Below are 52176 nucleotides of genomic sequence, written 5' to 3'. Positions count from 1 at the left end.
TAGCTGTACGGGCCGGTGATGACCCACCACATGTTGTTGATGTTGTAGAGCGCCTGGCCACGCTGCCAGCGGCCTTTGTGATCGGTAAACCAGACGGTTTGCCCATGCTCGAGCACAGAGCCATCTGCTGACTCCACATTACCGCTCATCCACGAGCCGGCCTTGTATTTGTCCCAGTCGACCCCTTTGAAGTGCATGCTGCTTTCGTAGTGGAGTTGGACGCGCTCCAAGGCGGTGAGGTGGCCTGGTCCGACTTTTCGCTCATGCTGGCGCATCCACTCCTCGTCGAAGTAGTAGCCGCTGAACACGTTGCAGAGATAGGTGCGAATGCGTCGGCGGGTACGCTCCATCTCCAGGCGCATGACGTAGGGCATGTGCATTTCCTTATCGCGCTGGTACCGACCGTCATGGTCGGGACGATCAGGTGCATTCACGTTCTGGAACATCTGGAAGGTGATCGTCGCGCCAGACAGCTTCAGATCGGCCTTGAGGTCTCCCTTGCTGCACAGACGCTCGTTGCGCCGGAAGTTCTCCGCGATACCGTAATGGTCGGGTTTGTCGCGCTCACGCAGCTCTGGCATGGCGCAGGTCCAGCCCAGGCGGTTCAGGGTCTGCACTATGCGCTTCAGCACCTGGTTGCGATACTCGCGCTCCCAAGCCTTCTCTTGATCCCATGACTGACGACCAGGGTGCTGCTCGCGGATGATGATCTCGGCATCTCCGAAGATGATGCTGGCGCTGCGGTTGATCTGTGGCATAGGTCTTTTCCCATTCAGTTGCCGCCCGCGCAGGGCGGTCGGAGAGGGTGATGTGGTGCTTACGCGGTGGCCCGTTTGAGCTGGTCGATCAGCGGGGTGGGCAGGCCGGTCAGTAGCAGGCTGCCGGCGTCTGCGTCGAACTCGACTTTGTTGCCGAGCAGGTGCTGCTCGAAGCTGATCGACAGGCCTTCGATGCGGCCGGTGAAGCGGCGGAAGTCGTTGATCGTCTTCTTGTCCGCGGGAATCTCCGGCGACAGGCCGTAGTCCTTGTTCCGGATGAACTCGGCGAAGTTGGCCGGGCGGTCCTCGTCCAGCAGGGCAGACAGCTCCTCCAGGCTGACCTTGGAGCCGATCTTGCCCTGGGCCGAAGCGTAATCGACCAGGGCCTGGGTTTTCTCGCGGGCGTCGTCTTCGGCCAGGTCCTCGCTCTCGACGAAGTCACTGAAGGCCTTGAGCAGGGTCCGGGTTTCGCCGGCGGCGTCGATGCCCTCGGTCATCCCGATGAAGTCTCGGAAGTAGGCGGTGGCGCGGCGACCGCCCTTCGGCTTGATGAACGAGATGTACTGCCTCGATGCCGGGTTGTTCTTCCACTCGCTCAGGTTGATACGGGCGGCGAAGGAGAGGGCGCTGGCGTCGAGATGGCGGGACACCGCGACTGTGAGGTCGTGGGCCACGGCCACCGTCTCAACCTGCTGCAGGATCGCGACCGACAGGTAGTCCGTCATGCCCTGCCTAAAGTGGGCGAACAGGACGTGCCCGCCGGTGGAAAGGTTCGACTCTTCCAGCAGCTTGGTCAGGTGCTCGGCCGCGGTCCTGGTGAATTCGACGAAGCCCACCTCGTCGGCGGTGAACTTGCTCAGCCAGCCGCTGAACGGGTATGCGCCGGATTCGGCGTGAAAGAAGCCCCATGCCTTGCCCTGCTTGGCGTTGTAGTTGCCGTTCAGATCGAACATCAGGTTGTCCATCGCCTGGGAGTCGGGCAGTTTGTCGTTCGCCAGGTGCAGCACCGCTGGGCTGCCGTCCGGCTTCTTGTCGATCTGGTGGATTACCGCGTTGAGAATGGGCATGGGGTTTCCTCCGGCGCCTGGTCGGCATGGTGGCAATTTGGGTTTGGATGGGGTATTACGAGAGAGGAGGATCAGGCCTAATCAGAGGAACAAAAATGGCTGTTCAAACTTTCTCGAATGGAAGCTGGAAGAAAGCAGACACACATATCACCGTTGTCGTTTTCGAACGTCGTAAGTACGCTCGGGTGGACTGGGATTTTTTTAGGCTACCTGAGGAGAACGATCAGTTTTTCAGGGATCATGCTGAAGAGCTCTTGGAGGCCGTAAAGCAGATTTACCTTGAGTACGCTAACGACAAGTCTGTTTTCGATGGCAACGGATTGGTAGGAAAAATGGAAGACTTGCTGATCGAAAGCGCGCACTTGGCCGCCCAAAAGGTGTCCGCTTTGTTTGACCACTACACACTGCTTCGTGAATCGCAAAATCCTTATGCTTGATCGCAATCAAGGCCTAACGCTCGCCTCGCTCGGAAATTTTCCAGTCTTAGCGCTACGGACGGTGACACCGTAATTTCGTGGTGCGGAGGCGTGAGCAGCGGAAGCGCTCCACACGGTCCAAGCGCATGTAGGTGATGAATCATCAGCGTCATCGCCTCGCCCTGTTCCTCAATACCGGCCCACGCCATCAGTTCCAGCAGGGCCTGCTTAGTCCCTGGTCGAACCTTCAAGCGCAGGTCTTCTTCCTGCAGTGCTGCCGACTTGTTGCGCCGGCGCCGATCGCGCTCGGCCTGGGCCATAGCCATCGAGAACCTCCTGTAAGCCGCTGGGCGGCAGGTGAATGTGCAACTGGCTTCGACGCTGCTGCACTCGGTTGTTGATTCGCCTCATGCTGCGACCTTGGCCTGGCGCCAGGCGCCAACCGAAGCCAACAGCGATGACAGTTGCGCTTCCGTTACTGTCCTTTCGCCGGGGACGGCCAGCCAGCCCATGCCTACCAAGTGAATCGGATTGCAGTCGGCCTTCACCTCTTTGTAGAAATGCTCAAGAACATCCGAAAGCCTTTCCACCATGTGCACGCCGTCCGGCTTGATGTCGATTGACTTGATGTACTCGGTCCCATCCTGGCGAATGCATATGCCGGCGATGTATATCGTCCAACGGTGCGCAATGTCGCAGAGGGCGTCGGAAACCGGTATCGAAAGGATCTGCTTGCCGTTCTTCCAATTGATCATGATCTGAAGGCCGCTTGGGTCAATGTTGATCACGGCGGCATGGTTGGTGTTGACCAAGGCCCGCATGCTGCGCTCGATCTGGACTCGCCGATTGCATGGCTTGCGCTTGCTCATAGGGCGTCCGCCATCTTGCGCAGGGCCTGGCGTTCTGCCGGGCTTGGCCGGCGGCGCTTGCGCACCAGGACAGTGTCAGGGTCGATCCGCGAACTGCGGGCCGGCAGCGGGGCAGTGCGGTAGGTCGGCAACTCAGTGGCGCAACCTCCTGACGCGAAGAAGGCAGCTTTCGCTGCCTCCAGTTTGGCCTGGCGCTCGTCGCCGGCCAGGATGTAGTTGTCGGTCATGCTGCAATTCCTAGAACGCGGTTCATGCGATCGTCGAGAATTTCGTAGAAGGTCTTCACGCGCTCGGAAAGCTTCCGGATCATCGCCTCGTCGCGATAGACGCGCTTGACGAACAGGGGCATCCCGGGCCAGTAGCTGATGAAGTCCAGCCATTCGCGCTCGGAAACCCACAAGCCACCCTGACACTGGGCCATATGCTCTTTTGGCACCTCGCCAGCCAGGATGACGCTGACTTGGAATTTCGGCAGCTTGGTCTTGATCTCCGTGAGCCCACGATCTCCGACCAGAGCGTCGGGCGAGTACCCTATGCCGTGATTGAGGATAATCCCGGCTGGCTGGGTCTTGATGCCTTCGAGGTCTTCGTAAAGCAGGCGAGCTGTGCCCTCGAGTTCATGACCACGGATCGTCGCCTTGGTCTGAAATGGAATTTCTGCTGCCTCCTCGGTGATACGCTCACCGATCAACTGGTCCATATAGGTGAAGGCGGCCACGCCGAAGCCCGCTTCACCTTTTCCGGCGACCAGCAGGCAATCCAGTTCGGAGCAGGTGATGATCCCCAGTCGCAGGGCGAGCCATTCCGGAGTTCCTTGCTCAACGTCAGTGATTATCTGCATTCTGCGTCTCCTCGGTTGCCGATTCGTTCTGCTTGGCGGACTTGGTGAGCATGCCGAGCACTTGGTCAAAGGCCGCCTTCTCGACGGCTGATGGGGTGCCGTGGATGTTGGCGAAAGTGGCCTTGGCCTTTTCGCTGCAACGCTCGAGCAGCATCGCCAACTGTGCTGCCTGCACAGAGGTAACCCTAGGCGTCACAACTGCGCCGTTGCCGTCATCATCCTCGCCGGTGGTGGTGAAGTTGAGCAGTGCACCGGCGGTGTACCGCTTCCCGTAACTCACGCTCGATGCCACGGCCTGGACGCCGTTCTTGCTTCCGGTGGTGTCGGCGGGCAGCACAAGCGAAGTCGTTTCGCGATGGCCGGCGCGATGACTCAGCACCCCCTCTACCTCGATGCCGCGCTCACTGCGTGGCGTGCGGAAGGAAAGGGCGAAGCCGTGGCGGGCAAGCACCGGCTTGATCATCTCGTTGATGTCCTCCCACAGCGCGTAGGTGCTCTGGATACGACCGTTCTTGTCCTTGATGCCGCCGCGCTCGCCAATGACTGGCAGCTCCTCCTGCATCGCGGCGAGTGCCTCGTCATACTGCTGCTTGGCCTGCTGCGCTTGGATGTTCTGGTGCATGACCATCAAGCGCTCCATCTTGTCGATGTCGGCGCTCGGTGACATGGCGACCTGCTGGATAATCTGCAGGATGGTGACCGACTCGGTAGTGACGGTCGGCGCCTGAGAAATGGGCTCGACCCTGGATACATTGCTCATGGCAACCTCAGTACTGGATGGTGATGTTGGGGATCTTGCGCTGGGCGATCAGGGTGACAGCCTGCTTGGCACACGCTTCCGGCATGCCGCCGGCGATGAACGCCTCCAGGGCGGCGCGATTGACGCTGCGACGGTGGGCCTCGTCGGCTTCGCGGGCGTTCTGCTGGCGGATGATTTCGTCGGCAGCCTCCTTGGCGCGACGCTGCTCATCCAGACGGGCCTGCTCGGCTGCTTGTTCGGCCCGGCGCGCAGAATCCAAGCGCTCCTGCTCGGCCCGTTGCTCCGCTGCGATACGATCAGTCTCGGCCTGCTGCCGTGCACGCTCGGCTTTTTCGGCCTGCAGCTTCAATTCCAGCTCGCGATGCTCAGCGGCCTTCTGCGCTTCATGTTCCCGTCGAGCAGCTGCATCGCGCTCGGCTGCGGCAAGTTCTTCTGCCTCTCGCCGGGCGCGCTCTTCTGCTTCCCGTGCGATCTGCGCCTCACGATCAGCTTTCTCTCGGGCTTCGGATTCAGCGCGAAGCCGGGCCAGTTCCGCCTGCTCGGCTTCGTATTTCTGCCGGGAGATCAACGCGGCTCGTAGCGCACTCAGCACTTGGTCCTTCACCTGACCAGCCTCAGCGGCGAATTCTTCCCAAGCATCGCCCAGGGCGACAGCCTCGATGCTTCCGATTCGGGCCAGCAAATCCTCGCTGGTCAGCGAGCCAAGCTCGGCGCCTTGAGCCTTCAACTGCTCAATTGCCTGCTCATGCTTGGCGACCCGTGCGGCTTCTGCTTCCTCCCACTCGGTCAGCGGTCGGCGAGTCTCGTCCCGCAGGGTGTCCATCTTGGTCACGAAGTCCCGAAGCTCAGCCTCGACGACCTTGGGCAGCTCCTTCAGGTGGCGCAGATAATCGCGCCCGGGCTTTTCAACTGCAGACTTAGACTTACTGACCTTTGCTGCCAGGCTGGCGATGCGCTCACGACCTTTGCGGGTGGTCAGGTCTGGCACCTCGCCTGTCACCTCGGCCTTCACCTTGTCGAAGAAAGGGAGCAGTCCACCGGCAACGTAAATTGCCGGGGCGTTGGCGGCCGAGATGTCGTCAATCGAGATGACTTGCTGTGCTGCGGACATGAGGATTCCTTGCTGCGCCTGGCGCAGCGATAGAATGGGTTGGTTACTGGGTGACGCGATCAGCGAGAGCGCTGAGGAGCATCAAGAAGGTGAAGAGGGCGAGGGCGGGGAATGAGCCGCGCCAGATCATGAGGCGCCGTCGGCGCTGGGCCTGGGTCATGCCGCCACCTTGCAAGTCCAGCGGCCGGCGAGCCGGCAGGGCTGCTCAATCCATTTCACGTCCGCCAGGAGCAAGAAGCCCCGATTTCTCAGGGCTTCGGCGATTCCTGCGAACGATCCGGCGATGATGGTCATGCCGTCTCCTTGCGCCGCAGAATCAGCATTAGGCGCTTGCAGTAGTGGTTAAACTCTTCGGTCGTTATCGCGCCGTCGGTGAACAGTCGCGTGATGAGGCCCTGTACCAGGAGCTCGTTCTCGTCAGGGCAGTCATCATCTTCCAGGCCCTCAAGAGCCTGATCGATCAGAATGTGCGGGCTCAAAATCCGCACTCCCGTTCAAGGCGGTCCTGCTCCTGCTGTGCTGCCACTGCCTGTTCGGCTTGCGGCTTCAGCAGCTCTACCGCGATCTCCTTGAGCGCCTGCTTGCCGCCGACCAGGTAGTTAGCCAGATCGAGCAGCGAGCCAGCACTGGCGAAGCCCGAGGCGGCGATGACGAGTTGGCCAAGGGCGTCTTGCTCATCCAGGCCATCAATCTGGCGCTGGTTGACGTGGTCCTGCACTGCTTTCGCGAAGTGGGCCTGGGTGACCTGGCCTTTGTCGCCGGGCCGGTAGCCCCAGTCGACTCGGTAGCCGGCCAGCAGCCGGTCGGCATTGGCTTCGATCCACTCGACCTCGGCCAGATCGTCCTCACTGACCGGAGGCGGTAGTCGGTTTTCATACTCAAACTGGGCTTTTCGTAGCGCTGACATAGTCGCCTCCAGGGTGGCGGGTTGTTCACCTGTATTCGTCAGCACTCATGCCTCCTGCTGTTTGCCGATGGGCCCAGGGCGAGTGCTGACGGGTAGAGGCGGGGAAGGAGAAGATTTGTCGCTGCTATATTTGGAGCAGGTCTTCGGTGCCGAGGAGAGTCAAATGAGCTGGGATGAAAGCAGGTTCAAAGCCACATGCAGCGATTGTGACTATGAAGGTGTTCAGGTCAGTCGCTTAGATGACCGGGGCGTACAGAGACGCGTTGGGAGGGCTTCAATACCGTGCCCGCAAGCGATTACGAGTACTATCGAGGGCGATCCGAAGCACTCGTGCCAGTTTGTAAATGCGGGAGCAAGAACATCACTATCGGGCAAGCAATTCCCGAGTGACGGTGATCGTCGATATCGGCGCTCAACCCACCAGTTCATGGCTTTCGGCGCGGCGCACAACCCGGACATGGGCCACACGCCTATCCGGCGCTCGGCGGTCCCGGCGCATTTCGTCGTCGCTGATCAGCGAATGAATGGCGATAAGTGCGGCCAGGATGAAGCAGGCCGGGGTGATGATCTGGCGCTTCATGGCCTCGGCCACCAGGGCCGTGCGCCGGGTGACGCCCATCTTGAACATGGCGTTGGTGAGTCGCTTCTTGACGGTACCGGCTTCAATGCCGGTTTCCCGGGCAATCTCCTTCGAGGTGAAGCCCTGGGCGATCCACAGTAGAAACTGCAGCTCCCGCGGCGCCAGTCCGCGACCCAAGTGACCCTTCCATGCGCCGTTGGTGATCGTGTCCATCGTGATGACTCCCGGTTGATTTCCCGTCTGGCCCTCGCGAGAAGGCCAGCCAGTGAAATCTGTATCTCCGCACCCGCTTGCCGGGTCATTCGCTCAGTTCGGTCAACACCTCGTCCGCCGTCGCAGTGGTCTGCGCGTGGGCAGGCTTTCGGGCCTGTCGGATCGCCGGTCGCCAGTAGAGGCAAGTGCGGTTTTGTTCATCGGTTTACTGTCCTCCCACCGATGGAGCCGGGAGTGACCTAACCGGCTAGGCCGGGTAGTCGGGCATGGCGCTGGTTGTGTAAAGAGCGGCGCAGCTTTCGCTGCTGGCCGGCGGGGTGGGTGCTGGCTTGAGGTGAAATATAGGAGTTCCCATATTTGTCGTCAATGGGTATTCCCATATTTTTATGGGAGGCGATAAAAAGCCCGCACTGAGCGGGCTCATTTATGCGTCGCAGTACTCTCGCCATCCGATCCTGACCTGGTCGGTTCCCAGGGCTTCCACTCTCACGCCGGCGGTCTCTCTGATCTCATCGAGCAGGCGCTGCCAGTCCTCCGGGTTTTCGTGCTCAAGCCTGGCGACCGTCACCGCCTGGACTTTCTGGACTTTGGGTGAGGTGATCAGCATTTGCAGGCGCCGGCCTACAGCCTCGTATGACGAGGCAGATCTTGTGGTGGTAAAACCGAGGTGCGACATGTGGTACTCCTTACCAGTACTGTATAAATAAACAGTATTGGTAAGGACGGCAATTGGCAATGGGGCGTGCTAAATATTTATGCGTTTATGCATATTTCTGCTTCACCTCTTTCCCTGGGCGTTAAAAAGCCCGCTCTTGGCGGGCTCTTGATCTCGACTGGGGGAAGACCTGGCTATTTCGGTGTGGGACTGGAAGGTTGCTGCGCCCAGCGGGTTGCAGTCCAGTAATTGAACCTGCCAAGCTCGGGGTCTTTGGAATACTCAGATGCGCGCTTCAGGCCGATCTGCATCAGGTCATCGCGCACTTGCATGACCGTCCATGAGATATCAGGATTGACATTGCTCTGGTAGAAGCAACCTTTGCCTCCCGCGATCTCGGCCCATGCCGAGTATTCTGAACGACCATAGTGATCTAATGCTCGATCAAAGTCTGACGTAAGCATGCAGCCGAACGCTGCCGAGTCGAGCTTTATCTGTTCATCTGCTACAGGCCTGTAAGCTTCAGATTTTGGCGTTCTGCTCGCCGCGGTATCAGCCGGAAGAACCCGGAACAGGACTCCACCAACGATAACAGCGACCAAACCAAAGCATAATGACAAAAAGCCAAAGCCAGGATTTCTCGCCGAGTCTTGCGCTTGAGCTTGAGTTCCGTTTGTTAGCTCTTCTGGGGCCGACTCAAGCTGGCGAGGCTCGCGTGATTCCTGACGGACCTCAATATCCGCACCGCAATGCTTGCACTTGATCGCTGCATTCTTGATGGTTTCGGCGCACAAAGGGCAGGGGCGCGTGTCTGTCTCCACCTGGGTGGGAGTAGGGGAGCGTTTACCACCCAGTAGAACCATCAACAGGCCAGCGAGCGTTATCATTCCGCCAACAATGGTGTGGATCTGTCGGTCCGCCATCAGACCCAGGTTGCTCACTCGGCCGCCGGTACCGGATGCTACAGAAACATCCATGTTCAACGCGAATGCCACCCACAGCGCTCCCACGATCAGCGCAAGCGTTCCCAGCCCTTTCATTGGATCCCTCCCATAGTAGAGCTGGCACTCTACCATTTATGGCTATTCGTCACTATTCCACGGGCCAGGGATGATGACGGGCGCCTGGCCGGCCGGCGCATCCAGGGTGAGGCCGAGGTGCTGCCCGTGAGCTGCCGAGGAGAGGCTGGTAGGCCAGAAACAAGAAGCCCGGCGCTGGGCCGGGCTTCTTCATTTGGTTGAGGAAGGCGGCGTCGGTGGCGCAGGTGGTGTTGGTGCCGCTTCTGCCTTGCCTGCCTGGAAGGCAGAAAGGGTGGTAGATATGGCGCTGAGGGTGTTCGCCTGTGTTGCGAAATACGCCCCAACCAAAATTGCAGCTACAGCCAGGAGCTGAACTCCTACTGCCGCCCAGTAATTGGATTTCACCGTCGCTGCCTGCTTGGCTGCTTCCTCGGCGCCTTCAGCCGCCTTGGTGGCCCGCTCAGCCAGGTCCTCAAACCGTTTGTCACGTTCAGCTTGCGCCTTATCGCGCTCAACTTGTACGGCGGCTTGCGTAGCAAGAAATGCGTCGATTTTAGATGACACAGATTCGACTCTTGCGTCCATCCTGGCTTCGATGGCCTCAAGCTTCGCGTTAAACTCTTCCCGCGTAATCTCATTCATGACTCTAGTTTCGCTTTGACTTGGCTGTTTGTCATCCGATCTTTCGAAATTTCTTGGTCGAACGCTCACACCACCGTACACATGATCATTTGCGACATCGTCAAAGTTATAAGCCAGCAGTGGGGCGCTGAATCTCCTTGAGTCATGATAGAGGTGGAAGCTTGGCTCGAAAGAAAAGCTTCCTCTCCTTCCGTGCATGGCAATGCTGATCCAGTCTATCTCTGAAGTGTTGAAATCTGCCTGAGGCATCTCGTCCAGCAGTGATCTTGCATCCGCTGTCTGTAAAGAAAGGCCTAAATCAGAGTGGCTCAGCATCATCATCTCCTGTCAAGGCCTGCTGTACCGCCGCATCATGCATTGCCATCATTCGCACAAAGTGACAATTTTTGCAGACCATTGTCAGGACCGGTATCCCCGCTGGAAAAAGGTTTCCGTCCGGCCTCCCCCATGGAATTGAGCTAAGTGCAATCGTCCCAGATGTAGGGATCGACCAATCCTCGCATTCGCAAAATGGGCATTTTTCGGTTTTTGTTTTCTCAGCTATGAAGCGTTCAAGCTTTTTGAGATTCACGCGGAATGAAGGGGTAGAGTTCATACAGTTCATCCATAAAATTCTTCATAAACCCTTTGCTCTGCGGCGCCGGGAGGAGGATTGTGCAATCCATCTTGCCCTGGCCTGCGACGACCAAACCCCAGAAACTCTGCTCTTTCATGAGATCGACGGATTCCCGGTGGAAGACGGCATCAGTAAAATTTCTGCAACGCCTGCACCACCACACCCACGATCCGGCAGTTCTCGTTGAAAGGCTGAATCGGGTACCCAGGGTTCAGCGGCTTCAGGAACCACTGCCCGCCGTCACTCACCAGCTTCTTGAATGTCGCCTCGTTGCTGTCTGGTAGCTTGGCCACCACCAGCTTGCCGGGAAGAGCCTCGGCTTCGGTGTCCACCAGAATCAGCGTGCCTTCGGTGATGCTCTGGCCGGCAGGCGCCGTCATCGAGTCGCCTTTCACCTTCAGCCAGAACGCTGGGCCCTTGGAGTCGTATTCGGAATACTCGTAGGTGTCGGAAGTGCCGGCCGGGTAGGGCTCGACCGCCTCGGCCCAGGAGCCGGCGGCAACCCAGCTGATTACAGGGTACCGGAACGACCTGGTGGGCTGGGCAGCCATGGCGACATTGGCCTCCTCTCTGGGGGAGGCGAGCATAGAGCCGACGCCATCAGACAGCCACATGGCGTCGACGCCACATACCTCTGCGATTTTTACCAGGTGCGAGGTGGCCTTCGATTTTCCGCGCTCAAGGTCGGAAATCGAGGTCTGGGTGATCCCGGCCTTCTGAGCAAGCTCGGTCTGATTGAGATTGGCATGCCTGCGGGCAGCTTTTAAGCGGTCTTTGAATTCCATTTTGGGAGTATTACGGGCGCTCCCATATCCTTGCAAATCGGTATTCCCATAACCTACCATATGGGTATTCCCGTATGGAGGGGCAGCATGAACACTATTTACAAGGACCTCGTTGCCTTCTTCGGCACGCAAGAGGCCACGGCAGAAAAACTGAGCGTCGATCAAAGCACCGTTTCCGGCTGGGTCCGTGAAAAGCACGGCATGTCTCCATTGGTTGCCAAGCGAGCGGAAAAGATGACTGCCGGCGCTTTCAAGAAGGAGGCGCTTTGCCCGTCGTTCCCCTGGGAGGAGCTTGCGGCGTAAGAGCCAGATCCATCCGCTATTCCATGTGGTCAGTATCGACCTTCCTGGCCTGTGCAGTAAGAAACCTGAAGTCGCTGGAGTTTTATCCAGTGCCAGTGAATGAGAAGAGAGAGACAAGAGCATGGCCATAGCCGAGCTGAAGATCCGATTCGACGCGCAGCCCGGCTTGGATGAGCTGGACGCCCTAATTGCCACCCTTGAACAGGTTTTCGCCGACGCTCCGCACCTTCGCTTGAAGGTCAGCGATCTGCTTTTCACCGGCAGCGATCACCGCTTCAAACCCGGCCTTGTCGACTTGGTCACGACGCCCGCAGGAGGGGCATTCGGTCCATCGATCATTCAGCTTCACATCACCGACCGTTTCCGAAAAGTGGTGGCTGCAGCCGTCGCAGATGAGCTTGAGCTCTTGAGTATCGATTAAAGACATGTCCGGCCTCCGATGGCCCTCTGGTGTGGAAATCGGAAGCTACCACGGATGCGCTGGACACCTACAAGCCTTGAATTTCAGGCACAAAAAAGCCACCGGCGAGGGTGGCTCATTTGCAAAACTAGAGAGTCACCATTATGCATAACCCAATCGCACCATTCAACACTTTCGCAGAGCCCGCGCCACGAAACGGCACATCCCAAAACGTGGCGCGCACGATGTCATCGGTGGAGATCGCCGAACTGACTGGGAAGCTTCACAAGAACGTGCTGGCCGACATCCGCTCAATGCTGGCGGACCTAGAAATCAACTCGGCTGATTTTTCAGCCCAGTACCAAGATGGCACCGGACGCAAATTGCCGTGCTTCCATCTTGACCGGGAAATGACCGACACACTGCTCACCGGCTATAGCGCCAAGATGCGCCTGGCGGTCGTGCGTCGCTGGCGGGAACTGGAAGCCCAGGTTGCCCAGCCGCGGGAGCTCTCCCGCATGGACCTGATCCAACTGGCCTTCGAGGCCGAGCAGGCTCGCCTGCAACTGACCGTCCAAGTGCAGGCCCAGGCAACGAAGATCGAACGCCTGGAGAACCTGTTCAAGGAGGGCATGACCCACGTGCAGTTCTGCAAGGGATTGAACGGGGTCAACGTGATGCAGGTCGGCCACTTCCTTGAGGCTCGCAACTGGCTCTACAACGAAAGCCGCTCCGGCCTGCGCTTCCGGGTCGCCTCGTACGCCCGCGACAAGTACATGACTGAGCACCAGGTCGAGGTCGCCCCGCACGGCAAAGAGCCATTTATATCCTTCACGCCGGTCCTGCTGCGCAAGGGCGCCGTACGCCTGTACGAGCTGTACCTGACTGGCGAGCTGCCCATGAAGAAGAACTGGGATGGCCTGTTCACCCACGACAAGGCTGTGCGGGGTGCGGCATGAGCATGATCCCCACCGTGTCCTGCCCGGTGTGCGGCGACTCCAGCCAGCAGGCCCGTAACGCCATGTACTGCTATTCGCTCGAGGTGCCTGGTGCTTCCGTGTGCGGAGAGTGCGCAGAACGCATTGCGAACGCATTCAATAAGCGGCACGGCGGAGCGTGGCTTACCTGGCCGAACGAGCCAGCTCCCAAGCCCAAAAAGGCAGTTATCGGCCAGTCCCTCAGGACTCAAGTGTTCGAGCGCGACCTGTATCGCTGCTTGCGCTGTGGTGATCACCGGAATCTGCGTGCAGACCATGTGTATCCAGAGAGCCTGGGTGGTGAGGCAGTTCTAGAAAACCTCCAGACCCTCTGCGCCAGTTGCAATAGCTGGAAAGGGGTGAAGGCCATCGATTTCCGCAAACCGGCGGGAGCCTGACATGCAGTACACCGTCACGATCAACCAGGTGAAGGCGCTTGAGTGGGGCTGAACTCTCAGCAGGCCCTACTGTTCGCCTTTGTCTACGAATGCCCGAGTTGGGCCAATCCAGTCAAGACCGACACCGGGATTTACTTCGCGCTGAGCAAGGCCAAGATCGTCGAGGAGCTGCCGCTGCTCACCGATAAACCGGACACGGCATATCGCCTGCTGAAGGCTCTGCGTGATGCCGGCCTGATCGAGCTTGCCAGCACTTCCAACATCACGCTGGTCCGTCTGACCGGCAAGGCCAAGGAGTGGAATCGCAAGATGGATGGGGCGGAAAAATATCCGACCTCTGATGCAGTCGAGGGTCGGAAAAAAATCCGATCCACATCGGAAAAATCTCCGAGCAAGGTCGGAAAAAAATCCGAGCCAGGGTCGGAAAAATCTCCGACAAATCAGGATACCAGTAATCAGGGTACCAATCAGGATACCAGTATCAGTACTGCGCCCCAGGCTGCTGCCAAGGTCGCCGGGCAGGTTGTCCCGTTCACTCCCCAGCAACCGCGGTGCGCTATCCCCGAGGACATGCCGGGCCCGAAAGACCCCGAGTGCAAGACCTACAAGACCTGGGCGAACTACGCCATGGCCTACCGCAAGCGTTACCACGGCGCGTGGCCGGTCTGGAACTCCAAGGTGGCAGGCCAGGTTGGTCAACTGATCGCTCGCCTGGGCGGTGATGTCGCTCACCACGTCGCGGCGTACTTCCTGACCATCAACGATGCCCGGGTCGTCACGAACATGCACAGCATCGGCGACCTGCTGGCCAAGGCCGAGGCCTACCACACCCAGTGGCTGACCAACCGCCAGATGACCGGTACCGCGGCCCGCCAGATCGAGCAGACCCAAACCAACATCAGCGCCGCCGAGCGGGCCCTGGAAGCGCTTCGAGCCAAGAGGGTCGCCGCCAATGCTGAATGACGTGCAGCAAGACCAATTGCTCCTGTCCCTGTACGCCACTGCTGAGACGATGGGGCAGCAGCTCACAGAGCCAGCGGCGCTGCTGATGGTAGAGGACCTGTGCCAGTACACCGAGCAGGCGCTTGTCGCCGCGCTGCGAGCCTGCCGGATCGAGGGCGGGCGGCTCACTACAGCATTGATCCTGAAGCACGCCCAGGCGGCCGATGGACGCCCGGGAAAGGACGAAGCCTGGGCGATCGCAATGACCACTCACGACGAATTCGAAACGGTGGTGCTGACCGATGAGATCCAGCTGGCTTTGGCTGCGGCGAAGCCCGTGCTCGATGCCGGCGACAAGGTCGGCGCCCGGATGGCGTTCATCGGTGCCTACGAGCGGTTCGTTACCCAGGCCAGGGCAGATGCCAAGCCGGTGAGCTGGCACGTGTCTGTGGGGTTCGACGCCACCCGCCGGGTTCAAGCCATCACCCGTGCCGTGCAGATGCAACGGATCCCGCAGGAGCACGGGCAGAAGTACCTGGCAGACCTGAACATTGCGCCCGTCACTGAAGATGGCCGGGCCATCGCCGGCCTGCTGACTGGGACTGTCACCCGGCCCGCGGCGAATCTCCGGGAGAAGCTGGCAAAGGTGAAGGCGTCGATGCAGGAAATGCGTCAGGCAAGCGCCGAGAAGAAACTCGAAATGCAGATCGCTGCGGCCAACGACCTGGCCGACCGCCGGGCGATGTTGATCAAGCAGGCCCAGGGCCTGGAAAAGAAGCGCAGCGCCCAGGAGGCTCATTGATGGAAACCAACAAGATGCGCGAGCAGTTCGAGGTCTGGCACCAGAGCCAAGTGATCGCACTGGTGCGTGCCGGCGCTGTAGAAGGCGCTCGAAACTTAGAGCTTTTCAAGGGTGCGTGCCTGGAAATATGGATGGCATCCCGTCAGGCCGTGCTGGTGGAGCTGCCTGAGGTGCTGGAGATCGGCGGCCCGCTCGGTATTCGCTATTTCACTGAGCGCGAGGTTCACGGCGCAATCGCGGCCCAGGGCCTGAAGGTGGCGCAATGACCGACAAGATCAGCGTCAACTGTCAGGCCAAGCTCTCCGAGGCCATCACACGGCTCAGCACCATGTTTCGCGACAAGAAGTTCGTCGTTGTGTCGCTGCGCCCCGGCAAGGACCGCACCCTGGACCAGAATGCCCTGTGGTTCGCCTTCTACAAGCGCATTGCAGAGATGACCCAGATCGGCGACGCCTCGGACGCCCGCAAGTACTGCAAACTGCACCACGGCGTACAGATCCTGCTGAACGAAGACCAGGACTTCCAGGCTTCTTGGTACCGCGTCATGCGGCACCTGTCCTACGAGGAAAAGCTGGACCTGATGGGAGATTGCAGGCTGTTTGGCCCGGACGGCATGCCGGTCACCAGCCTTTTCAATCGCGCCCAGGGCATTGCCTACACCGACCGCATCATTGCTGACTTCACCAAGCAAGGCGTGTTCTTCGGCGACCTGATCGGCGAGGCGGCGGCATGATCGAAAGGAAGCGACGCGCCAAGAAATGCGAGAACCCAGCCTGCGGGGTTTCGTTCGTGCCGCAGCGTCTCGGACAGAAGGTCTGCAACTACACCTGCGGCCTGGCGATCAAGGACGTGAACCAGGACAAGGCGCGCAAATCCCTGGCCCAGGTTGAGCGGAAGGAAATCAAAGTCCGCAAGGAGAGACTGAAGTCCCGGGCCGACTACGTGCGCGAGGCTCAGGTGGTGTTCAACCAGTGGGTGCGCCTGCGCGACGCCGCTCTTCCGTGCATCAGTTGTGGCCGGTACCACGCCGGCAAGTATGACGCCGGCCACTACCGCACTGTCGGCGGTAATCCTGAGCTGCGGTTCGAGCCGCTGAACTGCCACAAGCAGTGCGTGCCCTGCAATCAGCACAAGTCGGGCGACATCGTGAACTACCGAATCAACCTGGTGCAGCGAATCGGCTCCGACCGCGTGGAGTGGCTGGAAGGGCCGCACAGCGCCCAGCACTACACCATCGACGAATTGAAAGCCATCAAGGCCGAGTACAAAGCAAAAATCAAGGAACTGGAGGGGGAGGCAGCATGAACTACCACAACGTGATATCGGCGGTCGTGCGCGCCCTGGCGGCCGAGACGATCACCAGCGCCGGCGGGTGCGATTTCGAGCCGAAGGTGCAGGCCGCGAAGCTCAAGGGGGAAATCTCGGGAAGGACGCCGCGCTGTTGGCCGACTGCATCGTGCACCGGCTGCTGCACGCACAGTTGAGCCCGCGCCACTGGAATGCCCTGGTCGCGAAGTACAGCACGCACCGCGGCAGAAAGATCGACTCCATCGGTCGACTGGTGTCTGCCGTGAAGAGCCCGGCGCCGCTTCGATTCACCCAGCAGGCCGTCCTGACCTGGGCTGTACCGCAGCAGTCGAAGGGCATTCAGCGCAAGGCAGTCCATGTCAAGGCGCCCGAGCACCGGGTGAGCGAGGAAGCGGGGCAGTGGGACTGGCGCAACGCAGCAGCCGACGCCAATGCGGCAAGGGCCAACAAACACTCCCAGGCGGTGGCCGAGGCGAAGCCCGGGGAAATGATCGTCTTGGTTGAATCGAACTACGACATGACAAACTGGGATTCGCAGGGCCTGACCGAGCGCACCTACCAACGCTGGAACAAGGCGATTAAGGATGACCTGGAGTCGATAGTCGATGAGGCCCTGGTAGAGGCGCAGCACATGCTTGAGGCCGTTGGCGTGCTCACTGATGAGGCTGCATGAAAAAAATCGCAAAAGTGCTTGCGCTGCCATGTCGCCATGTCGCATTATTTGTCCATCCTGTCATTCCTGCGCGTGTTGAGGAGTGACGAAGAAAACCCGGTCGCCGAGCCGGGTTTTTTATTGCCCGCAAAAACACAAAAGCCCCGACATCGATCGGGGCTTTCTTTTGGCGCGGGAAAAATGAGGGCGACTCCGGAGGGTGCTGACACACCCCAGGGAGACGCCAGGTCGCAGAGTAGACCTGCAAGCCAGCCAAGGCCCTCACTGCTCGCGCGAGCGGGACGGAGCCTAGCAGAAAACCAAATGGACTTGCAGATGTTAAAAGAATGCAGATGCGGAAAATGCAACAGACTTCTCGCCCGAGTGGGTGAGTTTACCGAGCTCCAGATCAAGTGTTCCCGATGCGGAACGTTGAATCATGAGAAGGCCACGAGCCTCGAGCGATCGCCTTTGAGCGACATGAAAGCGGAATCCTCCGCGAAACCTCATTCGACTCAATAGGTGAAAATATGACTGTACGTACACTGGGTAAACGCTTCAGAAATCCCCTGATCAATGGCAATGCAACCTTCATTGCGCCTCTGATCACCCCTCAGGAAAACGTGAACGGGATCATCCTCCGTTCCATTGTCGTCCAGAGCGGCACCGTTACCATCGGCCCCGGAGTTCCTGGTAACGGTACCGATCGATTCGATCGCAGCCACATGCGTATTCCAAACGGGATTACGCTCTATAACGACGTTATGGTTCCGGCTGGCATGGGCGTGTACCTGAACACGACTGCCAACTTCAACATTTCCGTGGAAATGTCTTGGGACGTACTCAACGCTGATGGAACAGTTGCGTAACTCGCACTTGGTCTTGGCAATGACCAAGGTCCGGCTCTTGAGCTGGTCCATGTAACAAGCTGGGCTCTGCAACTGCAGGGCTTTTCATTTTCGGCCCCTTGCCGCACCTATCGCCATGAATGGGTGCCCTTGGGGTCGCCCTATTTCTATGGAGAGACCAATGGCAGAACCAACGAGCACTGCCGCCAGCGTGGTGCTGGTCAAATACGGCGTGGTCATGGCTGCTTTCATCGGCTCGATCCTATCTCTTGGGTTTCTTAAAGACTTGACCCGTGGACAGGCGGTGACCGCTGTAGCCACCGGCCTCGGGTTTTCGGTTTACCTGACGCAACCAGTCACTTCCTGGCTGGCTCCCAAGCTTGACCTTGCGGTAACCGATGATTTGCTGTGCGGCGTGGCTTTCGTGCTCGGCCTCACAGCGATGAACATCATCCCGGCAATCAAGTCTGCGATGGGGCGTTCGTTGCGACGCGAGGTGCCTAATATGAACAGTATCCTTGTGTCAGCGATGACCGCGCTGGACGCCTTTCTGTGCGTCCTCGTAGTTGTCGCTGCCTGTGAGTATCTGCGCAAGGTTCGCCCGGCCGATGAGCCGTTGCTCTGCATCGCATTCTACCTGGTAGCCATCGGCGCTTTCGGCGCGTTCATCACAGCTATCCAAGGTCACTGGGTCAACCCCTTCGGGGTGATGCTTCATGCCGGGGTGGTCCTCTACGCCTGGGCTCGCCGCGGTTATGCCTTCAAGTAGTCGCGCCACGTTTTTCAATGCGCCAAATCGTGGCGCGCAATCACGAGTAGTCACCATGGACAACCAGCACAAGAAGATCACCGGCTACCGCGACCTGAACCAGTCCGAGATCGACGGCATGAACTCGATCAAAGCCCTGGAGGCTGACGCCGGCGAGCTTTTCAAGCAGATCGGCCAGATTGAAGGTGTGGACCCGCGGCTGCTGGCTCTGGCCAAAACCAACTTGCAGCAGGGCTTCATGTGGTTTGTGCGCTCGATCGCTAAGCCGGTCGACTCATTTGCCTGACGTCCCGTATTTGGAGGTTAGATGGGTTCGTTCAGTTCGATATACCGGCTGACAATCTCGCTTGGGTCGCTTGTTGGTTCGCCCACGTTAATACCGGTGTCGCAGTCGACCAGTCGATAAACCCAGGCCGTCTCAATTGGTACTGGGGAGCCGCGGGAATCTTCTTTGGATGCTACAAAGATGTTGCGAACAATTTTGAAGCGAGGCCTTGTGGCTGCCGAGCCTTTCGTACTCATGGTTGCACCTATGGATTTGGCATTGTCTGTGAGGTGCATCAAAACCCAATAATCCAGCGATTTCAATGTCAGGAAGGGCATCATGAATAAGCCCATCCCACCTAGAGACCTCCTTGACACAGCCCTACTAACACTGCGTCCTGCCTCCGAGGTATGGGAGTGGATACAGCGGGAGATATTGGCCGACACCGGCAGCATCCATAACGAGGATCATGCTCACCTGCTAAATGCCGACATACAGGTGCTGTGGGCATCGTCCTGTTTCGAGAAGCAGGGCCGAACTGTCCTGGGCCAAGCTGAGCAAGTGGCGTTCCGCGCCGGTGGTTGGCAGAAGGCCCGGATGGAGCAGCAGATGCGTGAATGGTTCGGCGAGGTGCCGGCCTTCATCATCACCCTGGCTGCCGACTACTGCGCCCAGTGCTCCGACGCAGAGTTCTGCGCCCTTGTAGAGCACGAGCTTTATCACCTGGCTCACGCGACCGACAAGTACGGTCAGCCAGCATTCACCCAGGACGGCGCCCCGAAGATCAAGCTTCGCGGTCACGACGTCGAAGAGTTCCTCGGTGTGGTTCGTCGCTACGGTGCGAGCAACGACGTGCAGCAGCTCATCAATGCTGCAAGCCGGCCGCCAGAGGTGGCCAAAATCAACATATCGAGGGCCTGCGGAACCTGTCTGCTCAAGTTGGCCTGATCTGAGACAGGCATGAGACGGAACCCAATCTATGGCAGCCCTGAAAAGCGATGTGAAAGCCTTCATCGTTCAGGCTTTGGCGTGCTTTGACACGCCCACTCAAGTATCACAAGCCGTAAAGCAAGAATTTGGTATCGATGTGACCCGCCAGCAGGTGGAGCAGCACGACCCAACCAAGCGCGCAGGTGTGAACCTGGCGGCCAAGTGGCGAACCCTGTTCGATGACACTCGCAAGCGCTTCCGCGAGGAGACGGCAGACATACCGATCGCCAACCGCGCGTTCCGCTTGAGAGCCATGAGCCGCTTCGTGGAAAAGGCCGAGGGCATGAAGAACATCGCCCTGGCGCTGCAGATCCTCGAGCAGGCCGCCAAGGAGTGCGGCGACATCTACGTCAACCGGCAACCGAAGGTAGAAGAATCCCCCGACAACCTGGTGCCAAATCGCGTTCAGGTCGATGTGATCGATGCGAGGAAGCCAGATGCCGAGCCTTAACCGACCGCAGGCAGAGTTCCTGACCTTGCCGCACAAGTTTCGCGGTTTCGTTGCTGGGTTCGGCAGTGGCAAGACCTGGGTGGGTTGTGCGGCACTGTGTAAGCACGTCTGGGAGTGGCCCAGGGTCAACGCTGGCTACTTTGCTCCAACCTATCCGCAGATCCGGGACATCTTCTTCCCGACTATCGAGGAGGTTGCGTTCGACTGGGGGCTGAAGGTCAAGACGAAGGAGAGCGACAAGGAGGTCGAGTTCTACAGCGGTCGCCAGTACCGCAGCACAATCATCTGCCGTTCGATGGAGAAGCCGCAGACCATCGTCGGCTTCAAGATTGGTCACGCCCTAGTCGACGAGCTGGACGTACTGGCCGCGACCAAGGCGCAGCAGGCCTGGCGCAAGATCATCGCCAGGATGCGCTACAACATCCCCGGGCTGAAGAACGGCGTTGATGTGACAACCACCCCGGAGGGGTTCAAGTTCGTCTACACGCAGTTCGTGAAGCAGCTACGCGACAAGCCAGCACTGAATGACCTGTATGGGCTCGTGCAGGCCAGCACCTTCGACAACGAGCTGAACCTGCCAGATGACTACATCGCATCGCTGATGGAGTCCTACCCGCCGCAGTTGATCCAGGCGTACCTGCGCGGCCAGTTCGTCAACCTGACCTCCGGCACGATCTACACGGCCTATGACCGCAAGCTGAACGGATGTTTCGACACCGTGCAGCCGGGTGAGCCGCTGTTCATCGGTATGGACTTCAACGTGGGTCGCATGGCGGCGATCACCCACGTTAAGCGTGACCAGGGAATGCCCAGGGCGGTAGATGAGCTCATCGATGGCTACGACACGCCGGACATGATCAGGCGCATCAAAGAGCGCTACTGGCAGCACGACGGGAATGACTTCAAGAAGACCTGCGAGATACGGATTTACCCGGATGCTTCAGGCGATTCGCGAAAATCCGTCAATGCCAGCGTCACCGATCTGGCCATGCTTCGGCAGGCCGGCTTCCAAGTGATCGCTCCAGCATCAAACCCGCCGGTGAAAGACCGGATCAACGCTATGAACGCAGCGTTCTGCAACGCACAAGGCGAGCGACGCTACCTTGTGAACCCATTCACCTGTCCTACCTATGCCGACGGCCTGGAGCAGCAGGTGTGGGCCCCGAACGGGGAGCCTGACAAGACAGCAGGTATCGATCACGCGAACGATGCCGGCGGCTACTTCATTCATCGCGAGTACCCGATTATCAAGCCGGTCACCGCAATCAAGATGGGATATGCACGGTAATGGCAGACGTCACATACACCCGCCCGGAGTACGACGCGGCACAGGCCCGCTGGAGGCTGGTGCGCGATGTGTGCAAGGGCTCCGAAACAGTCAAGGCCCGCGGCGACGTGTACCTGCCTCGACCGAACGAGCACGACACAAGCAAAGAGAACCGCGAGCGGTACAAGGCCTACTTGCAGCGTGCGGTGTTCTACAACGCAACCGGGCGAACCAAGCACAGCCTGGTGGGGGCGGTGTTCAGGACCTGGCCAACGCTCACTGTGCCCGGTGCGCTCGACTACGTGGCAACGGACGTCGACGGCCAGGGCGTGAGCATCTACCAGCAGTCGCAGTCGGCTATCGGGCATCTGCTCGAGGTTGGTCGGCATGGCCTGCTGGTGGACTATGCTGCGGTGCCAGGTGGCTCGGTGAGCAAGGCGGACGAACTATCGGGGCGCGCCCGGGCAAGCATATCGAGCTACCCGGCTGAGTCGATCAGGAACTGGAAGACCCGCAAGGTCGGTGCCCAGCACTTGCTCAGTCTGGTGGTGCTGCAGGAAGTCGTGGATGTCGATACGGCTGATGGCTTCGGCAGCGAGAAGGTCGTCCAGTATCGCGTGCTGCGCCTGGATGACGCCGGCGTGTATACCCAGGAAGTCTGGGAGGAGAGCGCAAGCCGGACGGCCCAGGTCATCCCGCCATTCACGCCTCTGAATGGCCTTGGCCAGCCATGGAAAATCATCCCCTTCCACTTCCTCGGCAGTGAGAACAACGATACCAGCATCGACGAAGCCCCGCTGTACGACATGGCCGTGCTGAACATCGGGCATTACTGCAACAGTGCGGATTACGAGGATTCGGTCTGGTTCTCTGGTCAGCCTCAGTTCTGGATTTCTGGTCTCGACGAGGCCTGGCGCGATCACCTGGAGTCGAACGGTATCTATGTTGGCTCCAGGGCGCCGCTGACGCTCCCTGCGAACGGGTCTTGTGGGTTCGCCCAGCCGGAACCGAACACGCTGGTGAAGGAGGCCATGGACGCCAAGAAGCAGGACATGGTGTCGCTCGGTGCTCGGCTCATCGAGCGCGGTAGCGCGGTGAAGACCGCCACCCAGGCCGACAACGACAGCGCTGCCGAACACAGCGTCCTGTCCCTGGTGGTGAGCAACGTCAGCGAGGCCTACAGTCAGTGCCTGGCCTGGATGGCTGAGTTCGTGAATGCCACCGGTGAGACTGTCTACAAGCTCAATCAGGACTTCAGCCAGATAACGCTCGACGCCACCATCCTGGCAGCGTTGTTCAATGCAGTGCAGGGCGGCAAGTTGCCGGAGGGCGACTTCTGGCAGTACCTGCGCGATCGCGGCGTGATCAACCCCGAGAAGACGGACGACGAAATCCGCGACGAGCTCGAAGCGCAAGGCGCCGGGCCCGCGCTTGATGACGCAGAGGTGAACCTGAATGGCGGCAAACCAAGCAATCCTTGATGCCACCATCCGGCACGCCGTGTTCTTGGAGCAGTTGAAGTCCGGGGAGGTTGCGAAGTTCGCCCCGTTCCTGAAGGAGATCGACCGTTCGATCCGCGAGCGACTGGCTGGCGCGGACCTCACCGACTACACGGTGGCCCGCCTGGGACGACTGCTCAGTGAAGTCGACAGCCTGCTGCTGGGGATTTTTGATCGGTACAGCGATCGGCTGAACCTCGACCTGGTGGATATAGCCAATTACGAGGCCGAGTTCGAGGCGACCAGCCTGAGCCGGGCTGCGCCGGTCGGCGTCACCTTCGATGCTGCCGTGCCAGGCGCTGCAGCCATCCGGGCGGCGATCCTCACAAACCCCTTGAGCGTGCGCGGTGCGGACGGCGGCAAGCTGCTCAAGCCATTCATTGATGGCTTCACGGCTACAGAGCGGCAGCGCCTGGTTGGTGCGATCCGGCAGGGCTTCTTCGAAGGCCAGACCAGCTTCCAGATCATCAAGAATATTCGGGGCACCAAGGCGCTCCAGTACAACGACGGCATCCTGGCCACAACCAACCGTAATGCCAGCGCCATTGTCCGCACTGCGGTGCAGCATGTGGCCACTCAGGCGCGTATGGAGACGCTGAAGGCCAACTCCGACGTGGTGCCGGCGGTGGAGTGGGTTAGCACCCTCGATTCAAAGACCACAGCGCAGTGCCGGACCCTCGACAAACGCCGATTCAGGCTCGATGAAGGGCCTCGGCCACCGATCCACATCAACTGCAGGTCGACGGTGGTGGCGGTCACCCGGTTCAGCGCCCTTTTCGCCGAGGGTGCTACCCGGGCATCCATAGGTGACGATGGCGCGCAGCAGGTGAGGGCCGACCTCAGCTATTACGACTGGCTAATGCAGCAGTCGGCGGTGTTTCAGGACAAGGCCCTTGGCCCGGTCCGCGCAAAGCTTTTCAGGCAGGGCGGCTTGAGCGTCGAGCGCTTCGCCGAGCTGCAGCTTGATCGAAATTTCTTACCCCTGACCCTCGAGCAGATGCGCTCCCTGGAGCCATTGGCATTCGCGAGGGCGGGCATCCAATAGCAGGCAGGGCCTGCACCGACGTCTCTGGGAGACAACCAATGCTGAAATTCCAACTGGATACCCTGGAAGGGGTAGATGAGGCTGTGCGCGCGCTTTATGTCGAGAAGGACGGAAAGTTCGTCCTGGGCATTGAAGGCCTGCCGCAACAGGAAGACGTGTCTGGCCTGAAGGCCAAGGTTCAGGAGCTGCTGGACGAGAAGAAGGCCGCCGAGAAGGCGCGGAGGGAAGCCGAGGAGGCCGCCCGCCTGGAGCGTGAAGAAGCCGCTCGCAAATCCGGCAACGTCGAGGAGCTCGAACGTTCCTGGTCTGAAAAATACAACCGCCGTGAGGCTGAGCTGAACGGCATGCTGGAACAGGAGCGTGGAACGCTGAATGGACAGATCCGGGATCTGACCGTCGGCCGCACCGCTACTGACATTGCGTCCGCCCTGGCAGTCCAGGGCAGCGCCAAGGCCCTGTTGCCGCATATCGAGCGCCGTCTGAGCGTTGAGCAGCGCGACGGGAAGCCTGTGGTGGTCGTCCTCGACCAGCAGGGCAAGCTTTCGGCGGCCACGCTCGAAGAGCTGAAGGCAGAAATCGCGAATGACGCGGCGTTTGCGCCGTTGATCGCGGGTAGCAAAGCATCGGGCGGCGGGGCCGGCGGTGCAGGTGGTGGGGGCGGGGCCCCGAAAGGAAAAATCGGCGGTACCAAGGAGGAACGACAGGCAGCAATCGCGAGCCGGTTCCCAGATCTCCCTCAATCGTAAGGAAATAACCCATGTCCCTGTCGCAAATGCAGGTCTTCAACCAGTACATCATGCCAGCCACGCTGGAGACGCTGGATCAGATGCTCGTGGCGTTCAACGAAGCCAGCCGCGGTGCAATCGTGCTGTCCCCGGACGGCTTCACGGGCGACTTCTTGCAGGAGTCGTTCTTCCAAACCCTGGCGGCCGCTCAGCGCCGAGTGGACCGCTATGCCGCCAACGGCACCGCTCCGGTCACTGACCTGACCGAGCTGAAAAACACCTCCGTTAAGGTCGCCGGCGGCTTCGGGCCTATCCGTTACGAGCCATCCCAGATGACTTGGCTGGAACGACCAACCGCTCAGGGCGTCGAGGTGGCGTCCCGCGCCTTCGCCGAAATCCTGCTGAAGGACCAACTCAACACTGCAATCGCTGCCCTGGTTGCCGCGATCACCGCCCAGGCCGCCGCCGTCAACGACGTGTCGGCCACCGCAGGCATCACCTATGCCGGGCTGAACAACGCTCACGCCAAGTTCGGTGATGCCAGCCAGAACCTGGTAACCCAGGTCATGCAGGGCCTTACCTACCACAAGCTGGTGGGGCAGAACCTGGCGAACCAGCAGCAACTGTTCCAGGCCGGCAACGTGCGAGTGATCGACATCCTCGGCAAGGTGTCGGTGGTTACCGACGCTCCGGCGCTGATGCAGACCGGCACGCCGAACAAGGAAATCGTCCTGTCCCTGGTGCAGGGCGCGGCGCTGGTTCACGACGGTCGCGACATCATCACGAACGTCCAGACCTCGAACGGCAAGGAACGCATCGAGACCACCATCCAGACCGACTACACCTTCGGCCTGGGCCTCAAGGGCTACACCTGGGACCAAACCAACGGCGGCAAGTCTCCAACCGACGCCGAACTGGCCACCGGCACCAACTGGGACAAAACCGCCACCAGCATCAAGCACACCGCCGGTGTCGCTCTGATCGGTGACGCCTCCAAGTAACCCTGAAAGCTGAGCCGGGCCTCGGCCCGGTTTGGCGAGGAACAGATCATGAGTAACGGCAAAATCTGGTATCTGCCTGGTCCCTTCCACCAGTATCAGGAAGACGTGAAGGCGCTTGCCAAGGCGCACGGACTGCGCATCATCGATGCAAACGCTACCGTCAATCGTGTGGGCGCCGCGACTGACGTGCCTGAGGTGACTATCAGGGAGCTGACGGAGGCAGTCGTGCTGGTGGGCGGCGATGTTCCTGGCTCGATCATTGACGCTCTGCGCGCCGAGCTTGAATCGATCAGCGTTATCGTCGAGCTGTTCGCGGGCCAGGAGCTCGCGCGGCCTGATGGTGAGCTCGGGCCGATCGCCGAGCGGCTGCTTCAGGTGCTGGACGCGTCCAACGCCGACGTGCAGAGCCTGATCAACGAGCGCGATGGCGAGATCGCGAAAGTGGTCCGCCTCACCGAGGAGGTCACTGGCCTGCAGGCGCAGATTGCCGATCTCCAGGCCGCCGCAGCCAAGGCCGCTAGCAGTGACCCTGTAATTGAGGGTCTGAAGGCCAAGCTCACCGCTGCCGGCGTAACCTTCCGGGCCAACGCCTCGCAAGAGTCCCTGGAAAAGCTCGTCGCCGATCTACCCAAGGAGTGATAATGACGGCTTCCGGAACCCGGCGGCCGCCATTCCCAACGAATTCAGCGAGTTGAAGCATGACACTCATCATCGAGGACGGTACCGGCAAGCCTGATGCCGAGAGCTATGCAAGCGCCGAGGACCTGGCCATGTACGCCGTGAAGTTCGGCGTGGTCATCCCAGGCGAGCCGGTGGCCATGGAGGCTCTGCTGCGCCGGGCCGCTCTGGCGATGGACGGCATGAAGTGGAAAGGACGTAAGGCCAGCAGCGAGCAGGCCCTGGCCTGGCCGCGGCGGGGCGTAGAGCTCGATCACGAGCTCAAGCCCGACAACTACCTGCCGGCCAGGATCCAGTACGGCCAGATGGCCCTGGCGGCTGAGATTCATCAGGACGATATCGATCCGGTGGAGAAGCGCAAGGGCGCAGTGACACTGGAACGGGTCGAGGGCGCGGTCACCCGCCAGTATGCGGCGATCCCCTCCACCAGCAACCGGCTGTTGCCTGCAGCACCTGACCGGCCTAGCGCCACGCAGTTTGCCGACTACCTGCAGAAGCGCGGGCTATTTGTTGTCAGGGCTTAGCTAGGATTCTGGATAAAGCTTTCTGTAAGAAGGTAAGTCTTTGTGGAGATTTTTAATTTGCTCATAGATCTAATTTCCCTCGCTCTTATCCTGATAGGTATCACGGAGTGGCTTTGTTTGTGGCTAGTACTGCTTTTTAAAGTATCAGTGCGTATCCAGATTTTGCGTCAGGGCTGGTTTCGCATAATCGTATTGTGTGGTCTTCCTGTAATTGCGCTGCTTCACATGGTCATGTCGTACAAGCTTTATGACGATACGCACAGTAATTGGTTGGTGGTCCTGTCTGCCGTTACAGTTCCCGCGCTCGGCCTTTTTTGCATACGTGCGTTCCCCTTAAGTAGAAAAAACCTTACCGAATAGAATCTGCTGGAGAAGTCATGGCTATCTTTTACGACGAAATGGCCGTGATGGCTCTGGAGATGATCACAGAGTTCGGCCAGCCTGTGACTATCAGCCGGGTCGAGCCCGGCGAGTATGACCCGGTTACCGGCGGCGAGACGCCAGGTACCACGCTCGAACAGACCGCCCAAGGCATCCTTCTCGACTACACCGGCCTGGAGCTGCAGAACAACAGCCTGATCAAGCAGGGCGACAAGAAACTCAAGGTCGCCGCGCAGGGCCTGGCCTGGATCCCGGGCCTACTCGACAAGGTCGTAGTCCAGGGCAGCACCTGGTCGATCATTCCCCCGCTCAAGGAAATCAACCCAGCCGGCACGCCGATCCTGTATGAACTGCAGGTGCGGTCGTGAGCCGCGCAGGTGCCGGACAGTCGGGCAGTTTCGCGCTGAGCCTGGCCGAGTTTGCAGCCCAAGCCGAAGCGGCCATCGACGCAAGCCTGCGTGAAATCATCATTGAGATCGGCAGCAGCGTTATCCGCATGTCCCCAGTGGGCAACCCAGAGATATGGGCGGCGAACGTCGCTCACCGTCAGGCAAATACCCGGGCAGCCGATGACTACGACTTCAAAGTCGCAGTGCGCAACACGCTCATCAACCTCAACGAATCGAACTTCACCAAGTCCGGGAAGCTGCGGCGCGGGATCAAATACGCCAAGCCCCTGACGAAGGCAGAGCGCGAGCAGAACTTCAATGTAAATGGTTTGGTCGCCGGAAAGGACTATGTCGGCGGTCGCTTCCGTGGGAACTGGCAGTTCTCTGTCGGCGCACCGGCAGACGGTGTACTGGACAACGTCGACCCTTCTGGACGAATGACAATTGCGCTGCTGAGGGGACAGGTCGAGTCACTGACAGCAGGGCAGATCGCCTACATCGTGAACAATCTCCCTTATGCCATTCCGCTGGAGTATGGGCATTCGACCCAGGCCCCTGGCGGCATGGTTCGTATCACTGTTGCCCGCTTTCAGCAGATCGTTGAAGAAGCCATCAGGAACAACCAGGTATGAGCCACGCAAGAGCACGCCAAGCCATCGAGATCAAGCTGGCGGCCTGGGCTGCTGCACGCCCGATCCGAGTTGCCTATCCGAATGTCGCCTTCACGCCCAACCAGGGCGAGACCTACCTCAAGCCGTTTCTACTTCCAGGGGGCACTGCATGCCGTTATCTGGGGGGGAGGCCTACGAGTACACCGGCGTTTACCAGGTCAGCATCGTATGCCCGGTGGCCCAGCCGCTGGCCCAGGCTGAGAGCTTGATCGACGAGCTGAGCGCCCTGTTTCCCTGCGACACGGTCCTCAGCCGCAACGGCTTCGAAGGCATTACCACTTCCCCTGTTGAGCAGGGCCCGACAATCACCGAATCCGCGACCTACACGGTCCCGGCCAGCTTCGCCTACCTGGGTGAAGCAGACCAACAGCCCGCTGGGGCATAACCAACCGCCGCCCGGCGGGCAACTACGAGGAAACACACCATGGCTGCACGCATCCCGCTGCCGAACGGCTCTGTGCTGGAAATCGCCAGCGTAATGGGCACCGCTGTCCCATTCACCGCCCTGACCAATGCCAAGCCGCCGGTGGCCAGCGCGGTAGGCCACAGCATCGAGGCGGATGACATCCTGCTGGTCAACTCCGGCTGGGCGCTGATCAACGACCGCGCGGCGAAGGCTTCCGGTGTTGTCGCTGATGCCTTTGCCCTGGCCGGCCTGGACACCACCAATACCGATCGCTTCACCGCCGGCGCAGGCGCTGGCTCGGTCATCCCGGTATCTGGTTGGACGCAAATCTCCAAGGTCACCGCGTTCGCTGTATCCGGCGGCGAGCAGCAGTTCCTGACCGTCGGCTATCTGGAGAACGACGACGACCTGCAGTTCCCGACCAACCGGAACCCGATCAGCGTGTCCGTGACGGTCGAGGATCAGCCATCGGCTGCCTATGTTTCGGTGGTGGAGGGCTACGACGACGCCAAGGAACTGGCAGTCATGCGCCTGAAGCTGCCCGGCGGCGGCCAGATCCTGATGCCCGGCTATGTGAGTATCACCAGCACCCCGACCATGGAGCGGAACAACCTGATGACCCGCACCATCAGCGTCGGCCTGTCCGGTCGCCCGACTCGCTACACCGCGTAAGGAGCCCTCATGGCAAAGATCAAGATCGCGCAAAATCCGACGTTCGCAGCCGAGGTTCAGATCCCGCGTATCGGCGGTGACCCAGTGCCGGTGGAGTTCAAGTTCCGCTACCTGAATCGCACCGAACTGGCGAAGCTCTATGACTCCTGGCAGAAAGATATTCAGGAGTCGAGCCAGGAGCTTGGCGAGGATGCATCCCTGGAGCAGGTGATCGAGTCGCAGATCAAGCAGCAGGTACGCCAGATCAAGGACATCGTTGTCGGCTGGGCGTTTGACGATAAATTCACCGACGAAGCGATCGCTGAACTGGTGAAAACCTGCACTGGCGCCCCTCAGGCGGTGATCGACGCTTACCAGGCAGCCTACAGGCAGGCCCGCCTGGGAAACTGATCGCGGCGGCCAGGGCTTGCTACGAGCGGGCTCCGTCCGCCGAGCAACTGGCAACTCTTGGGCTCACCCTTGCCGACATTGGCGACGTTGAGGTGGAAGTCTGGCCGGATGCATGGCCAGCCTTCCGCCTGTTCGAGGCAATGGGCACCCAGTGGCGCATTGGGCAAGGAGGCCCATCCGGCCTGGACTACACCGCAATACCTGCCACCGCCTTGATGCTTGGCATCAAGCGCAGTGAGCTCCCCGATATTTTTCCCGATATCCGCATCATGGAAATCGAGGCCCTGGCCGTCATGGCCGAATCACTGGAGTAGCCATGAGCACCATTGCCGAACTCGGGATCCGGGTCGACTCGCAGGAGGCTGCCGGCGCCGCAGAAGACCTCAACCGCCTGACGCAGGCGGGCACCCGGGCCGAGCAGTCGGCCGCGAGCCTGATGGGGGAAATGCAGGCTCTGGAGAAATCGCTTGCAAGTGGCGCGAAGTCCACCCAGGACCTGGCTCAACAGCGCGAATCGCTGGCGAAGCTGACCCAGACCGGCGCCTACAGCGAGGCCGAATTCGCCAAGATCACGGGGCAGTTGGACAAGCAGCAGGCGGCCCTGGCGAAGTCCACCCAGGACGAGCAGAAGGCGCTGAACAGCCTGCTCGGCGCTATCGACCCGTCCAGGGCAGCCCTGGCCAAGCTCGACTCTCAGGTCGAGCAGCTCGGTAAGCACCTGGATGCCGGGCGCATCAGCCAGGACCAGTACAACACCGCCCTGAAGAAGATCGACGGCAAGTACGCTGAGTTCGAGAAAACAGGGTCTGCCGTTGCCGGCCTGGGCCTGAACACCAAGGCCGCCCGCGAGAACGTGCTTCAGCTCGGGAATGCCCTGGCCGAGGGAAACCTCCGCGTAGCCGCTCACAACTTCCTTGAGATCGGTGCGAATGCCGGCGCCTCGGCGGTGAAGATCGCCGCGATTGCTGCGCCGATTGGGATTGCGGTGGCGGCACTGGGGTCCCTGGCGTACGGCTACGTCCAGGGCAAGGCCGAGGCTACCAAGTTCAACAAGGAGTTGATCCTGTCTGGCAGCTACGCCGGATTGAGTGCCGGCCAGCTAGGCGATATGGCCAAGCAGGTAGGGGCGGTAGTTGGGACAACTGGCCAGGCGGCAGCCGTGCTGGCCCAGCTTGCTGGCGAAGGGAAGATTGCCGGCGATAGCTTTGCCCTGGTTGCCCAGGCTGCCGTGGGCATGCAGGAAGCGACCGGTACCGCCGTAGGCGAGACGATCGCCGAGTTCAAGAAGATCGCCGACGACCCCGTGAAGGCTTCAGCAGCCCTCAACGAGCAGTATCACTACCTCACCGCCTCGGTCTACTCGCAGATTGAAGCCCTGGAGAGGCAGGGCGACCACGCCGGCGCGGTGAAGCTGGCAACCGAGGCATACGCCGATGCGATCAACGAGCGCACGCCGAAGATCCTGGAAAACCTGAGCTTTTGGGAGAAGGGGTATCTCCAGGTTGCCCGGGCGGCGGATAGCCTGAAGAACATCGGGCGCCCCGATATCAGCGCGGATATCGAGCAGGCTGAGCGCAACTTGGCCCGGGCAGAGAGTGGTCAGGTAGGCCTCTTTCAGAACAAGGCGGTGATGGTTGATTACTACCAGAGTCAGCTGAAAATCCTGAAGGAAAAGAAAGCCACAATAGAGGAGACCGCCAAGCGGGAGGGAGACCAGGCTAAGGCCCAGGCTGCATCAATCGACGCAATGTCGAAGGTCGACGCGCTGGCCAAGTCCTCATGGACCAACGAGCAGAAGCGCACCGAGGCGGTGAAGGAGTACAAGCGCTGGCTCGACGACATTCGCAAGACTGATCCGAACGATGCGCGCCTGAAGCAGAGCGTCATCGACAAGAACATTGCGAACATCAACGACAAGTTCAAGGACCCGAAGACTGCTTCAGCCCAGGTTGACCTAACTGCGTTCAACGACTCGAAGAACAACCTGGCCGGCATCGTCAATGAGTACAAGAACGCTCAGAAGCAGCTTGATGCAGCCCAAAAGGCCGGGCTCATCTCCCAGGCCGAATACGCGCTGAAACGTGAGGCGCTGATCGGCAACGAGCGGGACGAAGTCACTGCAGCCTACGAGGCCGAGATTGCCGCCCTGGAAGCCGCCAAGGGCAAGAAGAGTACTACTGCAGCACAGAGCATTCAGCTCGACCAGAAGATCGCTGACGCTCGAGCTGCGATGCTCAAGGCCCAGAAGGATGCCGACAGCGAGCAGCAAGTGCTGGCCACGAAAGAGAAGGGCCGGCTAGACAAGCAGACCCTGGCGGTGGAGAGCTACACCGCTGCACTACAAGCGCAGGTCGATACCCTGCGCCAGCAGGGCCTGCGCGCCGCCGGTGGTCTCGGCCTCGGTGATCGGCAGCGGGCCCTGCAGGAGCAGCAGAACGCCATTGATGACCGGATCAACCAGCAGAAGCTGGACCTGGCCAACCAGTACGGCGACGGCTCCCGCGGCATGAGCATCGAGGAGTACACGCAGAAGCTGCAGGCGCTGGAAGCGACCCAGCAGAAGCTGCATGACACTACGGTCGCCAACTACGACGACATGACCGCTGCCCAGGGCGACTGGCGGGCTGGGGCGACCTCGGCCTGGCAGAACTACCTGGAAAGTGCCCGGGATGTTGCTGGGCAGACGAAGAGCCTTTTCACGAACGCCTTTTCCTCGATGGAGGATGCGATCGTGAATTTCGCTATGACCGGGAAGGCTTCCTTCGGGGACTTCGCGAAATCGGTGATTGCCGACATGGTGCGTATCGAGGCCAGGAAGGCGGCGTCGTCTGGGCTGAGTGCTCTGTTCGGCTTTGCCTCTACGGCGCTTGGCTCGTATTTCGGGGGTGGCGCCAATGGACTAGCCGCCGGCTCGGCAGGGGCAACATCGTCGAGCCTTGGCGCGTCGGCTGCTGGCTATTCCTCGGCCTACTTCCAGGCAAACGGCGGCGCTTGGTCCAACGGCGTGCAGTTGTTCGCCGACGGCGGTGCGTTCACAAACAGCATCGTCAGCAAGCCCACGGCCTTCGGTATGGCAAACGGAAAGCTTGGGGTTATGGGCGAGGCCGGGGACGAGGCAATTATGCCGCTCACACGTACCGCCGGCGGCGCTCTTGGCGTGCGCACTGTTGGTGGAGGGGGCGCATCCAGCAGTAACCAGGTGATCATCCAGCAGAACTTCTCTGTGCCAGACGGCCAGGGAAGCCCCAGTGATGCAGATAGCCAGGCTCTTGCTCAGGCCTATGCCAAGTCAGCCAAGCAGGGTGCCCAGGAACAGATTGCCAAGGATCTCCGGCCAGGTGGCCAGATATACATGGCCATCAGAGGGCGTAGGTAATTTATTGCACCCGCTTCGGCGGGTTTCTTTTTGGAGTAAACATGGCCGAGACATTCACTTGGGGCCCTGAACGAAACACAACCCCGACCATTTCGTTTCGCACGAAGTCGGCCAAGTTTGGCGATGGATATGAGCAGCGGGCCGCCGACGGTATCAACAACCGCACGCAGTCCTGGCCACTGAAGTTCACTGGTACGAAAAAGCGAATCGAGGAAATTATGGACTTCCTCGATCGGCATGCCGGCCACAAGGCCTTCTATTGGAAAAACCCCTTTGGCGAAACGGTGCTCTATCGCTGTGACCAGTATCAGCCGCAGCCTATGAGCGGTACCACGTACTCGCTAACCGCCACCTTCGATCAGGCATTTCACCCATGACTATCAATCCGATCAACATCGGCTCGGCGCCAAACGACGGCACCGGCCAGGACCTGCGGTCTGGCGGTCAGATCATCAACGACAACTTCGCCGAGCTTGATACCCGCACCGCGGCAGCCCAGGCGAAGGCTGACCAGGGCGTTACCGATGCGGCCACCGCCAAGTCAGCCGCAGATGCGGCGCGGTCGAAAGCAGATGCGGCGGTGCCTGGATCTGCCCTTGGCGTATCTGTCGCGCAACTCGTCAACGGCACGGTGCCTGCCGGCCAGTTGCCGAGCTACGTCGACGACGTGCTCGAGTACCCGACCTTGGCCGATTTCCCGGCTACCGGCGAGACCGGGAAGATCTATATCGCAATCAATGGCGGCGACAGCCCGACGAACCCGACCCGGCAATATCGCTGGAGCGGTACCGCATTCGTGTTGATCCCGGCATCGCCTGGGTCGACCGATCAGGTGCCTGAGGGCACGACGAACCAGTACTTCACCGCTGCTCGGGTCCGCTCGACGCTGCTCGCCGGCCTGGGCGCTGCTGTCAATGCCGCGATCCTCGCGAGTGACACGGTCCTGCAGGCCTTCGCCAAGCTCCAGGGCCAGATCAATGCGAAGCTTGGGGTCGGCGATACTGCGGCGGACTCTGCGAAGCTGAACGGCCAGCCAGCCTCGTTCTACACGGCGCCGATGGTCGGTGCTACGGCGTCAGCGGCGGGCACCAAAGGGCTTGCTCCAGCGCCTGCAGCCCTGGGCTCAAAGCCGAAGTTTCTTTCTGATGACGGGACCTATAAGGAGGCCACCAGTGGCGCATCGCTTCCTGTTGGCTCTCTACAGCCTTGGTATCTGCCCGAGGCGTCGATTCCGTCCGGCTGGCTCCAGGCCAGTGGTCAGTTGCTCAATCGAGCTACCTGGCCGGATCTTTGGGCTCTCTTCGCGCCCTACGCTGTCACCGATGCCAACTGGCTAGCCGCCCCGTATCTGAATCGTGGCCTCCCGTCTTCTGGGGACGGGGCCACCACGTTCCGCATGCCTGATCCGAACGGCAAGTACTCTGACGGGAATACTCCGGCAGCGGCAGTGCTACGTGGCTTCGGTAAGAACTCGGCCGGTACCCCAGGGCTGTTTCAACTTGACCAGCTTGGGCCGATGAAATACGCAAACAACGCGTTTGCCAGCACTACGAGTGTGTTCATCTCAAACGCCGCGAACACAACGGCCGTACTTCCCCGTATCGGTAATGCAAACGCCCAGGCAACGCCCGTTGACGCTGCCCCTGACAACACTAAGTGGATCACAAACACAGGTAGTGAGACGCGAACCACAAACGTCACCGTTATTTGGTGCATTGTTGGGTCGGGCGGAGCTTCAAACGCAGGCACCGTGGATGTTCAGGCGCTGGCTACGCAGGTTAGTACGCAGCAGGCGCAGCTAGACACTATTGATTTCACGGTGATCTACCCAAACGGGGGCACAGAGGCTTCGCCGGCACTGACTGCGGCCGGGGCCAGATACACAAACCCTAGTCCGTGGCCTGGTAAGCGGCTGATATGCGAAGCCCAACTGCTGTACAGCGGCAATTGGGTTTCAGCAGGCTGGTTTACAGCATCAGGAACAGCAATTGGCACCAGGGCGTCCCAGAATGCTGACACCGTGATCACCGTTGTCGGGGCCGGTGGCTGCATGGTTGGCTATCAGTACGGCGGCGGCTCATCGGATTACAACTCCGGCAGTACATCAGCAAACTTGCCGGTGCGAGTCCGGTGCTGGAAGGTGAAAGGATGAATGTCTTCGGTCGAATTGACAGCTTTGAAATGTGGGTTGATGAAACGGGCATGGAATGCCCGGAGGGTTGGATCGAAATGTCCAGCCAGCGCCCGGATGGTCCCGATTCTCTGGACTTCACCGCGCAGCCTGACGGCACATGGGCGATTACTCCGGCCACCCTGAAAGCCAAGGCGTCCGCCGTCGAAGAGGAGTGGCAGGCATCGGAAATGGCGATGATCGCGAACCAGTTGCTGGCGATCGAGGAAGAGGCTGACGACGCGCTGCCTGGTGACCGAAAAGCATGGCTCCAGTACCGCACCAAGGTTCGCCTGTGGCACGAGTCGCCGGACTTTCCTGAACAGGCCCAGCGACCTGTTCGCCCCTCCTGAAACACCTCTCACCAGAACACCAATATGCCGATTACCGCAGATATCCAGACCCTGGAGCCTGGCGCGTGGGTGGAGCTTTTCGAGCTCGACGCCACGATGCTGGGCGCTGAGCTTTACCGCTTCCACGGCTACCCGCAGGAGGCCTCAATCTTCTGGCAGGGCAACGAGTACTCGCCCTGGCCCATCAAGGCCGAAGGCTTCGAGATGACGGGGCAGGGCAGCCAGCCCACACCAACCCTCTCTGTCGGCAACGTCGGCGGCTTCATCACCGCACTGGTGCTGTACTTCGAGGACCTGGTGGGCGCCAAGCTGGTCAGGCACCGGACACTGGGCAAGTACCTCGATGGCCAGCCCGAGGCCGACCCCGAAGAAGAACTGCCGCCGGATATCTGGTACGTCGAGCGCAAGTCCGGCGACGACAACGAGGTCGTGTCGTTCGAGCTTGCCACCGCGCTGGACTTCCAAGGCGTGCAGCTTCCCCGTCGGCAGATCGTGGCCAATGTCTGCTGGTGGCTGAGCTGCGGCGGGTACCGTGGTCCTTACTGTGGCTACAACGGGCCGCCTGTCGCCGACGAGAACGACATCATCGTCACTGATGCCGCGAAGGATAAATGCGGCGGTCGGCTGAGTAGCTGCAAGCTGCGTTTCGGCGCGAACAACCCGCTCCCCTACGGTAGCTTCCCGGCTGCCGGCCTGATCAGGACCTGATCCATGAACAAATCGACCCGCGCCGCGATCGAGCGGCACGCTATCGCTGAGTACCCACGGGAGTGCTGCGGCCTTGTCATCAGGGAAGGGCGTCGGGAGGTCTACGTCGAATGCCGGAACACCGCCTCGACGCCCAGCGAGCACTTCCGCCTGGCGCCCGAGGACTACGCCGCCGCCGAGGATCGCGGCCAAGTGCTTGCGGTGGTGCACAGCCACCCCGACTTCCCGGCAACGCCCAGCGAAGCCGACCGGGTGTCCTGCGAGGCCTCCGGCCTGCCCTGGCATATCGTCGAGGTGCGGAAGGGCGACGCTGAGCAGGTGCTGGCCGGTGAACTGGTCAGCTTTTCCCCCGAGGGCTACGAGGCCCCGCTGATCGGCCGCAAGTTCGCCCACGGTGTGCACGACTGCCTCAGTATCATCCTCGACTTCTACCGACGGGAGATGGGCATCGATCTGGGCAGTTATCAGCGCGAGGACGGATGGTGGGACAAGGGCGGCAACCTGTACCTGGAGAACCTGCCGGCCGCCGGCTTCGAGAAGGTTTCGACACTGCAGCACGGCGACATCGTGCTGATGCAGATCCGGTCCCCAGTACCGAATCACGCCGGGGTGTACCTTGCCGATGGTGTGCTGAAGACCGAGCCGCATCACTACCCAGCGCCTGGCTCGATCCTGCACCACCTGTATGGGCGGAACAGCAAGCGCGACCCGTACGGCGGATACTGGCAAGAGGTGACCGTCAGCTACTGGCGGCATACAGAAAAATGAGGAAGAGCAATGGCTTTATCAGCTGAAAAGATGCAGACGGTCCTGCTGTCTGGATCGCTTGCAAGGATGTTTGGCCGACGCCATCGAATGACGACGTCCGGCGGATTCAGGGACATCATGGGCTATTTTCGGCAGTTCCCTGGGTTCGAGAAGCATATGGCCGAGAGTTCCCGGCAAGGGATGCGATACGCGATCTTCAACGGAAAAGAGAACATCGGTGAGGATGACCTTGGAAAGCCCACTGGCCATGATGTGGTTCGTATTGTGCCGGTTATCTCTGGGTCGAAGCGCGCAGGTCTTCTGCAGACAATCATTGGCGTGGTGCTGATCGCGGTGTCATTTATTCCGGGGTTTCAAGGGCTTGCCCCAGTTGGTATTTCGCTCGCTTTGGGCGGGGTGGTTCAGATGCTGAGTCCGCAGGCAAAAGGCCTGGGCACGCAGGACAGCCCAAATAACCGGCCGAGCTACAGCTTCAACGGTGCCGTGAATACGAGCGTCCAGGGCAACCCGGTACCGCTCGGCTACGGCAAGATGATTGTCGGTAGCGCTGTGATCAGCGCCGGTATCTATGCCGAGAACCAGATGTAACTGTCCTCGTCACCTACCCAGGCCCGCCTCGAGCGGGCTTTTTTTCGTCTGAAGGAAAGTCATGATCGAAATTCCATTCATCGCCGGCAGCAAAGGTGGCGAGTCAAAGCCGCGCCCGGCGGTTGAAGCTCCCGACAACCTGCAGAGCATCGCATATGCACGCATTCTCGACCTGGTGAGCGAAGGTGAGATCCGCGGCCTGGTGAACGGCATGCAGTCTGTCTTTCTCGATGAGACGCCGCTGGCCAATGCCGACGGAACGCTCAACTTCAGCGGTGTCACCCTTGACACGCGCTACGGCAGCCAGGACCAAGAGCATATTGCCGGCTTCCCTGCTGTCGAAAGCGAGATCGGCGTAAGTGTCGAGCTGCGCTACGGCCAGCCCTGGACCCGCGCTGTCACGAACCTGCAGTTGTCTGCTGTCCGCATCCGGCTTTCTACGCCACGCTTGGCACAGACCAACTCAAGCAACGGTGACACGAACGGGTATTCGGTTTCGTATCGTATCGAGGTGTCGACGGACAATGGGCCGTTTGTGACCGTGCTGTCTGCGGCGTTCAGCGGCAAGACAACCACCAAGTACGAGCGCTCCCATCGGATCGACCTACCAGAGGCGAGCAGTGGCTGGCAGGTGCGCGTCACCCGGCTGACCCCAAACAGTACTTCGGGCCTGATCGCGGATACGACGAACATCGATGCGATCACAGAGATCATCGACGCCAAGATGCGCTATCCAGGGTCGGCGATCATCGGCCTGCAGTTCGACGCATCGCAGTTCCAATCGATTCCAACACGCGCGTTTGAGCTGTACCTGCGGATAATCCGCGTCCCCAGCAACTACGATCCCGACACAAGGACGTACAGCGGCGTGTGGGATGGCTCCTTCAAGACCGCATGGACCGACAACCCGGCGTGGATCTTCTACGACCTGCTGCTGCATTTTCGCTATGGTCTGGGCCATCTGCTGAACGCTGCTCAGGTCGACAAGTGGGAGTTGTACCGGATTGGCCAGTACTGCGACCAGCTGGTACCGGATGGGAATGGCGGCACCGAACCTCGTTTCACCTGCAATGTTTACTTCCAGACCCGTGCCAACGCCCTTGATGTGCTGCAAGACCTCGCCACCACGTTCCGAGGCATGAGCTATTGGGCAGCCGGCTCTGTCATGGCCGTTGCCGATATCCCTGAAGATCCGGCATACACGTACTCAAACGCGAACGTGATCGACGGCAAGTTCGGCTATACCGGCTCTGCGAAGAAGACCCGCTACACCGTTGCACTGGTGAGCTGGAACGACCCGGCGGACTTCTACAGGCCGAAGGTCGAGTATGTCGATGACCAGGCCGGGATCGCACGGTACGGCATCCAGCAAACCGAAATGACCGCTACTGGCTGCACGTCCCAGGCCCAGGCCCAGCGCATCGGCAAATGGGCGCTGCTGACCAACCGCCTGGAAACCGAGAGCGTTTCTTTCTCGGTGGGGCTGGATGGGGCAATGGCTCGCCCCGGGCAGATCATCCGCATCGCAGACAACGACCGTGCCGGCCGGCGCATCGGCGGACGCCTGCGCTCTGCGACGCTCGACACGCTGATCCTCGATGCCGATGTGACGGCGTACCCTGGCGACACTATCACACTGATCATGCCCACCGGGAAGGCCGTCTCCCGCAAGATCAAGTCCTCCGGCTACCCGCTGACATGGGACCAGAACGGTATCAAGTGGGACAACGGTACCGTGACCCTGGACACCACTGGGTTCCCGTCAGAGGTTCAGCAGGTTGTTCTTGCTGAAGAACTCGACGAGCTACCGCCAACCCACTCTATGTGGGCGATCGACTCGACTACCCTGGCCACCCAGCTTTTCCGTGTCATGTCGGTTGCCGAGGATTTCTCAGATTCGGAGATCAAGTTCACGATCACGGGCGTGAAGCACAGCCCGAGCAAGTATGGCGCGATCGACAACGGCACGCGGATCGAGCGGCCACCAGTGACTGTCATCCCGCCTAGCGTTCAGCCACCACCGGCAAACGTCGAGGTCAGTAATGACCACTTCGTCGACCAAGGCAGCGCCGTCAGCGTGATGACGATCACCTGGGAGAAGCCCGAGGCGGCCATTGCCTATGAGGTGTACTGGCGCAAGAACGATGGTGATTGGATATTCGCGGGCCGCACTGGCACGACGTCTATCGACGTCAGCGGGATCTACGCAGGCCGGTACGTAGCGAAGGTTCGGGCGATCAACTCGCTCGACATCGGGTCTGTGTTCGCGACGTCGGCCGAGACCGCGCTGAACGGCAAGACCACGCCTCCGCCTGTGCCGTCTTCGTTCACTGCGGAGTCGATCGTCTTCGGCATCAAGCTGAAATGGGGTATCCCCGCCGGGCTGAGCACGGCGGACCTGCAGCGCACTGAGATCTGGTACAGCAAGACAAATAACATCAGCGAGGCGATCAAGTTTGGCGACTATGCATACCCGCAGACCGATCTGACGATCATGGGGCTGGCCGCCGGCGTGCGGTTCTTTTTCTGGGCGCGCTTGGTTGACCGAATCGGTAACGTCGGCGCCTTCTACGGTCCAGTCACCGGCCAATCGTCGGCGGATGCCGGGCCGATCCTCGACTATCTGAACGACCAGATTACCGAGACCCAGCTCAGCCAGCATCTGCTGGAGAAAATTGAGTCTGGTGGGGGAGCCCAGGTCGAGGTCGAAGCGCTGAAGACCGAATTGGCGGCGATGTACAGCATCAAGACCCAGCTCACCGTCGACGGCAAGCCATATCTCGCAGGCATCGGTGTTGGCGTTGAAAACGATGACGGGATCATAACGAGCCAGGTTCTGATCGCGGCCAGCCGCTTTGCGATCATCGACCCGAACACGACCGATGTCTTCTATCCGTTCGTTGTGGAAGGGAACAAGGCGTACATCAAGTCGGCATTCATTGAGGACGGCTCAATCACGATGCTGAAGATCGGGCAGTACCTGCAATCGGATGACTATGTCCAAGGTACGCAAGGTTGGCGCCTGGACAAGGCTGGAAACATCGAGTTCAACGGGCCTACTCCTGGTGGAGGCCGTCTGACAATGACAAACCGGGCAGTGAAGGTATACGACGCCGCAGGTGTAAAGCGGGTTCAACTTGGAGATCTCAGCGCATGAGCCATGGACTAAGGATATGGGGCGCTGACGGAAGCTTGTTATTTGATACCGGAACAATTACATGGAGAATTGTTTTGTCTGAGATTGTGTCTTTTGCAAACTCGTCGGCTAGCACAAAAACTTTCTCGGTGCCGGGATGCAATCCAAGTAATTCTGTTGCCTTTGTCCTGCCAATGAACAACGAAACAGGCAATGGCACAACGGCGCGCCAGCTCGAGGCGCAGATGGGCGCCGATGTTGTTTATTGCAGAAATTTTCTAGGAGGCTACCCGGATAGGCCCAGTATTTCTTGGGCAACCATGCGGTTAATCGTCATGAGGTGGAACTAATGAGCTATGGCCTGTCCGTTGTGAATGACTCTGGCGCCGTGTCGATAGATTCGGAGTTCTCAAGGCTCTGCGTATTTCACAGGGGCAGATACGTGGTTTCTGGAGGAGCCGGTTCTGTTGGGTTCTCAGCGCCAATCCCTTCGCAGGAGCCGCCCCTGGTTTTCCTGAAACCTGACAATAATTCCGGGTCAGTGGCTGTCGGCTGCATCATCTCTGGCGCCCCTGGTGCATGGACGGGGGTCACGATCACGGGCACGAACAGTTCCGGAAGCCTTTTTGTCGCTGCCTTTAAAGCGTCTCCTGTCAGTGATTATGGGATGAGGCTTTGGGACTCAGGCGGAAAACTTATTTTTGATTCAGGAAATTCAGCGGCAGTTTTCACTAGAGTTCTTCAGAACTGGACATACACCCACTCAACTGTTGACGCTCAGGGGTATTACACCAACTACTACTATGTTCCTCTAGATTTGAGTTCTGGTGACTATCTCATGATAAATAACGCAAGGATGTGGATGATGGCTGCGAATAATACATCCAGGGTCACCGGCATGTTTTTTGACTTTGCTTCCGGCGTTTTAAGGTTTACGACGACGGCTATTCAAAACCCATTCTACTTTTCTCTTCCTGCGATATTCGGAAAGCCCGTCGTCTGAGTTTCAATCGATAACAGTCACTATACGAATTTTCTCTAAGGAGGTGGGCTTATGCCGATCACCCAGAATCAGTTGCTACAGATCCTCCCCAACGCCGGCGCCAAAGCCGGCGTTTTTGTTCCTGCGCTCAATACCGCAATGAGCAAGTACGGCATCGTTGGCCGTCTGCGCGTGGCCGCGTTCATCGCTCAGATCGGGCACGAATCCGGCCAGTTGCGGTGGATGAAAGAGATCTGGGGGCCGACGCCGGCGCAGCTCGGTTACGAAGGCCGCAAGGACCTGGGCAATACGCAGCCGGGCGACGGCTCAAAGTACCGTGGCCGCGGCCCGATCCAGGTGACTGGCCGTGCCAACTACGCGAAGTGCGGCGAAGCCCTGGGGCTTGACCTGATCAACCAACCGGAACTGCTCGAGCAACCTGGGCCGGCCTGCATGTCGGCAGCATGGTGGTGGGCAACCCACGGCCTGAACACCTTGGCCGACGCCGGCAACAACGCCGATATCGGCAGCATCATCAACACCGGCCGGCCTGGGCGGACGCCAAACGGCGCTGCCGATCGCCTGGCCCTCTACGAAACCGCGCTGAAGGTGCTGCCATGAATGAACAGGTCGCGAAGCTGATCGTGTGCATTGTGCTGGCCCTGGCACTTATCGGCGCGGGTGCCGCTGCAGCATGGAAGTGGCAGGCCAATGCCTACGACAAGCTCCTTGCTGATCAGGGGGCAGTCTACCAGGCTGACCTGTCCTCGATCGCCGCCGCTGGTGCCGAGCAGGCCCGACAGGCACTTGAACAACAACAGGTAGCGCAGCAGGCGCTGGCCGACCTCGATGCAAAATCTACCCGGGAGAAAGCTGATGCACTGGCCCAAAATGAATTGCTCCGCCGGCTGTATGGCGGCTCGCAGGCTGACAATGAAAAGCTTCGTGCTGATGTTGCTGCTGGTCAGCGCCGGCTGCGCATCGCCGGCACATGTTCAGTCGGTACCGGTGGCGGGAATATGCCCCAGGCCACCAGCGCCACCAGCCTGGGCGATGCAGCCACCGTCGAACTCGCTCCAGCTACTGGACGAACTGTTTTCGATATCCGCGCCGGAATTGCCAGTGACCAAACAGCCCTGAAGGCACTGCAGGCGTATGTGAGAGACGTGTGTCCTATGGGAGCCGCCACTTATTGATGAATGGTACGAAATAGCAGGTACGTTGGATTGCCAGGCAAATGGTCTGAGAGTAATGTTCAAGAGGGCTGGAGGAGAGGCCTTTCAAGGCCTGCCTCCATTTGAGCAGGTCGCATATGGACTTGCCTGAGGAAATGGCTTCTTACAGGGGCTAACATATGATTTCTTCCAGCTTTTTTGAGCGCTAGCCGTGTGCCTTGTCTGCGGCTGGCCAGCCTTCCGATCCCGATCTCTTGGCGGATGGGAGGAGAGGCAATGTGCTTACTGTGGGCTCTATCGGGTTTCGAAGATTCTGCTTACCGAGATGCAGTTCAATGGTATGCAGTTCGATACTGACAGAACTAGGAGCTGGCTTGTTTCCCGTCGGGCCTCTGACCCTCTCCCCATGATCACGGCTGAGAATGCTTTTACTCTGACGCGCTAGGGAATTTGTGAAGCAGCCTGACTCATTGAAGCTCCTGGCTCCAAACGCAGTCCGGGAAAGTTTGAGGCAGAAATTCTGGTATTGGGGAAGACTCTATCTCCGTACAATTTTTCCTGACTTCACCTCATCCATATACCCCATCAGCCGGTCAGCATGATTATGCAGGTTACGTATCAGCTCTAAGGTTTCTTTTGGAATTTCATGGCTCTTTTTCGTTGAGACGATGAACAAATCATAAGCTGCGTCTTCAATGGCTAGAGCAGCAGCTTCAAGGTCGTCGTGCAGCTCACCGTTCGTCTCGGTTGTCATTTCTCCATCCTATTTGGGGGGGAAGCACAGACGCGATCTCGTGCTGCCCAATGAAGGATTGCCGCAGGTGCCTCGAGACTACTGTGAAACTCTTGGTGTGTGGCATTCAGGTGTATTGTCTCTCGATAGATACGTAGCATGAAAACCCATAGTCAGTCTTGGTAGAGCTCAATTTTCACCTTAAGTTCAGTAGGTGAGCCTGTCACTCCGGTGCATCGAGCACAGCCAGGCCTAATTTGATGAACTCAAGGTTGTTGTCGAGCGCTCCCAGCGCTGACCTGATGTTCTGAGCTGTCTCTACGGAGCCTCGCTGCTCAACCCAGTTGCTCAATTCCTCGACTGCTGCGCCCAAGGCCAGTTGGTTTTCGTTGAGTTTAGCGATTACCGCGATAAGCAGGTTTTTGTTTGACATGGGTGATCCTCCGATATGGAGGAAGGGTATCAGAATGGAATGGGGGGAGGAGGTTCGGCAGAACGCCAGGGAGGGGAAAATCAGTTCCGCAATCAAGGAGTTGTGCCTTGATTTTCAAGGCCTGCGCGCCTGCTGGAAATTCCTGGTTGCGGAACCGTTTTCGTCGTAAGTCATTGAAAAGTATGAGCAATACCGAAGATTGCAAATCCATCTACGCCGGTTCGATTCCGACCTCGGCCTCCACTATATCAAAAGCCCCGTAGATTAGCGTCTACGGGGCTTTTTATTTGTGCTTGGAAAAGCTGCTTCCAGGACAATTCGCTTTTCAATGCCTGAAGTTTCCTGGAAAATCCTTTCGCCTTGCGCCTGCCGAAACTGGTTAATTAGTTCGTCCATCGCTGCCCAATCAGCGATCGGGCGTGAGAACCCGTTTCAGTAAGCGTTCCTAAGCATCAGCCTCATTGTAGGTGCTGCTCGAAGCTGATCGACAGGCCTTCGAGGCTGATGGAAAACGCTGACACCCATTAGCCGCTCTCCGCCGTCTGCGGGATTACAGGATGCGGGGTAATGGACGATGAAAAACTTCCGTGAATGGAATGCCTGTGGCGAAACTCCATTTGATCGTAGTAGCGTTAAGCCTTGAACTCGTCAAGGATCGATCATGCCACAGCGCCTCAACCCAATGAAGGCAGCCCTTAGCCAAGCACCCAATGACACCTACCAACAATTCCAGGACCTGAGAGACGGCCTGATCGCTGCACTGGTCGATTGGCCAGTGCAGAAGTGGGATGTTGTCGATAACTACTTGCCAACAAACGCCAAGGTCTCTCAAAAATCCAGAGAGTGGCTCAATGCGCTCGTCGACGTGCTGGACGTGAACCTTCCACGCCAAAAAGCCGAAGCCACGCCTGATCGGTTGGAAGAACTTCTGCTTCTAGCTTCGATGAAATCAATTGGATAGAAAAGCTCACCGGAAACTGCGCGGAAACTGGGACCGCGGAAACTGCGCGGAAACTGGGACGCGGAAACTGGGACGGATTTATTTTCTCCGGAAACTGGGACGCGGAAACTGCGGAAACTGGGACGTGGGAAACTGGGACGGATTTATTTTCTTTTGAAATAAGCGTCTATCAATCACTGCGCTTCAAGTGGCTGATCAGGTGCAGATCGGGATGATCGCTGACAAGGGGCTCGATAAGGCGTTGTTCAACCTCGCGAGGCGCTTGGGGTTTGACTGAGAACGGTTGGTAGACTGACATCGCTACCATGCCTATGTTTTGGGCTTGAAGATTGGGTCGAGCAGTTGACCACCCCTTGGGCCTTACGAAGTCTCTACCCAATCTTCGTAATCAAGTCCAGCAACACGACTGAATTCGCGCACGTTGTTCGTCACCAGCGTGCAGCCAGAAGCGATGGCATGCCCAGCGATGGCTGTGTCATTGGGTCCGATGGGCGTACCTGACTCGGTAAGCTTGAGTTTCACCTCTATCGTCGCATCCACCGCGCTCTGATCCCAGGCCAAGACCGCATCAAGGCGTTTCACAAACTCGTCGACCAGTTGCTTATGCTTGGCCGATGCCTTTTTGCCGATCTGCCCATAGCGCATTTCTGCATACGTAATGGCGGAAATGACAATCCGATTGCCTCGTTCAACTTCGGTCGTCAGACGCTGTATGACCGACGCCGGCTGTTCCCGCATGATGAACGAGCAGATACAGGTATCGAGCATGTAGGTGGTCACAGATTGAACCTGCCTTCATCCCCGATTAAAGCTGGGCGCTCTTGCAGAAAGTCAGCATCAGCCTTGGCCACTTCAGAAAAAGACGACCAGGACGGCCGCACAGGGCGCAGAGTGATGACGTCACCCTCACGAGAAATTTCAAGTTCACCCACGCCCTCGTAGGCCATGTCGGCGGGTAGGCGAACGGCCTGGTTCTTGCCATTTTTGAAAATAGAAACGGTACGCATGTCTGACGACTCCTGCATATGTTCAACCTATGCATAACTTAGTGGTTTGCTTTGGCATATGCAAGGCATAGGTTTAATTGATGGGTCAACTCGAACGCTCAGCGAATCGTTGCCTGATCGACGCTCAAGCAGAGCGTGTTGTTGCCAAGGCAGGGCCAAGGTGAAGATGACCAAGCCCCATGCCGTTATTAGCAGCCGATGTCCTTCACGAACTGTCCACGAACAGGTTTGCGCGCCGCCTGCTCGGCCGCCGGCAATGTCGTCCAGACCTTCAACCCGGACCGCTGCTCGATCTCCTCAACGGTGACTTGGTAGCTGCAGAAGCTGGCCGCACGAGGGGTGTCCTGGTCCATGATGAAGGCCGCAAAGGTCTCCTCGGTTGGCGTGCTGGCGGTGAAGATGATCTTCCAGTAGCCGCTGGGGATGGGATGCTGCTTGGTGGTGCTGGGAAGGGTGTCGATGTAGCGTTCGTACAGCGTGCCGGTCATGCAATGCAAACACCAAAGACGAGCCCAAGGCTGCTGGCGTAGGTGCCTTGCAAGAAAGAACAGTACGTCCTCTGCGTGAGCTCAAGAGCATTCCAACCAGGTTGCACTGAAATCAACGGACCCGCCGCTGGTAAACATCCAGGTTTGCGTAAACCAGCGCCAACGTCGGCGTCGCCACACCGGCGGCGGACCCACGGGCCAGCAAATCGCCGATGATCTGATCGGCTTCTATCGTGCGCCCAGCGACCAGGTCCCGGTACATCGAGGAGGTCTGTGGGGAGTCTTTCAAGGTCAGGATGCGCCGGGCCTCAGCCAGGAATCCCTCGCTGGGCGCTTCTCCAACGACGCGAACGATAGCGACGACCTCATCGATAATGCGTGTCGCGAACTCAAGTCCGCCTCGGGCCGCCACGACCTCGCCAATGCTGCCTCGCATCAGGCAGTTGATGCTGCCCATCGCGGCCAGCAAGGTCCATTTCTCCCACATTTCCCGAAGGATGGCAGGGGAGGTTCTGGCTTCAAAACCGGCCTGGTCGAAGAGTTGATGAACCTGGCGTAGCCGCTCGGAACTGCTTCCATCCAGCTCGCCGTAGGCCATGTTGCTGAAGGTGCCCTGCTGAACGATTTGCCCTTGTTCATCCAGGCTGGTCGCCACTTTGCAAAGGCACCCGAGCAGCCGGTCAGCCCCGAAGCGCTCGGCGATCAGGTCCATGTGCCGCATCCCGTTCAACAGCGGCAGGATGACGGTGGATGGGCCTACGGCACCGGCCATGTCCGTCAAGGCAGACGCCAGCATGTAGGCCTTCACGGCCACGACGATGACGTCGTAAGGTGCCTTGATCTGGTCTACCGTGACCAGTTGAGGCTGGATTTCAATCGTTCCGGAGGGGGTCACTACACGCAGGCCATTCTCCTGAAGCTGAGAGGCACGCTGCGCACGCACCAGGAACGTCACATCTCTGCCTGCCTTGGCCAGCAGTGCCCCGAAAAAACCACCGGTAGCCCCGGCTCCTACGATCAATATGCGCACCGACGGTCTCCGCGAATCAGCTGAAACGGATGAATTTTCATTATGCGGGTATATGCCCGCAAATGACTTTAGATGATGGGTGACTGAGGGTCAACCGGATTAAAGTTCACTCATCATCTAATCGTGAGTGGCCAGCAGGGTAGGACAATGGCTGGCCGAGGCCTGCACCTCCCAGGCACTTCACCTGCCATCCTTGATCTCGTAATCGTGAGGAGTGAAGAAGCGCCCCTTGGGTGTGGGAAGACGGTTCGTCGTGTAGTGCTCATACCAGTACAGGGCTGTCGCCCAAATCGCCTCCGGGCTGGAGGCCCGTGACTCCAGTCCCGGCGTGATATCAAGGCCGGCAGAGGCAAACAGGGTTTCCAGCATGCAGGCCGATGGCAGCCCGACCCCATCGTGAATGGGGTTGGGCGTACGGGCGACGCCCCAGGCAAATGCCAGCCAGCGCAGTACGTGCTCCAGGGCATCGATATAGCTGCGCCCCTTTTCAAACAGCAGCAGTTGGCTGAGCACCGTTTCCTGTGGCACCGGAAAGGTAATCAGTGCAATGTTCTTCCACTTGCGGGTGTTGCCAAACTCGGACAATGGGGTTTCCACGACGCCGTTGCGCTCGGTGGCGAACAGGCCATCGGCAGGCTGGAACAGCGGCACGTGGATGACGGTCGATTCCTTCAGCGAGCGCTGATGAAGTTTCAATAACACGGCGGACGACCAGTACGACGGTAGCAGGTCGAAGCGCAGGTGCGATTGGCCGGTACGCAGCCTCCAGGACAAGGTGTCGTTGGCACCCAACAGCAGGATGTAGGATTGCTCGAGTGGTGCGTCCCCACCCAGTGCGGCGATGGCGCGTGCCAGCCAGTCGATATTGTTTTCTCTGGCCGGACGCTGCTGCTCGACGAAGTCGGGATTGGGATTGGCTACCTTGTTGAACTTCATGGGCATGGGACACCTTCCTGGCGAGGCTACTCAGGTATTGAGCAAGGTGAAAGGGCGGGTCGTCGTCGGGGAGAGACCGGGGAGGTGATGGGGTGATAGGTGACCTTCATCTGAACGCCACTGCCCCAGCGGGAAAATTCGACAATGGCGACCTGGTTCCCGCTCCAGCGATTGTGCTTGTCGTCCTCGTTGTCTCTGGGCTTGAACTGCTTTTGCGCGCCAATGGTCGCGGCTGGCGCTTCAGGTGCGGCATGACGAAACCAGGCCTTGTGGGGGCCGAAGATACCCCTGACTTCATCCTTGAGGCTGGCCCACTGGTCCAGCACCGGCGTTACGCACAGGCTGCTTGGGAACAGATGACTTCGGTCAGCGTGGTCCTGCCGGTACGGGTATGTACCGCTTGGGCAACCCGACTCCAGTGCACGTCGCCAGTGAGGAACACCACCTGGATGCCGTATTCGGCCAGGTTTTCGAGCACCTTCATCAGTACGGCGAACTGTTGCTGATAGTTCGGCAGTTCGGCGTCCATCAATTTGCCGAACCGTGCCGGTTCGCAGAACAGGGTTTGCCCGGTGGCCAGCAGCCCTATGTGGGGTGTGCCGGCTTTCTTGTGGTCGATCAGTTGCTGTTCCCAGTCCCTGAGGGCCTGTTCGGTCTGCTCGGTCATCAGGCCCACGGGGCTGTCGAAGTCGAGCTGGCGATGGCTGCGGGTATCGATGAACAGCATGCACAGCGGCTCTATGTCCAGTCTCGTCCAGGGCCGATGGTTGTTGGGCGAGCCGCCTTGTTGGTAATCCTGGTACAGCTCTCGAGCAGCGTCGTCCCAGAAGTTCAGACCGGTAGGGGTTGGGGCGTGTTGGGTGCCTTTTTTCCAGAATTGCTCCCACGGATAGTTGTTCCAATACTCGTGGTCGTCCGGCAGGCACACGGCCGGGGCCTTGCTCAGGGCCTGCTGCAAACCACTCTGGCCGCTGAGCTCCGACAGCCAGTTACGTCTGTACTTGGCAGAAATGTCGCTGCGTAGGCCGGCTGCCGTGGAGGGCATGTCGTCCAGTGGTGGCTGGTCGAGGTAGACCTGGTCACCGGCGAACAGGGACATGTCCGGCTGCTGCGGAAGGCGTTGAATGAAACGACCCACATCCACCGGGTCGGTGCCGACGCAATAGCACGACGTCAGCAGGATCTTGAACGAGCCATGGGGAGCCGAGGGGACCTTGTCCGGTAATGAGCGCACACGCAGGAAATAGGGGGCGGCCACGTTGCCAGCTTCTACCCGAATGCGGTGTTCGATGCCCGGGCCCAGGGCGGTGAAGCTGAAGATGCCCTGATGATTCACCTGGGCGCCATCACGAATAGGGAATAGCCCTTGGGTCTCTGTCGGCTGCCAGGGTGCTCCGTCCAGCTGGAAGCTGACCTTGGGCGGGTGAGTCGTGTCGAACAGCCCCACCCACAGCCTGATTTCATCAGGAGGGGCGAGCAGGGGGCGCGCCATCAGCCGGGACATCCTTTCCTCCTACGGCCAAAAGGCCCGGATGCGGTTGATGGGAGACGACGAAAACAGGGCTGGCCCAGGCTCGGGGTGAGGGCGCGACTGCCGGCTGGGGTCGTATGGAGTCGAAGACATGCTTACCCTCCCTGGCAAGTTGGCTTGGTAACCGGCAAGGGCGTTAGCCCGTCGTCTGTAGCGTTGAATCTAGTTCATGTCTTTTCGTTGGGGGCTGGCCGTCTGTCGGCACGCTGCGGTGCGCACTGCTGAATTCGTCGGCGTGGGGGCAGCGTTTCCAGTCGGTAGGCGAGTTGAGGTCAATACGATCACCTGGCTCTGTCTGTTCGCCTTCACCTGATAACATGGGGTTTTGGGCTCGATTGATATCAAGAACTTCACCGCGTCGTTTGCGTGTACCAGGTCGATGCCGGGGGGCGATAGCCAGGTGGTGATGAACAACACAGCTTCTACACGTGGTTTGACGGCTCTGACGTGCGCGCTGATGCTGAGCCAGTTCTTCCGTACCTGCCTCGGCGTCATGGCCCCTGAAATCCAGGCGGATCTGGACCTCTCGCCGGCGGGGTTCGGCCTGCTGTCATCCTGCTTCTTTCTCGCCTTCGGATTTGCGCAGATCCCTGTCGGCATAGCCTTTGATCGCTATGGCGTAGGAGGGCCCACACGACTGTTGATGACCCTTGGGGTGCTCAGCGCCGTGCTGTTTGTCTGCGCGCCTGGCGGCCTCACCGCCATGGTGGCGCAGGCCGGATTGGGGCTTGCCTGCGCCCCCATTTTCATGGGGCTGATGCACTACGCGGCCGAGGTTCTGCCGCCTGATCGTTATGTTCCGTTCGTCAGCCGTACCAATGCGCTCGGCATGCTGGGCGCGCTGTGTGCCACGGCCCCCCTGGGCTGGGTCATACAGGGCATCGGATGGCGCTCATCGATGGCGATCGCGGCCCTGGTCTTTGCCGTCGTCACCCTGAGCATATGGCGAAGCGTACAGGACCGGGGGCAAGCCCGGGAGCACAGCGAGAGCCCGACGGAAATGCTCCGGGCCAGTCTGAGCCTGCTGGCCATGCCGGCGCTCTGGACCATCATCCCGATGTGCATCGCCATGGCGGCGGGCACCTCATTCAGGAACGCCTGGGGAGGCCCCTACCTGGCCAGTGTCTTCGAGCTGGACATCGGTTCTCGAGGGTTGGCCCTGGCCGTTCTGAGTGTGGGGGCTTTCTGTGTGGCCGGGCTGATGTCCTGGTTGGTCCAACGCTACGCGGTGCGCTCAACCGTCTTGAACTGGACGCTGATGACGTTCCTCGCCGCGATCGCGCTGGTGATCTGGCCGCAGGCTGGGGTGATGACCGACGTGGGCCTGCTGGCCTTGCTGGCGACGATCGGGGTGCTCCATCCACTGGTGATGTCCCATGCCCGCAACCTGCTCAAGCCTTCGCTCAGGGGGCGCGGGCTTGGTCTGCTCAATGGGTTTGTGTTCCTCGGTTCGGCTTTTGCCTCATGGGCCTATGGCCTGATTGCCGCCGATGGGCTGCACCGCGGCCTGCCCGATGCGTCGATCTACAGCGAGATATTTGCCTTTTCGGCAGCGCTGATGCTGGTTGGGGGACTGGCCTATGCCTTCAGCCCCCGGCGGTCTTTGCAGAACTGAAGGGGACTGGCCCCGAGAAAGCCTGGCGGGCCTTGCTCACAGGCTGATCGCCACGATTCCGGCCAGCACGATCACCGCCCCGGTGACGCGACGGGTGAGATTACCCTCGCGAAAGAGCCAGTACGCGAGGAAAGAGCCGATGACAATGGACGACTCGCGCAGAGGCGCGACAAGGGCCACCGGCGCGCTCAGCA

The 52176-nt window shown here is 59.6% G+C and carries 68 protein-coding genes and 2 pseudogenes (2 of these 70 only partly in view); 43 read left to right on the top strand and 27 right to left on the bottom strand.

Annotated elements, in window-relative coordinates; translation table 11 throughout:
- On the bottom strand, nucleotides 1-758 hold the 5' portion of the coding sequence (locus ACZ5KU_RS16855) for a hypothetical protein (RefSeq protein ID WP_464735891.1). 352 nt of this gene lie to the left of the window's left edge; the window shows 758 of its 1110 coding nt (coding positions 1-758); the start codon lies at nucleotides 756-758; its stop codon lies off the left edge, out of view.
- Nucleotides 759-817: 59 nt separating this feature from the next.
- Nucleotides 818-1825: a nucleoid-associated protein YejK gene (gene yejK / locus ACZ5KU_RS16850; RefSeq protein ID WP_464735890.1), complete on the bottom strand. Its 1008-nt coding sequence runs from the start codon at nucleotides 1823-1825 to the stop codon at nucleotides 818-820.
- A 95-nt stretch (nucleotides 1826-1920) separates the two neighbouring features.
- On the opposite strand from yejK, the gene ACZ5KU_RS16845 reads away from it, so the two are divergent.
- On the top strand, nucleotides 1921-2262 hold the full coding sequence (locus ACZ5KU_RS16845) for a hypothetical protein (RefSeq protein WP_464735889.1): 342 nt from the start codon (nucleotides 1921-1923) through the stop codon (nucleotides 2260-2262).
- On the opposite strand, the gene ACZ5KU_RS16840 is transcribed toward ACZ5KU_RS16845, so the two are convergent.
- From ACZ5KU_RS16840 to ACZ5KU_RS16770, 15 genes are all read right to left on the bottom strand, one after another.
- Nucleotides 2253-2567 (bottom strand): hypothetical protein, encoded by a 315-nt coding sequence (locus tag ACZ5KU_RS16840; protein WP_464735888.1) that lies wholly within the window; start codon nucleotides 2565-2567, stop codon nucleotides 2253-2255. The two genes, ACZ5KU_RS16845 and ACZ5KU_RS16840, sit on opposite strands and share 10 nt — an antisense overlap.
- Nucleotides 2568-2648: 81 nt before the next feature.
- Entirely contained in the window at nucleotides 2649-3110 is a 462-nt protein-coding gene (locus tag ACZ5KU_RS16835) for a hypothetical protein (protein ID WP_464735887.1), read from the bottom strand.
- Complete coding sequence (locus ACZ5KU_RS16830) at nucleotides 3107-3337, bottom strand: hypothetical protein (RefSeq protein ID WP_464735886.1); 231 nt, start codon at nucleotides 3335-3337, stop codon at nucleotides 3107-3109. Before ACZ5KU_RS16830 ends, ACZ5KU_RS16835 begins: the two co-directional genes overlap by 4 nt.
- Nucleotides 3334-3951 (bottom strand): lambda exonuclease family protein, encoded by a 618-nt coding sequence (locus tag ACZ5KU_RS16825; protein ID WP_464735885.1) that lies wholly within the window; start codon nucleotides 3949-3951, stop codon nucleotides 3334-3336. The genes ACZ5KU_RS16830 and ACZ5KU_RS16825 overlap by 4 nt, the downstream gene beginning before the upstream one ends.
- On the bottom strand, nucleotides 3935-4711 hold the full coding sequence (locus ACZ5KU_RS16820; RefSeq protein ID WP_464735884.1) for an ERF family protein: 777 nt from the start codon (nucleotides 4709-4711) through the stop codon (nucleotides 3935-3937). Before ACZ5KU_RS16820 ends, ACZ5KU_RS16825 begins: the two co-directional genes overlap by 17 nt.
- 7 nt (nucleotides 4712-4718) lie before the next feature.
- Nucleotides 4719-5822, bottom strand: coding sequence for a hypothetical protein (locus tag ACZ5KU_RS16815; RefSeq protein ID WP_464735883.1), 1104 nt, complete (start codon nucleotides 5820-5822; stop codon nucleotides 4719-4721).
- Between the two features lie 156 nt (nucleotides 5823-5978).
- The gene (locus ACZ5KU_RS16810) at nucleotides 5979-6116 is read right to left on the bottom strand and encodes a hypothetical protein (protein ID WP_464735882.1); all 138 of its coding nucleotides are present in this window, start codon (nucleotides 6114-6116) and stop codon (nucleotides 5979-5981) included.
- A complete protein-coding gene (locus ACZ5KU_RS16805; RefSeq protein WP_054064837.1) occupies nucleotides 6113-6301 on the bottom strand; it encodes a hypothetical protein in 189 nt (62 codons plus the stop codon). Before ACZ5KU_RS16805 ends, ACZ5KU_RS16810 begins: the two co-directional genes overlap by 4 nt.
- Entirely contained in the window at nucleotides 6298-6774 is a 477-nt protein-coding gene (locus ACZ5KU_RS16800; protein ID WP_464735881.1) for a hypothetical protein, read from the bottom strand. The genes ACZ5KU_RS16805 and ACZ5KU_RS16800 overlap by 4 nt, the downstream gene beginning before the upstream one ends.
- A gap of 367 nt (nucleotides 6775-7141) precedes the next feature.
- On the bottom strand, nucleotides 7142-7522 hold the full coding sequence (locus tag ACZ5KU_RS16795; protein ID WP_464735880.1) for a response regulator transcription factor: 381 nt from the start codon (nucleotides 7520-7522) through the stop codon (nucleotides 7142-7144).
- A 424-nt stretch (nucleotides 7523-7946) separates the two neighbouring features.
- A complete protein-coding gene (locus ACZ5KU_RS16790; protein ID WP_464735879.1) occupies nucleotides 7947-8198 on the bottom strand; it encodes a DUF1654 domain-containing protein in 252 nt (83 codons plus the stop codon).
- A 173-nt stretch (nucleotides 8199-8371) separates the two neighbouring features.
- The gene (locus ACZ5KU_RS16785) at nucleotides 8372-9217 is read right to left on the bottom strand and encodes a hypothetical protein (RefSeq protein ID WP_464735878.1); all 846 of its coding nucleotides are present in this window, start codon (nucleotides 9215-9217) and stop codon (nucleotides 8372-8374) included.
- Nucleotides 9218-9406: 189 nt separating this feature from the next.
- Nucleotides 9407-10153 carry a hypothetical protein gene (locus ACZ5KU_RS16780; protein WP_464735877.1) on the bottom strand — a complete coding sequence of 249 codons (747 nt, stop codon included), beginning with the start codon at nucleotides 10151-10153 and terminating at the stop codon, nucleotides 9407-9409.
- The gene (locus tag ACZ5KU_RS16775; protein WP_464735876.1) at nucleotides 10137-10433 is read right to left on the bottom strand and encodes a hypothetical protein; all 297 of its coding nucleotides are present in this window, start codon (nucleotides 10431-10433) and stop codon (nucleotides 10137-10139) included. The genes ACZ5KU_RS16780 and ACZ5KU_RS16775 overlap by 17 nt, the downstream gene beginning before the upstream one ends.
- A gap of 149 nt (nucleotides 10434-10582) precedes the next feature.
- Nucleotides 10583-11239 (bottom strand): LexA family protein, encoded by a 657-nt coding sequence (locus ACZ5KU_RS16770; protein ID WP_464735875.1) that lies wholly within the window; start codon nucleotides 11237-11239, stop codon nucleotides 10583-10585.
- Nucleotides 11240-11326: 87 nt separating this feature from the next.
- Between ACZ5KU_RS16770 and ACZ5KU_RS16765 the strand changes: the two genes are divergently transcribed.
- The 14 genes and pseudogenes from ACZ5KU_RS16765 to ACZ5KU_RS16700 all read left to right on the top strand — a co-directional run bounded on the left by ACZ5KU_RS16765 (nucleotide 11327) and on the right by ACZ5KU_RS16700 (nucleotide 18924).
- Complete coding sequence (locus ACZ5KU_RS16765) at nucleotides 11327-11542, top strand: YdaS family helix-turn-helix protein (protein ID WP_090207174.1); 216 nt, start codon at nucleotides 11327-11329, stop codon at nucleotides 11540-11542.
- Between the two features lie 121 nt (nucleotides 11543-11663).
- On the top strand, nucleotides 11664-11963 hold the full coding sequence (locus tag ACZ5KU_RS16760) for a hypothetical protein (protein WP_054064845.1): 300 nt from the start codon (nucleotides 11664-11666) through the stop codon (nucleotides 11961-11963).
- 143 nt (nucleotides 11964-12106) lie between these two features.
- Complete coding sequence (locus ACZ5KU_RS16755) at nucleotides 12107-12901, top strand: Rha family transcriptional regulator (RefSeq protein ID WP_464735874.1); 795 nt, start codon at nucleotides 12107-12109, stop codon at nucleotides 12899-12901.
- Nucleotides 12898-13317: an HNH endonuclease gene (locus ACZ5KU_RS16750; RefSeq protein ID WP_464735873.1), complete on the top strand. Its 420-nt coding sequence runs from the start codon at nucleotides 12898-12900 to the stop codon at nucleotides 13315-13317. Before ACZ5KU_RS16755 ends, ACZ5KU_RS16750 begins: the two co-directional genes overlap by 4 nt.
- A 42-nt stretch (nucleotides 13318-13359) precedes the next feature.
- A complete protein-coding gene (locus ACZ5KU_RS16745) occupies nucleotides 13360-14280 on the top strand; it encodes a phage replication protein (RefSeq protein ID WP_464735872.1) in 921 nt (306 codons plus the stop codon).
- Nucleotides 14270-15061 (top strand): hypothetical protein, encoded by a 792-nt coding sequence (locus tag ACZ5KU_RS16740; RefSeq protein ID WP_464735871.1) that lies wholly within the window; start codon nucleotides 14270-14272, stop codon nucleotides 15059-15061. The genes ACZ5KU_RS16745 and ACZ5KU_RS16740 overlap by 11 nt, the downstream gene beginning before the upstream one ends.
- Entirely contained in the window at nucleotides 15061-15327 is a 267-nt protein-coding gene (locus tag ACZ5KU_RS16735; RefSeq protein ID WP_464735870.1) for a hypothetical protein, read from the top strand. Before ACZ5KU_RS16740 ends, ACZ5KU_RS16735 begins: the two co-directional genes overlap by 1 nt.
- A complete protein-coding gene (locus tag ACZ5KU_RS16730) occupies nucleotides 15324-15794 on the top strand; it encodes a hypothetical protein (protein ID WP_054064849.1) in 471 nt (156 codons plus the stop codon). The genes ACZ5KU_RS16735 and ACZ5KU_RS16730 overlap by 4 nt, the downstream gene beginning before the upstream one ends.
- Nucleotides 15791-16366, top strand: coding sequence for a recombination protein NinG (locus ACZ5KU_RS16725; RefSeq protein WP_464735869.1), 576 nt, complete (start codon nucleotides 15791-15793; stop codon nucleotides 16364-16366). The genes ACZ5KU_RS16730 and ACZ5KU_RS16725 overlap by 4 nt, the downstream gene beginning before the upstream one ends.
- A pseudogene (locus ACZ5KU_RS16720) lies at nucleotides 16363-17042 on the top strand (hypothetical protein). Before ACZ5KU_RS16725 ends, ACZ5KU_RS16720 begins: the two are co-directional and overlap by 4 nt.
- A 315-nt stretch (nucleotides 17043-17357) precedes the next feature.
- A complete protein-coding gene (locus ACZ5KU_RS16715; RefSeq protein WP_464737417.1) occupies nucleotides 17358-17543 on the top strand; it encodes a Com family DNA-binding transcriptional regulator in 186 nt (61 codons plus the stop codon).
- 8 nt (nucleotides 17544-17551) lie between these two features.
- Nucleotides 17552-17890: a 3-methyladenine DNA glycosylase gene (locus ACZ5KU_RS16710; protein ID WP_152973135.1), complete on the top strand. Its 339-nt coding sequence runs from the start codon at nucleotides 17552-17554 to the stop codon at nucleotides 17888-17890.
- Nucleotides 17891-18374: 484 nt separating this feature from the next.
- A complete protein-coding gene (locus tag ACZ5KU_RS16705) occupies nucleotides 18375-18638 on the top strand; it encodes a hypothetical protein (RefSeq protein WP_054064854.1) in 264 nt (87 codons plus the stop codon).
- A 55-nt stretch (nucleotides 18639-18693) separates the two neighbouring features.
- On the top strand, nucleotides 18694-18924 hold the full coding sequence (locus tag ACZ5KU_RS16700) for an Acb2/Tad1 domain-containing protein (protein ID WP_464735868.1): 231 nt from the start codon (nucleotides 18694-18696) through the stop codon (nucleotides 18922-18924).
- A 17-nt stretch (nucleotides 18925-18941) separates the two neighbouring features.
- Here ACZ5KU_RS16700 and ACZ5KU_RS16695 read toward each other — a convergent pair whose 3' ends face one another.
- Nucleotides 18942-19244, bottom strand: a complete 303-nt coding sequence (locus ACZ5KU_RS16695) for a hypothetical protein (RefSeq protein WP_464735867.1) — start codon at nucleotides 19242-19244, stop codon at nucleotides 18942-18944.
- Between ACZ5KU_RS16695 and ACZ5KU_RS16690 the strand changes: the two genes are divergently transcribed.
- The 26 genes and pseudogenes from ACZ5KU_RS16690 to ACZ5KU_RS16565 all read left to right on the top strand — a co-directional run bounded on the left by ACZ5KU_RS16690 (nucleotide 19243) and on the right by ACZ5KU_RS16565 (nucleotide 43269).
- Complete coding sequence (locus tag ACZ5KU_RS16690) at nucleotides 19243-19851, top strand: putative metallopeptidase (protein WP_464735866.1); 609 nt, start codon at nucleotides 19243-19245, stop codon at nucleotides 19849-19851. The two genes, ACZ5KU_RS16695 and ACZ5KU_RS16690, sit on opposite strands and share 2 nt — an antisense overlap.
- Before the next feature lie 31 nt (nucleotides 19852-19882).
- A complete protein-coding gene (locus ACZ5KU_RS16685) occupies nucleotides 19883-20344 on the top strand; it encodes a DUF2280 domain-containing protein (RefSeq protein WP_464735865.1) in 462 nt (153 codons plus the stop codon).
- Nucleotides 20331-21632: a terminase large subunit domain-containing protein gene (locus ACZ5KU_RS16680; protein ID WP_464735864.1), complete on the top strand. Its 1302-nt coding sequence runs from the start codon at nucleotides 20331-20333 to the stop codon at nucleotides 21630-21632. Before ACZ5KU_RS16685 ends, ACZ5KU_RS16680 begins: the two co-directional genes overlap by 14 nt.
- Nucleotides 21632-23092 (top strand): DUF4055 domain-containing protein, encoded by a 1461-nt coding sequence (locus tag ACZ5KU_RS16675; RefSeq protein WP_464735863.1) that lies wholly within the window; start codon nucleotides 21632-21634, stop codon nucleotides 23090-23092. Before ACZ5KU_RS16680 ends, ACZ5KU_RS16675 begins: the two co-directional genes overlap by 1 nt.
- The gene (locus ACZ5KU_RS16670; RefSeq protein ID WP_464735862.1) at nucleotides 23067-24155 is read left to right on the top strand and encodes a minor capsid protein; all 1089 of its coding nucleotides are present in this window, start codon (nucleotides 23067-23069) and stop codon (nucleotides 24153-24155) included. The genes ACZ5KU_RS16675 and ACZ5KU_RS16670 overlap by 26 nt, the downstream gene beginning before the upstream one ends.
- Before the next feature lie 38 nt (nucleotides 24156-24193).
- Nucleotides 24194-24901: a hypothetical protein gene (locus ACZ5KU_RS16665; protein WP_464735861.1), complete on the top strand. Its 708-nt coding sequence runs from the start codon at nucleotides 24194-24196 to the stop codon at nucleotides 24899-24901.
- A gap of 11 nt (nucleotides 24902-24912) precedes the next feature.
- Complete coding sequence (locus ACZ5KU_RS16660) at nucleotides 24913-25881, top strand: major capsid protein (protein WP_464735860.1); 969 nt, start codon at nucleotides 24913-24915, stop codon at nucleotides 25879-25881.
- Nucleotides 25882-25929: 48 nt separating this feature from the next.
- On the top strand, nucleotides 25930-26520 hold the full coding sequence (locus ACZ5KU_RS16655) for a hypothetical protein (protein WP_464735859.1): 591 nt from the start codon (nucleotides 25930-25932) through the stop codon (nucleotides 26518-26520).
- 59 nt (nucleotides 26521-26579) lie between these two features.
- On the top strand, nucleotides 26580-27083 hold the full coding sequence (locus tag ACZ5KU_RS16650) for a DnaT-like ssDNA-binding protein (protein ID WP_464735858.1): 504 nt from the start codon (nucleotides 26580-26582) through the stop codon (nucleotides 27081-27083).
- A gap of 377 nt (nucleotides 27084-27460) precedes the next feature.
- Nucleotides 27461-27832: a hypothetical protein gene (locus ACZ5KU_RS16645; protein ID WP_464735857.1), complete on the top strand. Its 372-nt coding sequence runs from the start codon at nucleotides 27461-27463 to the stop codon at nucleotides 27830-27832.
- Nucleotides 27829-28485, top strand: coding sequence for a hypothetical protein (locus ACZ5KU_RS16640; RefSeq protein WP_464735856.1), 657 nt, complete (start codon nucleotides 27829-27831; stop codon nucleotides 28483-28485). Before ACZ5KU_RS16645 ends, ACZ5KU_RS16640 begins: the two co-directional genes overlap by 4 nt.
- A pseudogene (locus ACZ5KU_RS16635) lies at nucleotides 28482-28909 on the top strand (phage tail terminator-like protein). The gene ACZ5KU_RS16640 and the pseudogene ACZ5KU_RS16635 overlap by 4 nt, the downstream one beginning before the upstream one ends.
- Nucleotides 28910-28948: 39 nt before the next feature.
- Entirely contained in the window at nucleotides 28949-29602 is a 654-nt protein-coding gene (locus ACZ5KU_RS16630; protein ID WP_464735855.1) for a phage tail protein, read from the top strand.
- A gap of 9 nt (nucleotides 29603-29611) precedes the next feature.
- Entirely contained in the window at nucleotides 29612-29992 is a 381-nt protein-coding gene (locus ACZ5KU_RS16625) for a phage tail assembly chaperone (RefSeq protein ID WP_464735854.1), read from the top strand.
- Nucleotides 29989-30306: a DUF1799 domain-containing protein gene (locus ACZ5KU_RS16620; protein ID WP_464737416.1), complete on the top strand. Its 318-nt coding sequence runs from the start codon at nucleotides 29989-29991 to the stop codon at nucleotides 30304-30306. The genes ACZ5KU_RS16625 and ACZ5KU_RS16620 overlap by 4 nt, the downstream gene beginning before the upstream one ends.
- A 2-nt stretch (nucleotides 30307-30308) precedes the next feature.
- Nucleotides 30309-33368, top strand: a complete 3060-nt coding sequence (locus ACZ5KU_RS16615) for a phage tail tape measure protein (RefSeq protein ID WP_464735853.1) — start codon at nucleotides 30309-30311, stop codon at nucleotides 33366-33368.
- 41 nt (nucleotides 33369-33409) lie between these two features.
- Nucleotides 33410-33745 (top strand): phage tail protein, encoded by a 336-nt coding sequence (locus ACZ5KU_RS16610; RefSeq protein ID WP_054064882.1) that lies wholly within the window; start codon nucleotides 33410-33412, stop codon nucleotides 33743-33745.
- On the top strand, nucleotides 33742-35520 hold the full coding sequence (locus ACZ5KU_RS16605) for a phage tail protein (protein ID WP_464735852.1): 1779 nt from the start codon (nucleotides 33742-33744) through the stop codon (nucleotides 35518-35520). Before ACZ5KU_RS16610 ends, ACZ5KU_RS16605 begins: the two co-directional genes overlap by 4 nt.
- Entirely contained in the window at nucleotides 35517-35891 is a 375-nt protein-coding gene (locus ACZ5KU_RS16600; RefSeq protein WP_464735851.1) for a hypothetical protein, read from the top strand. The genes ACZ5KU_RS16605 and ACZ5KU_RS16600 overlap by 4 nt, the downstream gene beginning before the upstream one ends.
- Before the next feature lie 24 nt (nucleotides 35892-35915).
- Nucleotides 35916-36599 carry a phage minor tail protein L gene (locus tag ACZ5KU_RS16595; protein WP_464735850.1) on the top strand — a complete coding sequence of 228 codons (684 nt, stop codon included), beginning with the start codon at nucleotides 35916-35918 and terminating at the stop codon, nucleotides 36597-36599.
- A 3-nt stretch (nucleotides 36600-36602) separates the two neighbouring features.
- A complete protein-coding gene (locus ACZ5KU_RS16590; protein WP_464735849.1) occupies nucleotides 36603-37367 on the top strand; it encodes a C40 family peptidase in 765 nt (254 codons plus the stop codon).
- 9 nt (nucleotides 37368-37376) lie between these two features.
- Complete coding sequence (locus ACZ5KU_RS16585; protein WP_464735848.1) at nucleotides 37377-37955, top strand: tail assembly protein; 579 nt, start codon at nucleotides 37377-37379, stop codon at nucleotides 37953-37955.
- Nucleotides 37956-38016: 61 nt separating this feature from the next.
- Nucleotides 38017-41112, top strand: a complete 3096-nt coding sequence (locus ACZ5KU_RS16580) for a TipJ family phage tail tip protein (protein WP_464735847.1) — start codon at nucleotides 38017-38019, stop codon at nucleotides 41110-41112.
- A gap of 328 nt (nucleotides 41113-41440) precedes the next feature.
- Complete coding sequence (locus ACZ5KU_RS16575; RefSeq protein WP_464735846.1) at nucleotides 41441-42094, top strand: hypothetical protein; 654 nt, start codon at nucleotides 41441-41443, stop codon at nucleotides 42092-42094.
- A 51-nt stretch (nucleotides 42095-42145) separates the two neighbouring features.
- Complete coding sequence (locus ACZ5KU_RS16570) at nucleotides 42146-42694, top strand: glycoside hydrolase family 19 protein (RefSeq protein ID WP_464735845.1); 549 nt, start codon at nucleotides 42146-42148, stop codon at nucleotides 42692-42694.
- Nucleotides 42691-43269, top strand: a complete 579-nt coding sequence (locus tag ACZ5KU_RS16565) for a lysis system i-spanin subunit Rz (RefSeq protein ID WP_464735844.1) — start codon at nucleotides 42691-42693, stop codon at nucleotides 43267-43269. The genes ACZ5KU_RS16570 and ACZ5KU_RS16565 overlap by 4 nt, the downstream gene beginning before the upstream one ends.
- Before the next feature lie 517 nt (nucleotides 43270-43786).
- On the opposite strand, the gene ACZ5KU_RS16560 is transcribed toward ACZ5KU_RS16565, so the two are convergent.
- Together ACZ5KU_RS16560 and ACZ5KU_RS16555 are read right to left on the bottom strand one after the other, a co-directional pair.
- Nucleotides 43787-44002: a hypothetical protein gene (locus ACZ5KU_RS16560; protein ID WP_464735843.1), complete on the bottom strand. Its 216-nt coding sequence runs from the start codon at nucleotides 44000-44002 to the stop codon at nucleotides 43787-43789.
- A 202-nt stretch (nucleotides 44003-44204) separates the two neighbouring features.
- Nucleotides 44205-44414 (bottom strand): hypothetical protein, encoded by a 210-nt coding sequence (locus tag ACZ5KU_RS16555; protein ID WP_273822997.1) that lies wholly within the window; start codon nucleotides 44412-44414, stop codon nucleotides 44205-44207.
- A 661-nt stretch (nucleotides 44415-45075) separates the two neighbouring features.
- Here ACZ5KU_RS16555 and ACZ5KU_RS16550 point away from each other — a divergent pair.
- Nucleotides 45076-45375: a hypothetical protein gene (locus ACZ5KU_RS16550; protein ID WP_054059306.1), complete on the top strand. Its 300-nt coding sequence runs from the start codon at nucleotides 45076-45078 to the stop codon at nucleotides 45373-45375.
- A 360-nt stretch (nucleotides 45376-45735) separates the two neighbouring features.
- On the opposite strand, the gene ACZ5KU_RS16545 is transcribed toward ACZ5KU_RS16550, so the two are convergent.
- From ACZ5KU_RS16545 to ACZ5KU_RS16520, 6 genes are all read right to left on the bottom strand, one after another.
- Entirely contained in the window at nucleotides 45736-46155 is a 420-nt protein-coding gene (locus tag ACZ5KU_RS16545; RefSeq protein ID WP_273822994.1) for a type II toxin-antitoxin system VapC family toxin, read from the bottom strand.
- Nucleotides 46152-46382, bottom strand: coding sequence for a type II toxin-antitoxin system VapB family antitoxin (vapB, locus tag ACZ5KU_RS16540; protein WP_464735842.1), 231 nt, complete (start codon nucleotides 46380-46382; stop codon nucleotides 46152-46154). The genes ACZ5KU_RS16545 and vapB overlap by 4 nt, the downstream gene beginning before the upstream one ends.
- A 188-nt stretch (nucleotides 46383-46570) precedes the next feature.
- Entirely contained in the window at nucleotides 46571-46870 is a 300-nt protein-coding gene (locus ACZ5KU_RS16535; protein ID WP_464735841.1) for a DNA/RNA non-specific endonuclease, read from the bottom strand.
- A 112-nt stretch (nucleotides 46871-46982) separates the two neighbouring features.
- Nucleotides 46983-47900, bottom strand: coding sequence for a ketopantoate reductase family protein (locus ACZ5KU_RS16530; RefSeq protein ID WP_464735840.1), 918 nt, complete (start codon nucleotides 47898-47900; stop codon nucleotides 46983-46985).
- 180 nt (nucleotides 47901-48080) lie between these two features.
- Complete coding sequence (locus ACZ5KU_RS16525) at nucleotides 48081-48836, bottom strand: hypothetical protein (RefSeq protein WP_152974379.1); 756 nt, start codon at nucleotides 48834-48836, stop codon at nucleotides 48081-48083.
- A gap of 331 nt (nucleotides 48837-49167) precedes the next feature.
- Nucleotides 49168-50340, bottom strand: coding sequence for an alkaline phosphatase D family protein (locus ACZ5KU_RS16520; RefSeq protein ID WP_464735839.1), 1173 nt, complete (start codon nucleotides 50338-50340; stop codon nucleotides 49168-49170).
- 484 nt (nucleotides 50341-50824) lie between these two features.
- Between ACZ5KU_RS16520 and ACZ5KU_RS16515 the strand changes: the two genes are divergently transcribed.
- Nucleotides 50825-51982 carry an MFS transporter gene (locus tag ACZ5KU_RS16515; RefSeq protein ID WP_464735838.1) on the top strand — a complete coding sequence of 386 codons (1158 nt, stop codon included), beginning with the start codon at nucleotides 50825-50827 and terminating at the stop codon, nucleotides 51980-51982.
- 36 nt (nucleotides 51983-52018) lie between these two features.
- Here ACZ5KU_RS16515 and ACZ5KU_RS16510 read toward each other — a convergent pair whose 3' ends face one another.
- Nucleotides 52019-52176, bottom strand: partial view of an EamA family transporter gene (locus ACZ5KU_RS16510; protein ID WP_464735837.1) — the 3' portion only. It continues 703 nt past the right edge of the window; the window shows 158 of its 861 coding nt (coding positions 704-861); the start codon falls outside the window, past its right edge; it ends in the stop codon at nucleotides 52019-52021.

It is taken from the genome of Pseudomonas sp. Tof1 (genome assembly GCF_055390395.1).
Note: the sequence above shows the minus strand (reverse complement) of the source record. Positions and strands in the feature narration are given on the sequence as shown.

What these genes read in the sequence shown, in the direction of transcription:
- vapB (WP_464735842.1), bottom strand. Translation starts at nt 46,382, where the DNA reads ATGCGTACCGTTTCTATTTTCAAAAATGGCAAGAACCAGGCCGTTCGC.
- ACZ5KU_RS16760 (WP_054064845.1), top strand. Translation starts at nt 11,664, where the DNA reads ATGGCCATAGCCGAGCTGAAGATCCGATTCGACGCGCAGCCCGGCTTG.
- ACZ5KU_RS16725 (WP_464735869.1), top strand. Translation starts at nt 15,791, where the DNA reads ATGATCGAAAGGAAGCGACGCGCCAAGAAATGCGAGAACCCAGCCTGC.
- ACZ5KU_RS16770 (WP_464735875.1), bottom strand. Translation starts at nt 11,239, where the DNA reads ATGGAATTCAAAGACCGCTTAAAAGCTGCCCGCAGGCATGCCAATCTC.
- ACZ5KU_RS16820 (WP_464735884.1), bottom strand. Translation starts at nt 4,711, where the DNA reads ATGAGCAATGTATCCAGGGTCGAGCCCATTTCTCAGGCGCCGACCGTC.
- ACZ5KU_RS16750 (WP_464735873.1), top strand. Translation starts at nt 12,898, where the DNA reads ATGAGCATGATCCCCACCGTGTCCTGCCCGGTGTGCGGCGACTCCAGC.
- ACZ5KU_RS16565 (WP_464735844.1), top strand. Translation starts at nt 42,691, where the DNA reads ATGAATGAACAGGTCGCGAAGCTGATCGTGTGCATTGTGCTGGCCCTG.
- ACZ5KU_RS16580 (WP_464735847.1), top strand. Translation starts at nt 38,017, where the DNA reads ATGATCGAAATTCCATTCATCGCCGGCAGCAAAGGTGGCGAGTCAAAG.
- ACZ5KU_RS16680 (WP_464735864.1), top strand. Translation starts at nt 20,331, where the DNA reads ATGCCGAGCCTTAACCGACCGCAGGCAGAGTTCCTGACCTTGCCGCAC.
- ACZ5KU_RS16810 (WP_464735882.1), bottom strand. Translation starts at nt 6,116, where the DNA reads ATGACCATCATCGCCGGATCGTTCGCAGGAATCGCCGAAGCCCTGAGA.
- ACZ5KU_RS16535 (WP_464735841.1), bottom strand. Translation starts at nt 46,870, where the DNA reads ATGACCGGCACGCTGTACGAACGCTACATCGACACCCTTCCCAGCACC.
- ACZ5KU_RS16570 (WP_464735845.1), top strand. Translation starts at nt 42,146, where the DNA reads ATGCCGATCACCCAGAATCAGTTGCTACAGATCCTCCCCAACGCCGGC.
- ACZ5KU_RS16840 (WP_464735888.1), bottom strand. Translation starts at nt 2,567, where the DNA reads ATGGCTATGGCCCAGGCCGAGCGCGATCGGCGCCGGCGCAACAAGTCG.
- ACZ5KU_RS16790 (WP_464735879.1), bottom strand. Translation starts at nt 8,198, where the DNA reads ATGTCGCACCTCGGTTTTACCACCACAAGATCTGCCTCGTCATACGAG.
- ACZ5KU_RS16845 (WP_464735889.1), top strand. Translation starts at nt 1,921, where the DNA reads ATGGCTGTTCAAACTTTCTCGAATGGAAGCTGGAAGAAAGCAGACACA.
- ACZ5KU_RS16645 (WP_464735857.1), top strand. Translation starts at nt 27,461, where the DNA reads ATGGCTATCTTTTACGACGAAATGGCCGTGATGGCTCTGGAGATGATC.
- ACZ5KU_RS16675 (WP_464735863.1), top strand. Translation starts at nt 21,632, where the DNA reads ATGGCAGACGTCACATACACCCGCCCGGAGTACGACGCGGCACAGGCC.
- ACZ5KU_RS16700 (WP_464735868.1), top strand. Translation starts at nt 18,694, where the DNA reads ATGGACAACCAGCACAAGAAGATCACCGGCTACCGCGACCTGAACCAG.
- ACZ5KU_RS16655 (WP_464735859.1), top strand. Translation starts at nt 25,930, where the DNA reads ATGAGTAACGGCAAAATCTGGTATCTGCCTGGTCCCTTCCACCAGTAT.
- ACZ5KU_RS16780 (WP_464735877.1), bottom strand. Translation starts at nt 10,153, where the DNA reads ATGCTGAGCCACTCTGATTTAGGCCTTTCTTTACAGACAGCGGATGCA.
- ACZ5KU_RS16520 (WP_464735839.1), bottom strand. Translation starts at nt 50,340, where the DNA reads ATGTCCCGGCTGATGGCGCGCCCCCTGCTCGCCCCTCCTGATGAAATC.
- ACZ5KU_RS16705 (WP_054064854.1), top strand. Translation starts at nt 18,375, where the DNA reads ATGAACAGTATCCTTGTGTCAGCGATGACCGCGCTGGACGCCTTTCTG.
- ACZ5KU_RS16755 (WP_464735874.1), top strand. Translation starts at nt 12,107, where the DNA reads ATGCATAACCCAATCGCACCATTCAACACTTTCGCAGAGCCCGCGCCA.
- ACZ5KU_RS16525 (WP_152974379.1), bottom strand. Translation starts at nt 48,836, where the DNA reads ATGAAGTTCAACAAGGTAGCCAATCCCAATCCCGACTTCGTCGAGCAG.
- ACZ5KU_RS16685 (WP_464735865.1), top strand. Translation starts at nt 19,883, where the DNA reads ATGGCAGCCCTGAAAAGCGATGTGAAAGCCTTCATCGTTCAGGCTTTG.
- ACZ5KU_RS16765 (WP_090207174.1), top strand. Translation starts at nt 11,327, where the DNA reads ATGAACACTATTTACAAGGACCTCGTTGCCTTCTTCGGCACGCAAGAG.
- ACZ5KU_RS16710 (WP_152973135.1), top strand. Translation starts at nt 17,552, where the DNA reads ATGACTGTACGTACACTGGGTAAACGCTTCAGAAATCCCCTGATCAAT.
- ACZ5KU_RS16830 (WP_464735886.1), bottom strand. Translation starts at nt 3,337, where the DNA reads ATGACCGACAACTACATCCTGGCCGGCGACGAGCGCCAGGCCAAACTG.
- ACZ5KU_RS16815 (WP_464735883.1), bottom strand. Translation starts at nt 5,822, where the DNA reads ATGTCCGCAGCACAGCAAGTCATCTCGATTGACGACATCTCGGCCGCC.
- ACZ5KU_RS16610 (WP_054064882.1), top strand. Translation starts at nt 33,410, where the DNA reads ATGGCCGAGACATTCACTTGGGGCCCTGAACGAAACACAACCCCGACC.
- ACZ5KU_RS16730 (WP_054064849.1), top strand. Translation starts at nt 15,324, where the DNA reads ATGACCGACAAGATCAGCGTCAACTGTCAGGCCAAGCTCTCCGAGGCC.
- ACZ5KU_RS16605 (WP_464735852.1), top strand. Translation starts at nt 33,742, where the DNA reads ATGACTATCAATCCGATCAACATCGGCTCGGCGCCAAACGACGGCACC.
- ACZ5KU_RS16690 (WP_464735866.1), top strand. Translation starts at nt 19,243, where the DNA reads ATGAATAAGCCCATCCCACCTAGAGACCTCCTTGACACAGCCCTACTA.
- ACZ5KU_RS16660 (WP_464735860.1), top strand. Translation starts at nt 24,913, where the DNA reads ATGTCCCTGTCGCAAATGCAGGTCTTCAACCAGTACATCATGCCAGCC.
- ACZ5KU_RS16695 (WP_464735867.1), bottom strand. Translation starts at nt 19,244, where the DNA reads ATGATGCCCTTCCTGACATTGAAATCGCTGGATTATTGGGTTTTGATG.
- ACZ5KU_RS16650 (WP_464735858.1), top strand. Translation starts at nt 26,580, where the DNA reads ATGACACTCATCATCGAGGACGGTACCGGCAAGCCTGATGCCGAGAGC.
- ACZ5KU_RS16665 (WP_464735861.1), top strand. Translation starts at nt 24,194, where the DNA reads ATGCTGAAATTCCAACTGGATACCCTGGAAGGGGTAGATGAGGCTGTG.
- ACZ5KU_RS16795 (WP_464735880.1), bottom strand. Translation starts at nt 7,522, where the DNA reads ATGGACACGATCACCAACGGCGCATGGAAGGGTCACTTGGGTCGCGGA.
- ACZ5KU_RS16625 (WP_464735854.1), top strand. Translation starts at nt 29,612, where the DNA reads ATGGCAAAGATCAAGATCGCGCAAAATCCGACGTTCGCAGCCGAGGTT.
- ACZ5KU_RS16630 (WP_464735855.1), top strand. Translation starts at nt 28,949, where the DNA reads ATGGCTGCACGCATCCCGCTGCCGAACGGCTCTGTGCTGGAAATCGCC.
- ACZ5KU_RS16735 (WP_464735870.1), top strand. Translation starts at nt 15,061, where the DNA reads ATGGAAACCAACAAGATGCGCGAGCAGTTCGAGGTCTGGCACCAGAGC.
- ACZ5KU_RS16785 (WP_464735878.1), bottom strand. Translation starts at nt 9,217, where the DNA reads ATGAAAGGGCTGGGAACGCTTGCGCTGATCGTGGGAGCGCTGTGGGTG.
- ACZ5KU_RS16585 (WP_464735848.1), top strand. Translation starts at nt 37,377, where the DNA reads ATGGCTTTATCAGCTGAAAAGATGCAGACGGTCCTGCTGTCTGGATCG.
- ACZ5KU_RS16740 (WP_464735871.1), top strand. Translation starts at nt 14,270, where the DNA reads ATGCTGAATGACGTGCAGCAAGACCAATTGCTCCTGTCCCTGTACGCC.
- ACZ5KU_RS16615 (WP_464735853.1), top strand. Translation starts at nt 30,309, where the DNA reads ATGAGCACCATTGCCGAACTCGGGATCCGGGTCGACTCGCAGGAGGCT.
- ACZ5KU_RS16550 (WP_054059306.1), top strand. Translation starts at nt 45,076, where the DNA reads ATGCCACAGCGCCTCAACCCAATGAAGGCAGCCCTTAGCCAAGCACCC.
- ACZ5KU_RS16555 (WP_273822997.1), bottom strand. Translation starts at nt 44,414, where the DNA reads ATGTCAAACAAAAACCTGCTTATCGCGGTAATCGCTAAACTCAACGAA.
- ACZ5KU_RS16600 (WP_464735851.1), top strand. Translation starts at nt 35,517, where the DNA reads ATGAATGTCTTCGGTCGAATTGACAGCTTTGAAATGTGGGTTGATGAA.
- ACZ5KU_RS16835 (WP_464735887.1), bottom strand. Translation starts at nt 3,110, where the DNA reads ATGAGCAAGCGCAAGCCATGCAATCGGCGAGTCCAGATCGAGCGCAGC.
- ACZ5KU_RS16575 (WP_464735846.1), top strand. Translation starts at nt 41,441, where the DNA reads ATGAGCTATGGCCTGTCCGTTGTGAATGACTCTGGCGCCGTGTCGATA.
- ACZ5KU_RS16775 (WP_464735876.1), bottom strand. Translation starts at nt 10,433, where the DNA reads ATGAACTCTACCCCTTCATTCCGCGTGAATCTCAAAAAGCTTGAACGC.
- ACZ5KU_RS16595 (WP_464735850.1), top strand. Translation starts at nt 35,916, where the DNA reads ATGCCGATTACCGCAGATATCCAGACCCTGGAGCCTGGCGCGTGGGTG.
- ACZ5KU_RS16515 (WP_464735838.1), top strand. Translation starts at nt 50,825, where the DNA reads ATGCTGAGCCAGTTCTTCCGTACCTGCCTCGGCGTCATGGCCCCTGAA.
- ACZ5KU_RS16825 (WP_464735885.1), bottom strand. Translation starts at nt 3,951, where the DNA reads ATGCAGATAATCACTGACGTTGAGCAAGGAACTCCGGAATGGCTCGCC.
- yejK (WP_464735890.1), bottom strand. Translation starts at nt 1,825, where the DNA reads ATGCCCATTCTCAACGCGGTAATCCACCAGATCGACAAGAAGCCGGAC.
- ACZ5KU_RS16715 (WP_464737417.1), top strand. Translation starts at nt 17,358, where the DNA reads ATGTTAAAAGAATGCAGATGCGGAAAATGCAACAGACTTCTCGCCCGA.
- ACZ5KU_RS16590 (WP_464735849.1), top strand. Translation starts at nt 36,603, where the DNA reads ATGAACAAATCGACCCGCGCCGCGATCGAGCGGCACGCTATCGCTGAG.
- ACZ5KU_RS16560 (WP_464735843.1), bottom strand. Translation starts at nt 44,002, where the DNA reads ATGACAACCGAGACGAACGGTGAGCTGCACGACGACCTTGAAGCTGCT.
- ACZ5KU_RS16670 (WP_464735862.1), top strand. Translation starts at nt 23,067, where the DNA reads ATGGCGGCAAACCAAGCAATCCTTGATGCCACCATCCGGCACGCCGTG.